Raw genomic sequence first — 57671 nt, forward strand, 5'->3', positions numbered from 1 at the left:
GAGAACATTTTTGGCGAGGAGGCTTGGATGACGACGCGGAACGTAGCAGTGCGATTTGCCCAATTGATCGAGGAAATGCGCTTCGTCGAAGCGTTCAGCATGCTGGCGGCTGATGGCCGCTACATTGTGCCCGGCACGACCCCGGTGTCGCGCGTCTATGCGGGTCGGCAGGATCTGCTGGACAATCTGGTGCCGGTCCTGTCGACCTTCACGGCTCCGCCGCAGCTGCGCTTTCAGGAGCCGATCGTAGATGGGAACCGGGCGGCGCTGATGGCCGGCGGCAGCGGCACTGGACCTACCGGCCCCTACCACCAGCCTTATTATGCCTTTGTCGCGACGGTTCGCGGCGACGAGTTCAGCGAGATCATCGAATTCATGGATCTCACCATGCTGGAGACCGCAGTGTTCGGCAAAAGGCTGGTCAACGCCTGATGCTGCGCGGCGGGGACCGGCTCAGGCCGGATCGCCGCTCGCGGTAATGAGCGGGCCGAGCAGTTGCGGCCGGATCGGGCAGAAGAAATCAATCTCCACCACGTCGTCGAGCGCCAGCGCGCGGTGCCACGCGTTCGGCGGGAAATGCACCAGATCGCCCGGACCGACGATGAAGCCCTCCGGCTCGTCGTCGGTCCAGAATTGCAGGTGCCCAGAAATCATGTAGCTGAACTGCTCCTCCGGGTGGTTGTGCCGCGGCACGACGAACCCTTCGCGCAGCCGCACCTCCATGACCATCGATGCGCTGCCAGGTATCGGCCGCCGATCGAGTCCATCGATCGGCGGGCCGAGCAAGGGCTGATCCTGCAGCCGCAGATGACTGACCTTCATCGCCCTGCCCCCCTGCTCAGATCAGGCTGCGACGCCGAACTTCTCTCTCAGCCCGGGCGCGAGCTTCAGTCGCACCCAGTGGCGGAAATCCAGCGGCTTGCCAATCAGCGCGGTGAGGCTGCCGGGATCATCCTGCGTGGGGCGCGTGCTCAGCCATTTGTAGAGGTCGTAGCCCTCGGGCCAATGCTGGGCGATCGCCTCCAGCGGCACTTCCACCGCGACCGCATCCTTGCCCACTTCCTCTCCGATGATGCGCGCCATGTCCGCCGGGCTGCCGATATCGGCCGTCAGATCGATCGTGCGGCCGATATAGGTATGAGGGTTGGTAATTACGGCGGCGGCGGCATTGCCGATATCCTCGGCGGAAATCAGTCCGTTCACCTTGTCCACCGGGATCGCCATTGCGATCACCAGCTTGCCGTCCTGCTCGTTGATCGGGAAATAGTTGAGGAAATTATCCATGAACCAGGCCGGCTGCAGGATCGTCACCGGCAGTTCGGTCTCGGCGATACGCTCCTCGATCGCGCGCTTGGAGCCGACACTCAGATAGCCGCGCGCATCGCCGGTCAGCGCGGACTGATAGACGAAGTGCGGCATACCCACCTCAATCGCCGCGTCCACCGCGTTGATACCTTGCACAGCCTGCCCGATATCCCACCGGTTGAGCAGCGACGGGCCCGCGAAATACACGGCATCGGCGCCCTCAATCGCCTTGCGGATGCTCGCCCGATCATCGAGATCGGCGGCGAAAAGCGTGATCCCCTGCTCCGCCGCCGCGCGCGCCTTGTCGCCGGCAGTGTCGCGGGTGATGCCGCGTACCGTCCAGCCTGCCGCCGCCAGCTTGCGCGCGGCGCCGCCACCAGACGTGCCGGTCGCTCCAAATACTGTTACGGTCTTCGCCACGCCCAATCTCCTATATCGTGGGGCTCGGCCCCGCTTCTAGTATCGCATGTCTCGGCATACCAACCCACGGCCCGCGCGGCAATCTACTGACCAGTTGCTTTGCTAGGCAACGATCGCCAGCGGCTGCTCAACCGCCTCGCGAAACGCCTGCATCACGCGTGCGGCAATCGCCCCGTCTATCGCGCGGTGGTCGAAACTGGCGGTCGCTCGCAGGATCGTCGCGAGCTGCGGGGCACCGGCGCCGTCCGGCACGAACCGCGCCTCGCTTGCGCCGACCCCCAGGATCATCGCCTGTGGCGGATTGATGATCGGGATCATCTCGCTGACTCCGTACATCCCCAAGTTGGAGAGCGACACGGTGCCCCCCCGACAGACTTCGGGCGCAAGGCTGCCGTCGCGCGCCGCATCGGCCAGCGCGCGTGACTGCTGTGACAGGGCGGACAGCGCGCAGCGGCCGACATCATTGATCACCGGGGTCACCAGGCCGCCCTCAACGGCCACGGCCATCGCGATATCGACCCGATCGAACATGTAGAGCGTGTCGCCGCCGAAGCGCACATTCGCCTCCGGCACCATCACCAGCGCGACCGCGAGTGCCTTCATCAGAAAATCGTTGATCGAGATCTTCACGCCTGATGCGGCGAGGCCCGCGTTCAGTTGCGCGCGCAACGCCAGCAGCGCATCAATCCGGCAATCGGACGATAGATAGAAATGCGGCACGTCCCGCTTGGACTCGGTCAGGCGGCGGGCGATCGTCCGGCGCATGGCCGAAAGCGGCAGCGTATGGAACGGTATGTCGGTCGGCGGCTCTTGTGGCGGGGCAGCGGCCGGGACCGCAGCCGGTACCGGTGCCGGTGCCGACGAGGTGGCGGACACCATCGCACGCACAGGCAGGATATCGGCGAGCAGGATGCGCCCGCCGGCGCCGCTGCCCTTCACCTGGTGAAGGTCCATCCCCCGCGCTTCGGCCACCTTGCGCGCCAGCGCCGAGGAGGAACCATCGTACACCGGCGGATCTCTCCGCACGCGGGCGAGCGCGCCGGCCGTGGGCGGCGCGGCGGGGACGGCCGGGATGGCGGTAGCCATAACCGCTTCCCCGGTCGGGGTCGGCGCAGGTTCGCGGTGGGGCGTTGCCTGCCCGGCCGATTCCGATTCCGCTACACCGATCCGCGCGATCGCGGTGCCGACCGCCACGTCATCGGTCCCCTGGGGCACGAGGATGGACAGCAGCACCCCGCCTTCCTCCGCTTCGAGTTCCATCGTCGCCTTGTCGGTCTCGACCTCGGCGAGCAGGTCGCCAGGCGCGATGGGGTCACCCTCGCGGACCAGCCATTTGGCGATCGTGCCATATTCCATCGTCGGCGAGAATGCCGGCATGAGCAGGTCCGTCGTCATCGGCTATGCGTCCAGCAGGAGTTCGGCGGCGGCCTCGACGATCGCGTCTGGATCGAGCCGGTAGGTGCGATAGAGATCGGGCAGGTCGCCAGTCTGGCCGAAACGATCGATGCCGAGCGGGCTTACCCGCTGGCCCAGCACCCCGCCGATCCACGAGAGGGCGGAGGGCGATCCGTCTATGATCGTGACCAGCCCGGCGCCGGGCGCAAGATCGCGCAGCAGCCGCTCGATATGGCTCGGCGTGGCCTCGCGGCTGCCCCAGCGCGCCGAACGCCGGGCGGACCAGCCGCGATGCAGCAGATCGGGCGACGTCACGTTGAGCAGCCCCAACCCCGGCAGATCCTCGGACATGCTTTCCCAAGCCGCGATCGCCTCGGGAGCGATCGCGCCGGTGAACAGGATGGCGACCTGAGCGTCCGCTTGTGGCCGTCGCAGCCAATAAGCGCCCTTCACCGCATCCACTTGCCAGTCGTCATCCGTCCTTTCGATCTGCGTGAGCGCGCGCGTACTGAGCCGAAGATATACGGAGCCGCCCTCCGGCGCCGGTGCCTGCAGATGATGAAAGGCATGCTCCATCATCAACGCCAGTTCGTCGACGTAAGCCGGTTCAAAATAGGTCAGGCCCGGCTGCCCCATGCCGATCAGCGGCGAGTTGATCGATTGGTGCGCTCCGCCCTCGGGGCCGAGCGTCAGGCCCGACGGTGTTGCGACGAGCAGAAAGCGCGCATCCTGGTAGCACCCGTAGTTTAGCGCATCGAGGCCGCGCGCGATGAACGGGTCATAGACCGTCCCGACCGGGATAAGGCGCGTGCCGAACAGCGGCTCAGCCAGCCCCAATGCCGCCAGCATCAGGAACAGATTGTTCTCGGCGATACCCAACTCGATATGCTGGCCGGCGCCGTGACCGACCCATTTCTGCGGCGAGGGGATCTTGGCGGCGTGAAAGACGTCGGCCAGTTCCTGTCGGCGGAACAGCCCGCGCTGGTTCACGAACGCGCCGAGGTTGGTCGAGACCGTCACGTCGGGCGAGGTCGTGACGATCCGGTCGGCGATCGGGTGCCCCGCCTTGGCGAGTTCGAGCAGGATGCGGCCGAAGGCGGCCTGCGTCGATTGTTCGGCGCCCTGCGGTGCGGCGATCGCCGGCACCGCCACTGCGTCCGCCTGCACCGACGGGAGCGCGGCGAGCGGCGCCGTCGCGACGAACGCTTCCAGCGCCTTCGCGGCATTGTGGCCAAGCCCGCCGTAGGGAGACCATTCGTCGCCCTCCGCAATGCCGAGCGAGGTGCGCAGATCGCCGATCTGGGTGGGGTTCATCAGCCCGGCGTGATTATCCTTGTGGCCCGCGAAAGGCAGGCCGTAGCCCTTGATGGTATAAGCGATGAACATCGTCGGCCGGTCGTCGGCGGCGTCGGCGAACGCCTCCATCAGCGTCTCGACGCAGTGGCCGCCAAGATTGGTCATCAACGTCGAAAGTGCGGGATCGTCGTAGCTGTCGAGCAGGGCGGCGATATCGGGCATCGCCCCGATATCGGCGAGGATGCGCTTCCGCCAGGCCGCCCCCCCCTGATAGGTCAGCGCTGCGTAATCGGCATTCGGGCATGCATCGATCCACTGCTCCAGCGCCTTGCCACCGGGCCGCGCGAAGGCGGCAAGCTGCATCTTTCCATGTTTCAGGGTGATGACCCGCCAGCCGCAGGTACGAAAGATGTCGTCGAAGCGGTTGAACATCCGGTCGGCCGTCGTGTGGTCCAGCGACTGGCGGTTATAGTCGACGATCCACCAACAGTTGCGGATGTCGTGCTTGTAGGCCTCGATCAGGCATTCGTAGATATTGCCCTCGTCGAGTTCGGCATCTCCCATCAGCGCCACCATGCGGCCGGTCTGGTCGGCGCCAAGGCGGCCATGGGCGATGAGATAATCCTGCACAAGGCTGGCGAACGCCGTGATCGCCACGCCGAGGCCGACCGATCCGGTCGAGAAATCGACCGGGATGCGGTCCTTCGTGCGGGAGGGATAGCTCTGCGCCCCGCCCATACCCCGGAACCGCTCCAGCTGGTCGCGCTCTTGCCGGCCGTAGAGATACTGGATCGCATGCAGCACCGGCCCGGCGTGAGGCTTTACGGCCACCTTGTCCTGCGGGCGCAGAGCATGGAAGTACAGCACCGCCATGATCGTCGAGATCGACGCGCACGATGCTTGATGGCCACCGACCTTAAGGCCGTCACGGCTCGGCCGCAGATGGTTGGCATTGTGTATGGTCCAAGCGGAGAGCCAGCGCAGACGGGCATCCAGCGTGACCAGCGATTCTATCGCGCCCGAATCCGGTCCACCCGACATTCCTGCCCTCCCACTGTCATTTTGACCGTTTGTACAGGTTGAACGTTGGTGATGTCCAGCCGAAATTGCCGTGGACGCTCGATCACGCGCCGAGATCCACGCGATAACCATGCCTGCCGAATTCTGAGTTGACAAATTGGTCAGTCTCTCGGCATAGTCGTGGAAAGCGCGACACGGACCGCGCAGCGCGCAGATAGCCCGCGAGGGGAGGCGAATGGCGAAGATCATCTTCAAGCAGCCCGATGGCGAGTCGGTCGACATCGATGCACGCAACGGTTTCACCCTGATGGAGGTCGCCGTCAACAACGGCGTGGTCGGGATAGACGGCGAGTGTGGCGGCGGCTGTTCCTGCGCCACCTGCCATGTCTATATCGATGCCAACTTCATCGATGCGATCGATCCGCCGACCGAATATGAAACCGATCTGCTCGAATGCATCGTGGGATATACTGAACGCTCCCGCCTGTCCTGTCAGGTCAAGGTCAGTGATGCCTTGGACGGCATCCTTCTCACCATCCCGTCGGATCAGGGGCTCGCCTGAAGCGAACCGGACGGCAGCCAAGGAGTGGTTATGGAAGCGATCATGGAAGCGCCCCCCCTCAGCCCGGCCGTAGCGCGGCCGGCGCATGTGCCGGAGGACCGCGTCGTCGACTTCGACATCTACGCGCCGCCGAACGGGCGCGAGAACTTCCATCTGGCCTGGAAGGCGCTGAAGGATAGCGGCGTGCCCGAACTCGTCTGGACCCCGCGCAACGGCGGCCACTGGATGGCGACCACCGGGCGGTTGATCAGCCACATCTTCGCCGACTACAAGCGCTTCTCCAGCCGCGTGCTGTTCGTGCCGAAGGAAAATGGCGAGCACCACCAGCTGCCCCCATCGACGATCGATCCTCCGACGCACCGGCCCTACCGCGCGCTCATCACCAACGGTCTCTCGCCGCGCGGTGTCGCAGCGATCGAGGATCGGATCCGCACGATGGCAGCCAGCCTGATCGAAGACCTGCGGCCGAACGGGCGCTGCAACTTCACGACCGACTACGCCGAGCAATTGCCGGTCCGCATCTTCATGAACATGGTCGATCTTCCGATGGAGGACGCCCCGAAGATCAAGTATTGGGTCGATCAGACCACCCGCCCCGATGGTACGATGAACTATGCGGACGCGATCGCCGCACTCGTCAGCTATATGGCGCCGTGGACGGAGGCTCGTCGCGGAGGCCTCGGCACCGATCTTATCACCGGGATCGTCAACGGTAAGGTCGGTGACCGTGCCCTCACCCCCAAGGAAGCCGCCGAACTCTGCGCGCAGGTGCTGGTGGGGGGCGTCGATACCGTCGTCAACATGCTCAGCTTCATCATGCTGCATTTCGCCACGCATCCGGAAAGCGCCCGCGAACTGGTGGAGACACCCGAGTTGATCGGCATCGCGGTCGAGGAACTGCTTCGTCGCTTCCCGATCATTTCGGACGGGCGCGAGATCGCCGGCGACATGGAATTCGAGGGCGTCGCCATGAAGGCGGGTGAGATGATCGTGCTGCCCACGGTCCTGCACGGCCTGGACGAGAATGAAAATCCCGATCCGCTCACCGTCAGTTTCCACCGCTCGACGGCCAACCACTCCACCTTCGGCAACGGCGCGCATAAATGCCCCGGCGCACATCTGGCGCGTGTCGAGATCCGCATCACGTTGGAGGAATGGTTCAAGCGCATTCCCGTTTTCAGTGTCGATCCGGCAGCGCAGATCACCTTCAGCTGCGGTGTAGTCGGCTGCGTCGATCGCCTGCCGCTGATATGGGATCCGGCAACCACATCGGATGCGGCCTGATATCACAGGCTCACAGCGAGGAGGGATGATGACCGAGACAACCGAAAGACTGCTCCCGCAGGGCTTTGAGGATCTGGAGCCGCTGGTCGAATATTGGGCGGGCGAGGATGGCCAGATCCGCTGGGATCGCCGCGCGCAGGCCGAAATGGCGAGCATCACCGCCTTCTACAATCAGATGGTCAGCCGCGCCGATGCCGCTCTTGCCTATCTCATGCCGTTTGATCTGAACGCCTTTCCCGGGCCCGAGGCGCGGCTTTATCGTCTCGTGCTCTCGCTTGCCCACGCCGCCATGGCGGTGGAGCTCCATGGGCAGCCTCGCGCGCCGCACTCGCCTTATCCCCACGGCATCAGGCTGGTGCAGGGGCCGCAGCCCTTCGCCTGACGAAAAACATAGACAGGAGAGATTAATGGCGACCACCAAGGAAACGGTCTCGGCCTTTTTCAGCAAGCTGTGTTCGGGCGATTTCGCCGGCGGATTCGATACGCTGAGCGAGGATTCCACTTGGACGATCATCGGTGACACGCCGCTATCCAGGCGCTTCACCAAGCAGACGCTGCTCAGCGACATGATCCCGATGCTCTCCACCTTCAAGGAACCAGCCAAGATGGCGGTCGACGACATCATCGCCGAAGGCGACCGTGCCGCCGTGATCGCTAACGTCCACGGCGTCGGCCCCCACGGCCCTTACGATCAGCACACCTATTGTTTCATCTGCCGCGTGAAGGACGACAGGATCGTCACGATCGTCGAGTATCTCGACACCGTCGCAGTTGAGACCGCGCTCGTAGGCAGCAAAATCGTTCGGCCCAGCTGAACACAAACGGGATGATAAAATGAAAGCCTATCGGATCGTCGAGTGGGGCCGCGCACCGGAGTTTGAGGAGGTGACAAAGCCTACTCCCGGTCCGGGCGAGGTCGTCCTGCGTATGAAGGGGGCAGGCCTGTGCCGCTCCGATCTCGATATGATGGCCGGCCCGCCTTATTCGGACTGGCTCAGCGCCGGCTATACGCTCGGCCATGAGAATGCCGGCATCATCGATGCCTGCGGACAAGGCGTCACCGGCGTGCGGGAAGGGGACGCCGTTGTCGTCCACCACATGCAGGTATGCGGTTACTGCGACTACTGCCTAAACGGCGTGGAACAGAGCTGCACCACTAATTCGCGCGGTCCGCTGCCGATCACCCGCGGCTGCGGCATCGATGGCGGCCTCGCGCCCTATCTCGTGGTTCCGCGCAAGGAGGTCCTGTCCATTGGTGCACTTGATCCTGTGAAGGTCGCACCGCTGACGGACGCCGGCGTGACCGCCTACCGTGCCGTCAAGAGCGTGGAGGAACGGCTGACGGCCGGCACCAATGCGCTTGTGATCGGCATCGGCGGCCTCGGCGCGTTCGGCGTGCAGTTCCTAAAAATCCTGTCTCAGGCGCGGATCTTTGCGGTCGATGTTGCGCCCGCGCGCCTGCAGCACGCTCATACGCGCGGCGCCGATCACGCGATCCTCTCGGACGACCGCGCCGCCGAACAGATCATGGACCTCACCGGTGGACGCGGCTGCGAGGCGATCATCGACTTCGTCGGGTCGGACGCCACGCTCGCGCTGGCCGCGCGAGTCTCGCGGCCGCAGGGCCGGATCGTTCTCGTCGGCATGGAACTGGGCACGCTCAGCGTCGGCTGGGGTACCATGGCGACGAGCTGCGAATTCGCCATCTCGCTCGGCAGCAAGCGAGCCGATCTACGTGAAGTCTGCGATCTCGCCGCGCGCGATCTGCTGCACATCGACATCGAACGCTTCGCCTTCGACGAGGTCGAAACCGCCTACGAGCATCTGCGCACTGGCAAGCTCACCGGACGCGCAGTCGTCACGTTCGACTAACCACGCTACATCGAAGCATCGTGGGTCCTGCCACAACCGGCACGGCCCCCTTTTTTATGTCCACTGGCCCATCCGCGCAAAAAAGAGGCCCGCCGATCCATGATCGGCAGGCCCTGAGCAGGGAGGGATATTCGGTTAGTAACGCAACGATACCGAGACGCCATAGGTGCGCGGCATGCCCGCCAGACGGTAGATGGAGTCGAAGCTTTGGGTCGCGTTCGTCCAGTAATACTCGTTGAAAATGTTACGACCGAAGATCCAGGCGCGCCATTTGCCATCGGCATCGGCCACCCCGACCTGTGCATCCACGGTCGTGAAAGCCTTCACGTCGAAGCTGTTGCCCGGCACTTTCACGCCCGGGCGATTGACCGGATCGAGCGGACTCTGCGAGATGATGGCCGGATCGGCGAATAGCCCGATCGTTTTGCTCTGGTAGAGCAGGTTCGCGCCGACAAACCCCTTCAGCCCGTTGCTGATCGGCCGCTCATAATCCGCCGATGCCGTGATATTCCACTTGGGCGTATGTGGGAAGGCAAGGCCCTTATAGTCGAACAGGTTGCCGACCGGATCATAAGCGAAGAAGCTCTTCGTCACCTTCGTATTCACATAGGTCGCGGAGACGTTGAGGTTCAGCCCTTCGGTCGGCAGCGCCTGAACCGAGATCTCCGCGCCGTAAACGCGCGATTTCGGAATGTTGAGCAGCTTGTCCAGAACGCCGAAGAAACCGAACGGATCGAGGATGCGGCCGCGCAGCTGCTTGTCGGTATAGTCGTTGTAGAAGCCCGCGGCGTTGATCTGCAGGCGGCGGTTGAACAGGCCGGCCTTCACGCCGCCCTCATAAGCGAGCACCGATTCCTGCGTCACGCCTTCGAGCTGGCTGTTCGCCACCACGTTGACGGAGGGGAAGCTGCCCGATTTATAGCCCCTGCTCACATTGGCATAGACCAGCATGGTCGGCGTTGCCTGATAATCCACGCCGGCGCGCCAGCTCACATTATCCTGGTTTAGCTTCTGCACGGCAAGGCCGGGGATCAGATCCTTCACGCTGCCATTCGGATTGAGCACGGGATTATTGGAGGTGCATCCGCCGGGCTGGATGTTGAACGGATGGCCGACGATGCTGGCGTAGACGATATTGAAGATGCCGCCCTGCACGCCATCGCCATAATCGGCGGTACAGCCGGTATAGATCCGCTTGTCCTTGGTGTAGCGCGCGCCGCCATGCAGCGTCAGGCTGTCCGTTACCTTGAAATCGACATTGCCGAAAACCGCGACATCCTTGATCGGCTGGCTGAAAAAGGACGCCGCATCGGTGTTGCCCAGGAAGCCGATGTTCACGGAGGATTCCGGCAGGAAATACCCGTTATACTGGTATACCTTATCCTTGGCATAATTACCGCCGACAATGAACTTCAATCGATCGAAGTCACCCGCCAGGCGAACTTCCTGGTTGAACGAGTTGACCTTGCCCTTGTCCGTCAACGAGAAGTCGCGGATATTGGCACCGTCCAGATCGATTGCAAAATTCTGCTTGTACCGGGTGTAGGCGCTGATCGATGTCAGTACCAATCCCTCGGCCAAAGTCAGGTCGGCCCGCAGCGAGGATTGGAACATGCTGTCGTTCCGGCGCAGCGGAAAAAGCGGATTGGCGTCCCAGTCCGCCGCACGCGCATTGTTCGGCGCATGCGGGTAATTGGCATAGGGCGCCGGGCCGCAGCAGGCGAGCAGCGGGAAGGCGTTCTGCAGTTGCGCCGCCTGCGTATCGGATTTGTCGCGCCAGCCATTCACGTTGAGCGTCAGCTGCAGCGCGTCGACCGGGTTCCACATGGCAATGATGCGGCCGGCATATTGCCGCTTGGCGCCGAGCTTGTCGTCGCGCGTGTAGCTTTTCTGCCAGCCGTCGGAACGCGTGCCCATGCCGCTGATGCGAACTTTCAAGCGATCGGACAGCGGCCCGGACACGAACACCTGCCCCATCGCCTCGTTGAAGCGCCCGTAGCTTCCGTCGAAACCCGCCTTAAACTCGTCGGTCGGCTTGGCGGCGATGAAATTGATCGCGCCGGCCGTGGAGTTTTGTCCGAACAGGATGCCCTGCGGCCCCTTCAGCACTTCCACCCGCTCCAAGTCCATCGTAGCGAAGCGCGTCTCGACCGGATAGGACAGCGGCACTTCATCGATATAGGTCGCGACAGTGGAAGCCGAGCCGAGCGTGGAGTCGTCGAAGCCGATGCCGCGAATCGCATAGACCGGCGCACCGCGCGGGGCGGGCGAGGCGACGAAGCCCGGCACCACCTTCGCGAGATCGCTTGGCGAAGTGATGCCCTTCTGCGTCAGCGCGATCGCGGGCAATGCGGTGATCGACATGCCGATCCGGTTCGCCGTTTCCGAACGCTTTTGCGCGGTGACGACAATCTCCTGAATACCTTCATTCGTCGACACCCCGGCCGTATCTGGGGTGGGCGTCGATTGCGTAGCGGACGGCACCACATCGGACGTGACGGCCGGATCGGTACCCGTCTGGCCCGATGGCAACGCGGTCTGCGCATGGGCCGAACCGGCCATCGCAATCGCCGAGACGGACATTATAAGCGCTATTTTGCGATGGTTTGTCATGCAGGCCTCCCCTACGCCGTCCTACCGGCTGTTATGATCGCGGCCAGTTTCCGGCCTACTCAAACTGACCGTATTTACAGTTCGTGCGGCTGTCAACGCAGTTGCTCGGCTTTTTACTGACCAAAGCTCCAGTGAGTTATTGTGCGGTGCGGCAGCAGAAGGTCGCCTGAGCGGGATCGGACCTCGGACCACGCGAGCGATTCATGGCTCACCATCTTATATCCTCATCTTGACCTAGCGGTCAGGCTGATCTAGCGTCTAGTACAAACTCCGGCGAACTATCGATCGCCGCAAGGAGCAAGGACGGAGAGACGATGAACCAGCATGTGCCCATGGCTTCGCGATCGTCGAACAACAGCCTCACCGAAGCGAATGGCCTGTCCACCGGACCAGTGCCAATGGAGCCCTACCGCTCACCCGCTTTCTACGCACTGGAGCAGGAGCGCGTTTTTCGCCGCTCCTGGTTGATGATGGGGCGGGTAGAGGAATTGCCCAAGCCCGGTAGCTACATCGTCAAAGAGGTGGAGGTCTGCAACGCTTCAGTCCTGGTCACCCGCGCTAAGGATGGCGCGATCCGGGCGTTCCATAACGTATGCTCGCATCGCGGCAACCAAGTGGTGCTCGACGATCACGGCACCGCAAGCCGCTTTGTGTGCCGCTATCATAATTGGACATACGCCAACGATGGCAACCTGCTGGGCATACCGGACGAGTCGCAATTCTTCTCAGTTGACAAGAAGAAGTGCGGCCTCACCCCTATCGCCGCCGAAGTATGGGAAGGGTTCGTCTTCATCAATCTCAGCCCCGTGCCGGAAGTTTCTCTGACAGAGTTTCTCGGCGATTTCGGCGAGTACCTCGCCGGGCTGAAATACACCGCCGCAGAGCATCCGGTCGTGTTCGTTGCGGAATTGGATTGCAATTGGAAAGTCGTGTCGGACGCATTCAGCGAATCCTATCACATCCCGGCCATCCATCCGCAGACGATCGGCGACACCTTCGCCTCCAAGAGCAACCCGTTCGCTCATCTGCTCGACGCGAAGATCTTCGGACCGCATCGAGTCAACTCGATGTTTGGCAACAGCCAATATGAGGCTAAGCCTAACAGCCTTGTCGAGCGACTCGGCCAGGCGGCGATGGCGACGGGCAATGCGATCTCGGCGGTCAGCGCCGATACGGTGTCCGAATTTCTCAGCCACCCGGCCGTCAATCCCACGGGCTCGGCCGACTGGTCGATGGACGTCAACCATGTCTTCCCAAATACGCACATCGATTCGGGCCAGGGCGGTTTCTTCGTCCATCAATATTGGCCGCTGTCCTACAATCGCACGCGTCACGAGGCGCGCTTTTACATCTCGCCGCCCACCAACGTGGTCGAGCGCTTCCGGGTCGAGCAATATATCGCCCGCGTCTGCGAAGTGCTGCTCGAGGATCTGACCAACGTGGCGCGCACGCAGAAGGGTCTCGAATCCCGCGCCAAGGATTTCATGCAGCTGCAGGATAACGAGATCCTCCTCCGCCACGGCATCGACATGGTGGAAAAGTGGGTCGCGGCTGAAACGGTTCGCGAGGCGATGGCCTGACCATCACCACGCTTCAACAAGATCGGGAGAGACGGGTGAGTAGTTTACAAGGCAAGTCGGCGCTGATCACCGGCGCTGGCTCCGGGATCGGCTTGGCCACCGCCAAGACCTTGGCGTCGCGCGGCGCACGCATCATGGTCTCCGATCTGCGCGAGGATGCCGCCCGCGCCGGGGCCGAGGAGATCAAGGAGGCCGGCGGCGAAGCGGATTTCGTGATCTGCGATATCGGCGATGAGGCGCAGATCGAGCAGGCGGTGGCCGCCACTGTCGCGCGTTTCGGTCGGCTCGATATCCTGCACAACAACGCCGCGCTTCTCTCGCCCGACGTGCTTGCGGCGGATGTAGATGTGCTGACAATCCCGGTGGAAGTCTGGGATCAGGTGATGAACGTCTCGCTACGCGGCACGATGCTGGGGTGCAAATATGGCGTGAAGGCCATGCTGGAAACCGGCGGCGGCGCCATCGTCAACACCTCTTCGATGTATGGGATGAGTGCTTTCAACCGAATGCCGGCGTACGGTGTTTCGAAGGCGGCGATCAACATGCTCACCCAGCATGTTGCCACTGCCTACGGACGCAAGAATATCCGGTGCAACGCCGTCGCTCCCGCGCTCATCAAGACGGCGGCCTCCGAAGCATTCATTCCGAAGCCGCTTACGGAATTGCATGACGATGCGGCCGCCCTCCCCTTCTCGGGCACCGCGCAGGATATGGCGAACGTCGTCGCCTTCCTCGCATCGGACGAGTCGCGCTACATCACCGGCGAGGTTCTGCGCGTCGATGGTGGAACCACCTCGCATCTCGCGACCTATGCCGACGCCCGCCGCTTCTTCGGCGATTGACGGTGAAGCTTGCACGTTATCGTCGGGACAACGGGCCAGCCCTGCTCGGCATCGTCACCGATGCCGGGCTTGTCGGGATCGCGGCGCACCTGCCTGATGCGCCGGGTGACATGGTTGATCTGATCGGCGCCTGGACCGATTGGAAAGAGCCGCTGGCGCAACTGACGGCCGTGCCACACGACGATGCACTGGCCGATGTCGAACTGCTCGCGCCGATCGCGCGGCCAGGCAAGATCCTCGGCATCGGCCTGAACTATGCTGATCATGTCGCCGAATCGGGGATGGAGAAACCGGCCGATCAGATGTGGTTCGCTAAGATGGGCACCACTGCCAACGGCCCGTTCGCGCCGATCCCCCTGCCCCGCGTTTCCACCGCGCTGGATTACGAGGCCGAGCTGGTCATCGTCGTCGGCCGCCCCGCCAAGCATGTCGCGACGACGGATGCGCCGGCCCACATCTTCGGCTACTGCGTCGGCAACGATGTCAGCGTGCGCGATTGGCAGCTGCGGACCAGCCAGTTCACCATCGGCAAATCCTTCGATGGCCACGCTCCGTTCGGCCCGTGGATCGTCACGGCAGATGAACTCGATCCGTCCGGTCTCGTCATCGGCTGCACCGTCAATGGCGAACAACGGCAAAAATCGAACACGCATAATCTGGTGTTCGATTGCGCCGATCAGATCGCCTTCCTGTCACAGGCGATGACGCTGGAGCCCGGTGACATCCTGTTTACCGGCACGCCCGGCGGGGTCGGCGCCGCGATGAAGCCGCCCCAATTCCTGAAAGCCGGCGATGTCGTGCGGGTGGAAATCGAAGGCATCGGTGCGATCGAGAATCGCGTCGAGCCGGAAGCCTGAAACCATAAAGAGGGAGAGAGTCTCATGCGTTTTCACCACATGGCCATCATGGTCACCGACCTTGAGGAAGCGATCAAGCTCTGGCGCGATACGATGGGGTTCGAGCTTGGCGTGCAGACCGTGATTCCCGATGGCCCGGAAGCCGGTCCGGAAACCTTCATGTACCCGGCTCTGCTCGACGATATCTTCAAGGTGAAGGGCGCGCGCTCGAAAATGGCGCTGCTCAGTTCAAAGGAAGGCGCGTTCATCGAGCTGCAGGAATGTGAAAACCCGGTCATCAAGAAGACACCGGAAGAAAATCTGCGCTACGGTCATACCGGTATTCACGAGCTCGGCCTGATCGTCGAAGATCTCGATGGCTGGTATGCGCGGATCAAGGCCGCCGGCTACCGCATGCAGACCGATTATGTCTGGAGCTGCGCGAACCTTGGCCGCTCCTTCCTGTTCTACGATCAGGATGGCAACATGATCCAGATGTGGGAAAATCCGCCGGGCGAAGCCGCCACCTGGAGCTGATCGGTCGATCCGCGTTCCGCCACTGCATCGAGGATATCCGATGATCCCCAAATTCGCCCACGATGCGCTGGCGGGCCTCGGCACCGTCGTCCAGGTCGCCTTCATCCCGCGCGATTTCGATGCGAGCTTCCGTTACTGGACGGAGGTGATGGGGGCGGGGCCGTTCTACCATCTCGAACATATCCCGCTGCAGAATACGCGCTACATGGGGCAGCCGGCCGAGTGCGATCTTTCCGCCGCGCTCGGCTATTGGGGCGATATCCAGATCGAGCTGATCGTGCAGCACGATACGGCTCCGTCGATCTATCGCGACTGGCTCGCCTCGGGTCGTAACAGCGTCCACCATATCGGCGTCCTCGTCGACGATTTCGATCGGGCCTATGCGGCGCTTGCCGCGGCGGGTGGCGTCGCGGTGCAGGAGACCGAGATCGTCGATGCGACGCGCGCGGCCTATTTCCAGATGCCCGATCCCGATGCGCCGATCGTCGAGCTGCTCTGGCTGCGCGAGCATTTCCTGACCATGTGGGCAAGGATGCGGGAAAGCTCGACGACGTGGGATGGCAAGACCGATCCGCTGCGGGCGCCCCCCGCCTGACCGCCTTGTTCCTCTGAAGACATCTTGGCCGTGCATCCGGCTTGCGGGAGAATATCATGCAGAGCGCGTTGCTGGACCCGCGTCGGATCGATCCACGGCGTATCGTGCTCGGTCTCGTCCTCGCCGCTATCGCCCTCGCGCTGATCGCGGGCGGGGGCTGGCTGATCGCGCTCGGCGGCAGCGCTTATTATCTGCTGGCCGGTCTTGCCGTCATCGGGTCGGCGTGGCTGATCGCGCGGGGGGACCGGCGCGGCATCTGGCTTTACGGTGCCATGCTGATCGGCACCCTGCTCTGGGCGCTGGCGGAAAGCGGCGGAAACTCGTGGGGCTTGCAGGCGCGCATCCTTGCCCCGGTCGTGCTCGGCCTCTGGGTCGGCTGGCCCTATATCCGGCGGATCGGCGCGCGCGGGCTGATCGTCGTCGCGATCGCCGTCGCCGTGCTGCTCGCCGTCTTGCTCCATCTCGGCGACCGGACCGAGGCGCCCGTCACCACGGCCGCCGCCTCGTCCGCACCGGCCGACTGGCAGCATTATGGCAACACCATCGCCGGCACCCGCTTCAGCCCCGCGAGCCAGATCACCCCCGGCAACGTCGCCGGGCTCGAACGCGCATGGACCTACCGGACCGGCATCAAGCAAAGCCGCATGGGCTTCGAGACGACGCCGTTGATGGTCAACGACACGCTCTACCTCTGCACGCCGAACAACGTCATCGTCGCGCTCGATCCGGATACGGGCGCGCGCCGCTGGCAATATGATCCCAAGGTCAACGCACCGCCCACCGGCACCTGCCGCGGGGTCAGCTATTATCGCGTGCCGAACGCCACCGGACCGTGTGCCGAGCGTATCCTGACCGCGACCACCGATGCCCGCCTGCTTGCGGTGGACGCGACCACCGGCGCCCCCTGCTCCGGCTTCGGCACGGGCGGCGCGGTCGATCTGCGGGTCGGCATGGGGCGGGTGGACAAGGGCTATTATTATGTCAGCTCGGCCCCGGCGATCGTGCGCGGTAACGTGATCCTCGGCGGCTGGGTGCTGGACGGCCAATATGTCGGCGAGCCATCGGGCGTGATCCGCGGCTTCGATGCCGTCACCGGCCAGTTCGCCTGGGCGTGGGATATGGAACGGCCTGACGATCACGGCCTGCCGCCCCCCGGCAAGACCTATTCGCACGGCACGCCGAACAGCTGGGGGCCGATCAGCGCTGACGAGGTGCTCGGCCTCGTGTATCTGCCGATGGGCAATTCGACGCCGGATTATTGGGGCGGCCACCGCTCGGCCACCTCGGAGAAATTTACCGATGCCGTCGTCGCGCTCGATGCGGCCACCGGCCATCTGCGCTGGTCGTTCCAGACGGCGCGGCACGATCTGTGGGATTATGACGTCGCCGGCCAGCCGACGCTGATCGACCTGCCGCTCGGCGGGCGGACGGTGCCGGCGCTCGCGCAGGCGACGAAGCGCGGCGAGCTGTTCCTGCTCGATCGCCGCACCGGCACGCCGCTGAAGAAGGTGGAGGACCGGCCCGTGCCGCAGGGCGCGGCGCCTGGCGATTTCACGGCACCCACCCAGCCATTCTCGGTCGGCCTGCCCTCGTTCGACGACACCGTGATCCGCGAGCGGACGATGTGGGGGGCGACGCCGATCGATCAGCTCTGGTGCCGCATCAAGTTCCGTCAGGCGCGCTACGAAGGGCCGATGACGCCGCCGGGCATCAGGCCGTCGATCACCTATCCGAGCTATCTCGGCGGTATCGACTGGGGCGGCATCTCGGTCGATCCGGAGCGGCATCTGGCGATCGTCAACTGGAACCGGATGGCGAACTATACCCGCCTCGTGCCGCGCGCCGATGCGACGGGGGTCAAGCCCTCGATCGACGGCGGCATCCATGTCGGCGATCCGGTGCCGCAGATCGGCACGCCGTTCGCGCTGTTCACCGGCGCCTTCCTCTCGCCGCTCGGCATCCCCTGCACCGAACCGCCTTACGGCAAGATCGGCGTCGTCGATCTGGTCAGCGGCAAGATGGTGTGGCAGCGGCCGCTCGGCAGCGCGGCGGGCAGCGGTCCGCTCGATCTGCGCAGCCACCTGCCGATCCCGATGGGCGTGCCGAACCAGGGCGGCTCGCTGACCACGCGAACCGGGCTGATCTTCATCGCGGCCAGCCAGGATCGCGCGATCTGGGCGTTCGAGGTCTCGAGCGGGCGCAAGCTCTGGCAGTCGGCGCTGCCCGTCGGCGGTCATGCCAACCCGATGACCTATGTGAGCGCGAAGACCGGCCGCCAATATGTCGTCATCGCCGACGGCGGCAACGCCTCGCTCCACTCGGGCAGCGGCGACTATGTGATCGCCTTCGCCTTGCCGCGTGGACGTTGACAAGAATTGAGTAATTGGTCAGGATCGGGAGGAGACGGCCGGTCGCCGCGAACATGAGAGAGGATGGAAATGGGATTGCTTGATTTCGCCCGTCGGGTCGCGATCGTCACCGGCGGCGGGCGCGGAATGGGGCGCAGCCACGCGCTGATGCTTGCCTCGCGCGGCGCCCGCATCGTCGTCAACGACATCCTCTCGCCGACCGGGGAAAACCCGGCCGAGGACGTCGCCGCCGAAATCCGCGCCGCCGGTGGCGAGGCGGTCCCGGTCAACGACAGCGTCGTCGGTGGGTGCGATGCGATCGTGCAGGCGGCGATCGATGCGTTCGGCCAGCTCGACATCATCGTGAGCAACGCCGGCGTGATGAGCAGCGAGACGCTTGCCGATGCGGCGGCGGAGAATTGGCACACCGTCTTCGACATCCACTTTCGCGGCACCGTCGAGGTCTGCCGTGCCGCCTGGCCGCATCTGGTCAAGTCCGGTTCGGGCCGCATCGTCACCACCTCGTCCAGCGGGATGCTCGGCAACGCGGGGCTGACCAGCTACGGATCGGCCAAGGGCGGCATCTTCAGCTTCACCCGCAGCCTTGCGATCGAGGGGCAGGATCACGGCATCAACGCCAACGTCATCCTGCCTTCCGCCAAGACCCGGATCACCGACACGATCGACGATCCCGCCATCGCGGCCACCCTGGCGCGGCATTTCCAGTCGGATCACGTCTCCGCGCTCGTCACCTGGCTCGTGCATCAGGATACGGCGGTGACGAACGAGGCGTTCCAGGTGAGCGGCGGGCGCGCCGGCCGCGTGGTGATGGCGGCGATGCCGACCGTCCGCGTGGCGGAGAGCACGCCGGAAATCTGGGCTGAGAAGCAAGGCGAGCTGATGGCGGACGGTCCGCTCAAGCCGCTGCTGACCACCGCCGCGATGTTCGGCGACGAGCTTGCCGATGCCGATCCCGCCATCCGCCACGCCATGAGCGGCGAGACCGGCGGCCTGGCGCTGAAGCCGACCACCGGCCGCGAAGGCTGAGCCGCCGATGGCGACCCAGCCGCATCGGGATCTGCCGGAGAACGTCCCCGTCCATCGCCTCTACGATATCGACATCTATGCGCCGTCGCCGACAGGCGGCGATTATTTCGCGGCATGGGCCAAGATCCATGCCGCGAGCGAGTCCGGCCTGCTGTGGACGCCGCGTAACGACGGCCACTGGATCGCGACGCGCGCCGGGACGATTACCGACGTGCTCTCCGATTACGAGCATTTCTCGAACCGGATCATCTTCGTGCCGAAAAGCTCGGGCGAGGCGCATAATATCGTGCCGACGACGCTCGATCCGCCCGAGCATCGCCCCTATCGCAACATCCTCAACGGCAGCCTCGCACCCAAGCAGGTCAATCGCGTCGAGGAGAGCTTCCGCCCGATCGCCGCCGAGCTGATCGAGACGTTCCGGCTCGACGGGCGCTGCGAATTCGCCACCCAATATGCCGAGCTATTCCCGATCCGCATCTTCATGCGCATCGTCGATCTGCCCGAGGCGGATGCCCCCCGGCTCAAGGCGCTCGCGGACCAGACGATCCGGCCGGATGGGCAGATGACCTATGAGGAGGCGCTCGACGGTCTCTACGCCTATCTCCAGCCGGTCATCGATGCACGGCGCGGCACCGATGGGCAGGACATGATCAGCCGCATCGTCAACGGCGAGGTGAACGGCCGGCCGGTGAACGATCGCGAGGCGCGCGAGATGTGCGCCCAGATGCTGATCGCCGGGCTGGATACGGTGGTGAACTTCCTCACCTTCATGATGCTGTTCCTCGCCACCCACCCGGAGCCGTGTGCCGCTCTGGTGGCCGATCCGGCGCGCATCCCCGCCTTCATCAACGAATTGCTGCGCCGCTTCGGCATCGTCACCACCGGCCGCGTCGTCCGCGAGGACTATGACTATCAAGGCGTCACGCTACGCGCGGGCGACATGGTGGTGGTGCCGACCGCGCTGCACGGCATCGATCCGGCGGTCTATCCCGATCCGCTCGCCGTCTCGCTCGATCGCGGCAATGCGCGCCATTCGGCGTTCGGCAGCGGCAACCACACCTGCCCGGGCGCCCACCTCGCGCGCACCGAGATCCGCGCGACCTTGCAGGAATGGCTGGCGCACATCCCGATATTCTCGCTTGCGCCGGGCAGCGAGCTGCGTTTCTCCGGCGGCATCGTCGCCTGCGTGCACGCGCTGCCGTTGATCTGGGATCCCGCCACGACACGGTGACTTTCGAAAAAGAGGAGAGCGAATTGACCGAGCAAAGTCTGGAACAGCGCATCAAGCTGATCGAGGATGAACTGGCCGTCCAGAAGCTGATGAAGACCTATTGCAAGCGCGCCGACGCGTTCGACTGGGTCGGCTGGGCCGAATGCTTCACCGAGGACTCGCTGTTCGAGTTCCACGGCGGCTTCGGCACGATGAACGGCAAGGCCGACATATTGGAGAAGTGCCGCGGCAGCATGGATCACGTCTATTCGTCGTTCATCCACTATATCGTCGATATCGACGTGGATGTCGACGGCAGCGATCGAGCCACCGGCACCGGCAACATCATCTTCGCGGCGCTGACCGACGACGACAAGCCGACCGACTATCTGCTCCAGGGCGGACGCTACAAATGGGAATTCGCGCGGACCGCCGACGGCTGGCGCATCGCCCGCACGCTGCTGCGCTTCATCTGGAACAACGGGGCGGATGCCGATTCGGTGTTTGTGCCGGACGACGAAAAGGCCGCCGCCTGATCGACAGGGGCCGGCGGAGCGATTGCCCTGCCGGCCGCTGCGACTATCCGACGAAGATTGGCGTGATCGTGCGCGCGGCGATTCGCCACCGTCCGTCGCTCTGCTCCATCACATCCTCGACATCGGCGATGGTCGGCGGAAAGGCCTTCGATCGGCCAGCGTCGGTGCGGTAAAGCGTTAGTAATGAGGAGCAGATGGTACGTCCCTCGCTCCGACGCTCGATATGGAAGTTCGTGACGACGTGCCGCGTCGTCACCTCCTTCTGCGCCGCCCTCGCGGTCATCGCTGCCGCGATATCGGGGCCGGCGATCGTCCCGGGCTTCGGTGATCCGGGCGCGAACGTGACCGTCGCATCCGGCGTGAACAGTGCCAGCGTCTCGTCAGCCCGCCCCATGTCCACGAGCCGGAAGAAATCGAGCACGACGGCCTCGATCGCGTCATGGTCCTGACGGGACATGGTGTGCATAGCGGGCCTCAGCGCAGCTTGATGTCGGCGAGCCCCTTGGCGCCCGCATCCGGTCGCTTCTTGAGCATATCCTCATCCTCGCCGGCGCGGAGCCGAGCCAGCAACGCGGCGGGATCGAATTCCACGCCGATCGGATTCTCGGCAAAGGCCGGCGAATAGAAGAATTTCGTCGATTCCTCGACTGAAGCGTAATTCTCCACCTGAAATTCCATCTGGTTGCCATCGGGGTCCGCATAATAAAGCGAAGTCGTCGGCCCGTGGTTTATTACGTAAATCGGATTGATGCCGATGGCCGCCAGCCGCTCGTAATTCTCCAGCAGGTCCGTTAACGAAGCATAGGTAAACGCGGCATGGTGCACGCCCGCCGTTCCCTCGCCCTGGTCGGCCAGCCCGGGCACGTTCAGGATCGCTACGCGATGATGCTCGTCATCATAGGATAGGAAGGTCAGCAACTCATTCTCGAAAGCGGGTTTAGCGCCGAGCACGGTCCGATACCATTGTACGATCTCAGCGTAGCGGGATGTCCGCAGCACGAAATGCGCCAGCTTCACAGGCGAAACGATATCGGTGGCCGTCATCGGTCGTTCTTCTGCGCCAGTCGCCATCATCATCGCTCCCCGCATTGACTGTGCGGACGGCCTCAGATCATCTGGACAGTCCGATCGCGTGACGCATTAGCGCGTCAGGCGGATTAATGGCAAAGGGCTTCCATTTGGTCAACAAGAGAGTCAGGTGAACACCAACTCGTAGATAAATGCGATGTTGCGCAATATCTCAGCCTCCGAGAACACGTCCCGCCCGGTCAGTGCCTTATACTCCATGCTGATCGTAAAGGGGGTGCCGCCTGCGCCGATGATGTGATAGTATAGCCGTGCTGGATCGCATTCCCGGACGGACCCCTCGTCTTGCCCGCGCCGAATTAGATCCTTCACCATAGTGAAGTGTCCGCGTAGGAAATGCTCGATTACCCATTCCATACGGCTCGTGCCCTGGTTGCTTTCCATCGTTAAAATACGGTGGATCTGCGGCTGGGCAGCGGACATTCGGACGAATTGCTCAATAAAAGTCGCCAATGCCTCGCGTGCGGGCATCGTATGCGAGTCCTGCAGATGATCGTTAATTGACTCTCCATAGTGGGTGAGCGCATGCTCCATGGTGGCGATCCAGAGCTGCTCCTTCGATTGAAAGTGATAGAGAACCAACGTGTGCGTTACCGCCGCGCGGTCAGCCACGGCGCGGGTAGAAGTGCCCTCGAAGCCGAACATGCCGAAGCATTCGAGCGCCGCCTGCAGCACCCGTTCCCGCACATCGTCGCCCCGTCTCCGCCGCGCGGGTTTCTCGACGGCATCCACCGTTTTCGTCTTTGCGGGCCTTCTGACGCGGATTCCTGAACGTTCGGTAGAGTCGAGGCGAACCGCGACGCGACCGCCCCGGCGGGTGGCCGGCTGTTCCAATGCGTCCGTCGTATTCGTAACCACGCTGAAACTCCTGCCAAACTCGGTCCGCTCGTCGTCTTCCCGGCCGCAACCGTGAAGCGTACGGCCGGAAAATGCAATCTCAAGCATCGCGAGCATCTACCGCCACCAGTTTTGGACTTGCATTGATCCTGACCATATGGTTTGTAAGAGCGGGGGTGGAAAATCGCCCTCCGGGGTGAGTTTCAATGCCAGCAGCGTCGGAACGGACCGCGCGACAAAACAATACCGAGTGGATGCCTGAATGACAGATCTTATCGAGACCCCGGTATTGATTGCCGGCGGTGGCCCTGTCGGCATGACGCTGGCGCTCAACCTAGCCCGCTACGGCGTGCGATCCATGCTGATCGAGCGCAACCCGACGACTACACGGCATCCGAAGATGGACTTGACGAATGGCAGAAGCATGGAGTTGTTCCATCGCCTTGGCCTGGACGAGCAGCTTCGCGATGCCGGTGTGCCGCGCGAAAATCCGTTCGACATCCTGTGGATCACCTCGCTGGCCGGACACCCACTGCACCGCTTCCCCTACCCCTCCGCCAACCAAAAGACGGAGCTGATCCGGCGCGAGAATGACGGCAGCCACGGCGCGCAGGCGCCGCTGCGTGTCAGTCAGATCCAGATTGAGCCAGTGCTGAAGGCGGCGATCGACGCTAGCCCGCTGGTCGATGTACATTTCGGCACCGCCTTCGAACGGATCGTTAAGCAGGACGAGGCTGGCATCACGGTGGAAATCCGCAGCGAGCAAGAGGGCATTACGCGGCAGGTACGCGCGCAATATCTCGCTGGGTGCGACGGTGGCGGCAGTCGGGTGCGGCGGTCGCTCGGCATCGAACTAGATGGCGAGATGGCGGTGGCCGGCGCGCATATGGTCCATTTCCGCACGGACGACCGCGCGCTGCTCCAGCGCTGGGGTCCGGTCTATCACCTGCAGAGCGGCTCCGGCACGATCATCGCGCAGAACGACCGCGACATCTACACGCTGCAGGCTTGGCTAATCCCCGGGCTCGGCGTTGAGGACATGCGGCCGGAGGATGTGCTGGAGGGCTGGGTCGGCACCAAGTTCGACTATGAGATCCTGCAGGCCAATCCATGGACGGCAAATTTCGTGGTCGCGGAACGCTACCGGCAAGGCCGTGCGCTGCTGGCGGGTGACAGTGCGCATCAGTTCATCCCAACCGGCGGCTACGGCATGAACTCGGGCATCGCCGACGCCGCAGCCCTGTCGTGGGTTCTGGCCGCAGCCGTTCAGGGTTGGGGTGGCCACAGCCTGCTGGACGCCTATGATGTGGAGCGCCGCCCCACCGCCTGGTGGCACCTGGAGGCCTCCCGGCGCCACATGGGTGTCCGAATGGAAATTGGACAACTTTACGCCGAAGCGGGCGACCTCTCGGCGGATGATGCATCCGGCACCGCAAGGCGCGAGAAATTGGGTGCGAACATCGCGCGGCTCGGCAATGCGGAAAATGAAAGCTGGGGCGTGGAATTCGGCTATCGCTATGACGGCTCCAACGTCATCTGCCATGAACCGGCCGCGCCACCGATCGATCCGCTGGTCTATGCGCCGAATACTTGGCCCGGTGCGCGACTGCCGCACATGTTCCTCAAGGACGGCGCGGCGATTCATGACAAACTAGGTTTGTTTTTTACGCTCGTTGTGTTGGACGATACCGAGCCGTGCGGGTTCGAGCAGGCCGCCGAAGAACTCGGCGTACCGCTTACAATCCTACGCCTCAATCAGCCCGAGCTTCGATCGATCTACGAACGCAATCTCCTGCTCGTGCGCCCCGACCAGCACGTCGCATGGCGCGGCGATGCTCCTCCGGACGATGCCAAGGGTGTGCTCCGCCACGTTACCGGACGCGAGGAAGGATGATGTCGACTAAGGTCATTATCAGCTGCGCGATTACCGGCTCAATTCACACTCCTTCGATGTCACCCCACCTGCCCGTCACTGCGGCAGAGATCGCAGAGTCGGCGCTCGGGGCGGCCGAAGCGGGCGCTGCAATCGTGCACCTGCACGCCCGCAATCCCGATGACGGCCGGCCTGATCAGAGTCCAGAGGCATTCGAGCCATTCCTGAAGGTTATTAAGCAATCATCGGATGTGGTAGTGAATCTGACGACCGGTGGGTCTCCTTACATGAGCGTCGAGGAGCGCGTACGGCCAGCAGCAATGTGGAAGCCGGAGGTCGCTAGCCTCAACATGGGCAGCATGAATTTCGGTCTGTTCCCAATGCTGAAGCGATACAAAACCTTCAAGCATGAGTGGGAGCCCGCTATGCTCGAAGGCAGCCACGACCTCGTCTTTCGAAACAGCTTCAAGGATATTAGGTACGCGCTTGAGACGCTCAATGAAACGGGAGCGCGTTATGAGTTCGAGTGCTACGACACCAGTCACCTCCACAACCTTCATCATTTCTGGACGGAAGGGCTCGTACAGGCGCCGCTCTTCATCCAAACCTGCTTCGGTTTGCTTGGCGGCATCGGTGGACATCCGGAGGAAGTTTTGCACATGAAGCGGACAGCAGACCGTTTGTTCGGCGATCAATATCGTTGGTCCGTGCTCGGCGCTGGCCGCAGCCAGATGCAGGTTGCGGCACAGGCAGCCGCGATGGGCGGGCACGTCCGGGTTGGCCTAGAGGACAACCTCTGGCTCGATCGCGGGACTTTAGCAACCTCCAACGCCGCTCAAGTGATGCGCGTCCGCCAAATTATCGATGGCCTCGGCTTGGAGATTGCATCGCCTTCCGATGCTCGCGAAATTCTGGCACTGAAAGGTTCCGATCGGGTAGGATTTTAACGTACTGTTATGGCCTGCGCCGCGCTGCGATAGCCTTATCAGAAACCGCTCCAGGTCATCTGTCCGAGTCACTCTGTAAGGCCTCGTCCAAACCTTCACACATATCCTCATCGGACTCCCGCGCCCAAGCAGCTGATGAGTTGTATTCGGTGATCCTAATACGTATGCCTCCGGTGAGCCTTTCAATTACCCACATCTGTATCGGCGGCGAGCGCTGCGCCGAGCTGGATGTCCATGAGGCGGGACCATCCACGCCACATGATCATGTTGCCCGGCGGAGGATCATGGCTACGCGCAAGATAGCCGCCCAGCCGCGCCATCTCGACGAGATATGTCGAGAGACGTGCCGGGGCAACGAGTGTTCTTCCAGCGTGGGCGACGATGCGATCGATCGTCTGTATTTCTTAGGCGGTCAGCGCGGCCTCGGGGCGTTCGTTCGGGAGCGTCCGGTTGAGCATCGTCATCCAGAAGATGCGCCAGCTGAGAATGCAGAATATTGCGATTAGATTGACCAAGCGTTACGGCCGAGCGAGGCCGGCTTGCTCCCCTGCCCTGCCCGCGCGTCGAGATAGTCCGCGACCGCTTCGGGCGTAGCCGGCAGCGCGACACGATCATGGCGGCGACACCAGAGATCGAACGCCTCGAGGTCCGACTTCAGCGCGCGGATGCTGTGCGGGGACGACGCGGCCTGGTAGGCGGCGATCAGCGGCTGGTTGACGACGATACTGGCACCCGCGCGCATCTTCACGACCGCCCACGACAGATCGTCGGTCGGCCTCACGGCCGCCGGCGCGCGATCCCCCGCGCTCAGGGCGTTCTCAGCGATCGATGCGGCTTGATCCATCGGCGGATTTTCTACGCGCCCTACAACGCGGCGTCAACATGGACATGTGATAGCTGCAATTATTGACGCTGCATTACTATATTGTTCTAAGTTAGTTACCGCAAATTTTTAGCTATTCGCTAATTACTCGATCTTATTGACCGCGACTATTTATCAGATAAGCTTGCGGCCATACCAGAGAACGCGACCGACGATGTTGATCCGTGCCGGATCGATGTTCTGCCAGCTCGGATAGTCCGGATTGTCGCTACGAATCGAAACCCCCTTACCTGCCGGCTGTCGGGCCAGACGCTTCACCATCAAGCTGTCGTCGAGCCGCAGCACGTAGATGCCGTCGCGCAAGCGTCCTACGCCATCCTTCTGGTCGACGATGACCTCGTCGCCATTCGCGAGCGTCGGCGCCATCGAGTCCCCGCTGACCTCGATGATCGACAGGCCATCGGTTGGCCCTTTCGTCAGCCCGCGTAGCCATTTTGGGTCGAACCCGACCGCACCGCGGTACGCCTCATCATGGTTATAGGCGCCGTGACCAGCCGACGCGCGAACATTCAACACCGGGACCGGGACGAGGGATGCCTTCAGCTCTTCCTGCGGACCGCCGAGCAACGCTTCACTCACGCCGAAATAGGACGCCAAGGTGCGGCGATCCTGTTCGTGGAGCTGCTTGGGCGTGCCACGCTTGATGAACTGCTGGACGTAGGCGGCATTGCGCCCGATCAGGCGCGACAGGCCGGCATAATCCTCATTCCGCTCATCGATCAGGCGTTGGAGCACCGCCTGCGGCGTATCGGATGTTGCAAGCATCAGCATAGGTGATTTCCTACAGGGCTGGACGTTGATATGGAACATAGGAGGAACGATGTAAAGCGAGTCGCCGCTGGTGGATGTGGACCTTCTGCAGAGAATCGAGGCTTTCCTCGCTCGGATGGGCGTCAGCCCGACCCGCTTCGGTCGGACCGTCGTTCACGATCCGCGCTTCGTTGCTGATCTGCGCGCTGGCCGGAAGCCACGGCGTCAAGTCCAAGCGAAAGTGGCTTCCTATCTTAGCCGGCACGGCGCCTGACACGACACCGCCGCGGCTCGACTCGGTACCGGAACCCATCTTAAAAGCCGACCGCCCGCCAGGCCTCGAAGACCTTGCGGACATAGGCGGGGGTCTCGCCATTGGCAGGAATGCCGCCGACACGGAGTACCGCTGACGGGCCGGCGTTATAGGCCGCCAGCGCGAGCGTGATCGACCCGAACTTGTCGAGCATCGCCTTCAGAAAGCGCGCGCCGCCATCGACATTGGCCCGTTCATCAAACGGGTTCCGAACACCGAGACCCTCTGCTGTGCGCGGCATGAGTTGCGCCAGTCCCAGCGCGCCAGCCCGGCTCACCGCATCCGGTCGATACTGTGACTCCACCGAGATCAGTGCATCGAGCAGCCCGCCGGGCAGCGCGTGGCGAAGTTCGGCGGATCGAATGATTGCCAGTACCCGCGCGCGAGCGCTGGCAACCGATAATGAAAACTTCCAACGCTCCCGAGATGCCGGTCGCGGCGCTGCGGTCACGGTAAGCGTGATCGGTTGATCGACCGCCGGAGCGGCGGTTCGATGCTCGAAAAGTTCGAAGGGTTCGCTCTCGGCGGCTTGGACGCTAGCGTATACGTCCACCCCGGTCGGCCCGATCATCTGGGCCCTAACAGGCGTGGCCTGAAAAATAAGCGCAAGGATGGCCAGAAGGATGGATCGCATCAGCATCATAGTCTCGCATCACAATTTTCCCTTCCCCGAATCGGAACATAGTGCGAACTTGAGGGTGTAGGAAAGCGCCTATGCCGGGAGGAAAGGCAGCGGTGCGGGGCGTGCCATTGCAGCGAGACGTCCCATGACAGTTCACGAAACCTATTTTCAGGCCACCGATACGGGCCGCATGATCGTCGAGGCGCTCGGCGGTTACTGAGCCAGCGCGGTGGCATGTGCCGATGCCCGGCGCACACCGATCGCTCGCCATCACTAAGCATCCGGCCGGGCCGGACCAGATTGCTGTTCCATTGCTTTGCCGGGTGTCCCACGAGCGATGTCCTTCGCGAGCTTGCCAGACTGAACCTGCCGGTCGGCGGCGTCCTTTCGCCGTCCGCGCGTCCCGCCCCGGATCCGGTTCGCGGAGCAGCAGCGGCCCTTCAGATTTGGTCGGAGGCGAGACCGCTCGCCGGCACGATTGCGGAGACCTATCTCCACGCACGTTCGGTGCCGGGCTCGAGCGAAATCCGCTTCCATCCGCGAACGCCACAAGGTCGAGCGCCGCTGACGCGCTTCGCGCCCGCGATGATCGCCGCGGTCCGTGACGAGGCCGGGCTGGTCGCGATCCACCGCACGTTCCTCGCATCCGACGGACACGGTCTCGCGACGCGACAGCCCTCGCGCGCGGCACTCGGCCTTCTCGGCAGCGGGCTCGTCCGGCTCGCGCCGGCAAGCGAACTGCTGGGCCTCGCCGAAGGAATCGAGACCGCTCTTTCGGCCAGCGCGCTCTTCGGTGTTCCGTGTTGGGCCACGCTCGGGACCGAGCGGTTCCAGCGCATCACCCTCCCCGCCTCGATCGATCGGATCATCCTGTTTCTGGACAATGACGCCGCAGGCCGCAGGGCCGAAGTTTTGGCCCGGGCCCATTTTCAACAGGTGGCGGTTATCGACGCGCGTTATCCCGAGCGGCCGGGTGCAGATTGGAATGACGTGATCCGACGCGTGCGACCAGCCGGTTGAGAGAGGAGAGAACGCGGCTGTCGCCGTGACGGGTTGAGGGCCGAGAGAAAGGCTTCCGGCTTGCCCGTCGCGGAGACGCGCTATGACCCAGATGCAAGTTCTTGATGCCCGCCAGGATATGAGCGGCGGCTACAAGGTGGATGTCAGCCGTGGCCAGCGGATCGGGCGGGTGTCGTCCGAATGGTTCTCGCGGCCGGCCGACGAGCGTTATTTGTCGCTGTCCGATCTGTTCGCCTCCGTGAAGGCTCGGACCGAGCGGAGCCGCACGCGCACGGTCGAAAGCGCCGCGGTGCGGGTCGAGGCGAGCCGCGACAATGCCGAAGGGCTGGCCCTCGTCCTGCCCGGCTCGACCGCCCTGGTCGCGCCGACCCATTGGAGCTTCGGCCAGCTCGCGAGCCTCGTCGGCGCGCCCGCCGCCTATTTGCGCCAGCTTCCGGCTGCGCTCGCCGGCATCAACCTGCAATATGGCCTGACCTCGCACCGCGCCGAGCAGGTGAAGACGCTTAAGACCGACGATGGGCGCATCGAGTTGCGCGCGGTGACCGGCCCCGATTACGGTCGCATTTACGATCACGAGCTGGTCGCCGCCGTGCAGCGGATCGCCGGGAACGGTACTGGCGACACGCGGTGGAAGGTGCCGGGCGTGCTCGACTGGTCGACCGGTATCTACAATCCGCGGGTCGACATCACGTCGGACACGACCACGCTCTATGCCAGCGACCGCGACGTCTTCCTGTTCCTGGTCGACGACCTCAATCCGATCGAGGCGGGGCGGTTACCGAACGGCTCGCCGGACCTCTATTTTCGCGGCTTCTACGCTTGGAATTCCGAAGTCGGTGCGAAAACGCTCGGCATGGCGAGCTTTTATCTCCGCGCCGTCTGCCAGAACCGCAATCTCTGGGGCGTCGAGGATTTCGAGGAGATTAGCATCCGCCATTCGAAATACGCCGCCAACCGCTTCGCCCACGAAGCGGCACCAGCGCTGACCCGCTTTGCCGACAGCTCGCCGATGCCGTTCGTGAATGGCATCCGCCAGGCGCGCGAGCGCATCGTCGCACGCACCGACGAAGACCGCGCCGACTTCCTGCGCAAGCGCGGCTTCGGCAAAGCCGAGACGGCGAAGATCATCGAGACGGTCCTCGCCGAGGAGGGCCATCCGCCGGCAAGCATCTTCGACTTCGTCCAGGGTATCACCGCGGTCGCCCGCGGCAAGACCCAGCAGGATGCTCGCCTCGACCTCGAAGGTCGGGCCAAGAAGCTGCTCGACCGGGCGGCGTGAACATCAGCCGCGTCGATCCGGCGCGGCTGCTGACCTTCCCAACGGCATGCGGCTCACCTCTTCAAGGAGAAGAGGGGGCCGCTTTGCTTTTGACGGGTCGAAAGGCTGGGAGAGAGGCTTCCGGCCGGCCCGTCACGGAGAAGTACCGTGGCCAAGTCACAACCGAAGATCATTTTGAGCGAACAGCGCGCGATCCCGCTCGACAAGCTCATCTTGTCCCAGTCGAACGTTCGCCAGATCAAGGCGGGCGTCGCCATCGAGCAGCTCGCAGATGATATCGCGCGGCGCACCTTGCTGCAGAGCCTGACCGTCCGCGCTGTCATCGACGAGGCGGGTCTGGAGACCGGCATATTCGAGGTGCCGGCCGGCGGCCGCCGCTTCCGCGCGCTCGAGCTGCTGGCCAAACAGAAAAGGCTGGCGAAGAACGCGCCGATCCCGTGCATCGTCAGGACCGAGGGCCTCGCCGAAGAGGACAGCCTCGCCGAGAATGTCCAGCGAGCGCCGCTGCACCCGCTCGACCAGTTCCGCGCGTTTCAGGCGATGCGCGAGAAAGGCATGGGTGAAGAGGAGATCGCCGCCGCCTTCTTCGTATCGGTCCAGGTCGTCAAGCAGCGGCTGCGCCTCGCGGCGGTCAGCCCATCGCTGCTCGACGTCTATGCCGAGGATGGCATCACGCTCGACCAACTGATGGCGTTCACGGTCAATCCCGACCACCAGCGCCAGGAGCAGGTGTGGGGAGGCGATCCAGCACGGCTATACCCGTCAGCCCTACGAAATCCGCCGTATGCTGACCGAAGGCGCCATACGCGCGTCCGACAAGCGCGCGCAGTTCGTTGGCATCGATGCCTATGTCGAGGCCGGCGGCGAGGTGCTCAACGACCTGTTCCAGGCGGACGAGGGCGGCTGGCTGCAGGACGCCGGCTTGCTCGACATGCTCGTTGCCGAGAAACTGCGCGAAGCAGCCGATACGGTCGCCGCCGAGGGATATAAGTGGATCGAGACCTTGGTCGATGTGCCATACGGCCACCACTACGGTCTGCGCCGGCTGACCGGCGAGCAGCCTCCGCTCACCGCCGAGCAGGAAGCGGCGCGCGATGCGCTACAGGCGGAGGCCGAGCAGATCGAAGCCGAATACGCCGAGGCGGAGGAACTCTCCGACGAGGCGGACAACCGCATGGGTGAGATCGAGACGGCGCTTGAAGCCCTCGACGATCGGCCGGTGATCTTCGATCCGGCCGAGGTCGCGATCGCCGGCGCGTTCGTCAGCATCGACGCCCAGGGACGTCTGCGGGTGGACCGGGGCTTCGTCCGGCATGAGGACGAGCCAGCGGTCGAATCGGAGTTCGCACCGGCGCCGGACGGCGACGACGCGGATTCTGTCGATCACACGACGTCGCCCACCGCGAACAGCGACGACACTGGTGAGGCGGGGGTAATAGAACCGGCATCCGCGCCAGAGCCGGAGGAAGATGAGAGTCTCCGCCCGATCCCCGACCGGCTGCTGACCGAGCTGACCGCGCACCGCACCGTCGCGCTCCGCGACGCGATCGGGGCCAACCCGAAGGTCGCGTTCCTCGCCGCGCTGCACGCGCTCGTGCTTCGCCGCTTCTACAATTACGCGCTCGACACCTGTGTCGAGCTCGACGCCAAGAGCAGCGGCTTCGCCGGCCAACCGGCGGGCCTCGGCGAGACCGCGTCGGCCCAATCGCTCGACGCGCGGCATGAGCGTTGGGCGAAGGTGCTGCCCAAGGATCCGGAAGCGCTGTGGGATGCGCTCGCCGGCTTCGACGCCGACGACCGCCAGCACCTATTCGCGCACTGCGTCGCGATGTCGGTCAACGCGACCTACGACGCCTATAATCGGCGGCCCCGAGCGCTCGCGCACGCCGATCGGCTGGCAGAGGCGGTCGATCTCGACATGGCGGGTCTCGGCTGGAGCGCGACGGTCGACAACTTCCTTGGCCGGGTGACCAAGCCGCGCATCCTCGCCGCGGTGGCCGAGGGCCGGGGCTCCGACCAAGTCAAGCGCATCGATCACCTCAAGAAGGCCGAGATGGCGGAACGGGCGCAGGGCCTGCTCGCCGGCACGGGTTGGCTGCCCGAGCCGCTGCGCACGCCGGGACGCGCGTTGCCGACCCCGGTCGGTGTCGCGGCGACCGATGGATCCGACACCGAAAGCGAACGCGTCACCGAGCCGAGCGACGAGCCGCCTGTGCGGTCGCTAATCTTGAGGCTCATACAGGTCGGACACCGGTCGCTCGATCCCGGCTTTTCGCCGCAGCGTCACCGAGGCCGAATGCGCTGGACGACAGCACCGACTGAGAGGTCGGGGCGACCCGTCACGCGGGCGCTGCAGAGGCCCTTTACCCGCCGGCGGTCCACGCGCAACCCGCCCGCCTGCGGCCCGTGTTGCCTCGCGCGGTTTCCCGCGAGGCTGCCCGCGCCAGCCTTGCCGGGGGGTGGCCCGTGTCCCTGATGCCGCCGTGTTCGGGCTCGCGTCGCCGCGATCGTGCGGCGTCACCCAGGAGACCTCTCATGCCGACCACCCTTGCCGCCCAGCTCGCCGCACTCGAACTCGGGCATCTCTCGATCAAGGCCGAGACGGGCACCCACTGCCTTGCCCGACCCGATCCCGATGCGATTGATCAGACGCTCGCCGCGGTCTGGTCCGACCTCTTCGCCCTGTTCACCGATACCATCCTCGAAGATCAGGCCGAGGAGCTTGGCTGGGGATTCGTCAACCTCTTCCACCGTGCCGCCGGCAAGGCGTCGACCCGGATCGACCGCGCGACCGACGAGATCCGGTTGCTGCTCGCGACCAACGACGGATCGGAGATCCACACCGCCGAACTCGAGCACCAGATCGAACGCGCCCAGGCTGCCGACGCCGAGATGCTCGCGCTCGAGAATCTCCGCGAGACGGCTGCTGCGCTCTATCTGGCTGAGACCGGCTCGTCGTGGAAGCCCGCCGGCGGATCGCGGCTCAGTCATGATGCGCTGACCACGTCGGCCGTGGTCCAGGGCCGCGAATTCCTGAAAGCCCGCGCCGAGGGCAAGCGCCGGGCCGCGATGCCGAAGGGCACCCCCGTCGTCTTCGCCGGTGGCCGCCAGAGCTTCTCGTCAGCCGATGACGCCAAGGCCTATGGTGATGCGATCTGGCGAACGCTCGACCGCGTTCGCGCCAATGTCGCCGAGATGGTCCTCGTCCATGGTGGCGACAGCAAAGGCGCCGATCGGCTCGCCGCATCCTGGGCAGAGCGCCACAAGGTGCCGCAGATCAGCTTCAGCCTCGATACCCGGCTGGGCGCCCGCGCCGGCTTTCGCCGTAACGAGCAGATGCTCGGATTGAATCCCCGCTACGTCGTCGCCTTCGCCGGCAACGGGGTGCTCGAGCGTCTCGTTATCCAGGCCAAAGGGCAGGGCATCGCCATCGTCGATCGGCGTGGCCCGCTCGGGACCAATCCCAAGCACAACGCCATCCTGCAAACCGCAACTGCCGCTGCCTGAGCGCACGAGTCTCGGCTGGACCGGTGCGCCGGTCCAGCCTCTTCTTTTACTCGCAGCCAAGAGAGTCTATACTGCCGCATAGACGGAGGTGATTCATGACGGCGATCCACAAGGCGAAGCTGTTTCGCAACGGGGCGAGCCAGGCGGTGCGCCTGCCCGCCGAGTTCCGCTTCGACGGCGGGGAAGTCTTCATCAGTCGTGATCCGACCTCTGGCGACGTCACCCTATCCTCCCGCCCCGGCGCGCTTGCCTGGCGCAAATTCTTCGAGCTGGCCGACGCCGCCGGTGACGCCGGCGACTTTATGGAGACGCGGCCGCTCAACAACGCCCCCGGTAAGCCCGGCGTGTTCGACGACGAATGATGCTCCATCTGCTCGACACCGATACCGCCAGCTACATCATCAAACGTCGCAGCGAGACGCTGGCCGATCGTCTCCGCCAGCTCGATCCAGCCGACGTCGCGATCTCGGCGGTAACCCGCGCCGAACTCGTCTACGGCCTCAAGCGGATCGACCCGGCGCACCGGCTGCAGGCACTCGTCGGCCAATTTCTCGACACCATCCAGGTTCTGCCGTGGACCGGTGCCGCCGCCGATCATTATGCCGACATCCGCCACCAACTGACGACAGAAGGGCAGCCAATCGGCGACATGGACATGATGATCGCCGGGCACGCATTAGCGCTCCGGGCGACGCTCGTTACCAACAATCAGCGTCACTTCAGCCGTATCGCGGCGCCGCTCCTGCTCGGGAATTGGATCGACTAACGCCGGCGCGGACATTGAGGCCCGCTCGCTTTCGCGGCTGTCATTGCCAACGGCGCCAGCTTCAGAACCCCGGCGGCGTTCTCGGACGGCGACGGTCCGATGGTGGAGCGGAAGCTTCGCATGTCAGGCTGGCGCGCACCGGCGCACGCGAAATCAACGGGCATGGCGACGTGGACATCCCGGTCCGAACGTCAGCGACCGGTCAGCGCGCGACCGTCTCGTCACTTTGCTGGGAGCCGCCCGCAGCATTTGGTCGACTGATCATGTCATGGTTCGTGGCCCCGCCTGTCCCGCCGATCGAACGGCGCGAGGAAGGTGATCGGTCCGAGGTATTCGCCACGCACCCGAGATCGGCGCCCCCCCTCACGCGATGGGCGGGAGGGCGATGCCGTGCGACGACAACGTCGGGGTAGACGGGCTGTGCTGATCACGGCGGCCGCAGGACTGACCCTTCAATACGACCGGTCGGTCAGCTAGCTCCGGTGTGAGCCAGGGCCGTTCCCATCGACTTATCTCCCCTATGGCGGGCGCGATCCGACGCAACCCCGCGAGCCCAGGCCCGTGTTGCTGCGGGCTTCGCCCTCCGCTGCCCGCGCCAGCCTCGGTCTCGGGGGTTCCCCGTCGGCCCTGACGGGCCTCGGTGCATCGTCTCGGCTTGCCTCGCCATGGCCGGGGTTCAGTCGATCGGGACGGTCCCGGCGACGAACCTGGAGCAAGGCCATGACCAACACCGTTCTTCTCGTCGGCAACCTCGGCGCCGATCCGGAAGCCCGTTCGACCCGCAACGACACCCGCGTCACGACGATCAGTCTGGGCACCAGCCGGCCCAAGCGCGACAGCGAGGGCAAGACCTTCAAGGATGCGAGCGGCTTCACCGCCAAGGAGACCGAATGGCACCGCATCACCTGCTTCAACGGGCTCGGCAAGACGGTTGCGCAATACGCCACCAAGGGCATGCTCGTCGCGGTGAAGGGGCGCATCCACTACAGCAAGTGGACCGATCGAGAGGGCGTCGAGCGCTACGGCTGCGAGATCATCGCGGACGATGTCCAGTTCCTCAGCCGCGGCAAGTCTGCTGGCAGCGATACCAGCGGCCAGAACGATCTCGACGACGATGTGCCCTTCTGATCGGACCGATTGGCCCCGGTGGCGACCGGCCACCGGGGCATCTTCTCGTTGAGCTACAACGGGAAGTGACGGGCGACCAAAGCGTCGAGGCGTCGGCCAAGCAATTCGGCCAGGACCAGGGCATCGCGCTCGGCATCGAACGGATCGCGTTCGATCGCGCTGACGATCGCGTCGCGCAGCCAATAGCTGGTCGCGGGGTGGGCGAGGATGGTGATCATCTCGATCATGTCCTCCCCGTCACGCTGCGTGGACGGATCAGCCATGGCTCCCCTCCCCACGCTTTGCCGGTGTCATCGGCTCGCTGCCGGGCGCCAAGGCGGGATCGTCTTTCCGTGGCGCCGGATTTTCGCCGGCAGTCGCGAACGTCACCAGCTCTTTCAGTCGGGCGATCCCGAGGTCGGCGCCGCCCGCGTCGAGCACGGCATAGCCGAGCTCCAGGGCGGCTGCGCGGCGGACATCGGCACCGCGGGTTTCGAGCACCCGTCGCTCTTCATTCAGACGTGTGAGCGCATCCAATGCGCTCGGCTTCTTCTTGGCCACGACCACTCTCCTTGTCGGTCGAAGCCCCTTCCAATGCCGATCATCGGGTATCGCTCGAGGTGTAGGAAAGTTCTTTCTTCGGGCCGGATTTGGGTAGCTCTCGAGGCTGCCGTTGCGCTTCAATCGCCCGTCGCGGGCATCGAGCCCGCGCCGGGCGAGCTCTTCTACTCGCTCGACATGGGGTAGAGTGACAGCGGGAGAAATCGGGCCTCAAGGACGACGGGGCCCCACCATTTTTCCGGCCGATCAAGGCCAGTACTTGTACTTCGGCAGCAGCGCGCGGCCGAAAAAATCGTGACCCCCATCGCCGCTTACGCGGCCGCGCGCTGAAGCGCGCGGTCCCTGACCCCCAATCCCTCCCGCTGTCCCCGAGACGCCGTCTTTCACGACGTTGAGGAGATGGACGATGACCTACTTCAGCACGATCACGGCAGCACAGGACAGCGGAGCGCAGGCCGATCATACCGCCTATATGGCAGCCTACGCCAAAGCCTTAGAGAGGGCGCGCTACAGCTACTTCGACCAGCACATCGTCCGCACCGATGACGGATGCTACTGGGTCGCCGATGAAGGGGATTACGAGCCGCTGATGGAGGAACTGGTCGACCGGATCGTCCATACCATCGACGCCGGCCGCAGCGACGAAAGTTAACGGCGTGAGAGGGACAGCGCTCCCTCTCTTTTGCTCGTCCAGAGCGGATAGGCGCGGTTTGAGGCGCCGATGCCGACATCCTATTTTGACTAGGCGGCCGGATGAATACTCCTGAATGACGTGTAATTCCGGCGCCCCCGGGCGACCCATTTTCACCGCTCCGCGTCCCTCCGGGAACACCGATCGATTGCCGGATCCTCGTCATACATCATCACCCGCAGCACTCGGACTATCTGGGGCAAAGGGTGCACACCTTACGCGGCGGGGCCGCAGTATAGATGCTTGGGATAACTGGCCAATAACCGTATAACACGACAATGTATTTTGTTAAACGGTCGTTATACAGTGCTAAGTCTTTGATCTCACTGTAGCTGACGTCCCTGCGCCTGCGTCGAAAGCGCTTTCCTACACCCCTGCCCCTCTGCTATCCCGGCCCTGCCTTTCGCAGCGTGACCGGACGCCTCCGCCCCCGACGGAGACGTTCATGTCGTACCACGAACTCATCGCTATAAGGCTCAGCAGCGCGATGCGCGCCGAGCTCAACGCGCTGGCCACTTCGCGCCAGACCGACGTCGGAAAACTCGTCCGGCGGCTCATCGCCAACGAACTGGCTGGTAGCCGGTCGCGGGTTGAGGAAGCGATCGATCAGATCCTCTATTTGGCCATCGCCATGGACGGTTTGTTGGCCGCCCACCCCAATCCCGACCTGCGCCACGACATGCTGCGGCTGTGGAACGAGCGCCTCGCCGAGGAGGGCCATTCCGATGCGGCATAAGCTCGTCAACTTCACCCGCGGCAGCCAGCTGATCGGGCATTTCGGCTTCATGTTCGCCGCCGGCTTGAAAGGTCCGGCGCTGGTTGCCTTGGCGACCTTCGGCGGGCTGATCTGGTGGCGACTCAACGCCACGCTCACCGATCAGGAGAGCTATCTTTCCTGGATGCGACTCTACGTCACGGCCTACACATGGTTCGAATTCGACCTCGCCAAGCCGATCAATCTGGCGCGCGAGGGGCACCCACTGCTGATCCCCATCGCGAACGCCGCCAAGCACCCCTTGATGGTGTCGGCCTGGACGAAATGCATGAGCGCGGTCCGTGACGGCGCGATGCTCGCCGCGTTCCTCACCATACCGGCGACGATGGCGTTCGCCTGGGCCGCGGCATGGTTCGGTCGGCGGTCGAAAGAGAGCCGGCACGAGCGTGGCGCAACGCTCGCAACCTACCCGGCGCTGATCGGGGAGATCGAGGCCCATAATCGCATCGAGCGGTCGCGCGAATATCGCCGCTTGCTCGGCCCAAGCTGGCGGCTCGCCTCCCCGGCCGAGCGGCGCGCGGCGAACCTCTATGAGCCGTATACGCTTGCCGGCGTGCCCTTCCCGTGGCGGCTCGAACAGAGCCACGCCATGCTGATCGGCACCACCGGCACCGGCAAAACCGTGGCGCTGCGCGACCTCCTCCAGCAAGTGCGCGACCGCGGTCATCGCGCGGTGATATTCGACCTCACCGGCGCCTTCATCGAGGCCTTCTACGACCCGGCGCGGGACGTCATCCTCAACCCGCTCGACGCACGCTGTCCGCAATGGTCGGTGTTCGAGGACTGCCCCGACGAGGCGGCGTTCACCGCCGCGGCCGAGGCGCTGGTGCCGCACGACGGCGGTGGATCCGAGCAATTCTGGGTGCTCGCCGCGCGCATGCTGTTCGTCGAAATGTGCCTCAAGCTGGTCGAGGAAGGCCGCGCGACCAACCAGGCGCTGTCCACCGAGCTGATGACCGCCAGCCTCGCCCATGTGCACCGGCTGATGGAAGGCACCGTCGCCGATCCGCTGACCGCGCCCGAAGCGGCGCGGATGGCGGAATCGATCCGCGCCGTGTTCAACGCCAACGCCAAGGCGCTGCGCATGCTGCCCACGACCGGGCCCCGTTTCTCGGTGCGGGACTGGGTCACAGGCGCAGGCGAAACCGGGAGCTTCCTGTTTGTGTCAGCGCGCTATGTGGACATGGCCGTCGCCTCACGCCTGCTCACCGTGTGGATGGACACGGCGATGAATACGCTGATGGCCGGGCCCCGCACCTCCGACCTGAAGCTCTGGTTTCTGTTCGACGAGCTCGGCGCGCTCCACCGTCTGCCGGCGCTCGAAAAGGGCCTGCAGACCGCCCGCAATTATGGTGGTGCGATCGTGGTCGGCGTCCATGCCTATGCCAAGCTCAAGGAGACCTACGGCGACAATATGGCGATGACGCTCGCCGCGCTCGCCCGCACGAAGCTCGTGCTCGCCACCGCCGATCGCGAGTCCGCGACATGGTGCTCGGACTTCATCGGCCATCGCCAATATCGCGAAATGGAGGAAGGCTATAGCTACGGCTACAACAACGCCCGCGACGCCGTCAGCCTGACACCCCGGCGCCAGATCGAGCCGCTGCTGCTCCCCGATCAGTTGATGAACCTGCCGCGGCTGCAGGGGTATCTGAAGTTCCCGGACGGTTTCCCCGCGGCGCCGGTCCAGCTACGCTATGTCGCCTTCCCGAACATCAGCGAGCCGTTCACGCCGCGTCTCCCTGAGGACCGTCGCCGCCCTGCCCGGGAGGACTCTGGCGCTGGCAGCACACGGCCTAATACCGACGCAGCGTCGGGTGCAAACGATCAAGGTCCGGGGCCGAGCGGCGAGCGTTCGAAGCCCGCAGAAGATCGTGCGATGCCCGATGCCAGGGCGCCGGCGCGTGTCGATGGCGATGCTCCCGGCAAGCAGCGCGAGCGAGCGGAGCGACGGATCGCCACACCGTTCGGCCGCGGACCTGCCAGGGCGAACCGGCCCGTCTCGGGACCCGCTGAGCGACCTGTCCGCACCACGAGCGGGGGTGATGCGCCGCCGACCCGTACGCCGGGACGGTCCGGGCAGGACGCTGATGCGCGCAATCAAAACGGCGCGGCTCGAACGGATGCGCCGCACGATGGCCGCCCCGGTAGCGTCGATCCCGCGCATGGGCTGAAACCGCTCACGCGCCCCGAGAACATCTCGCTGCGCGAGATGCGCGAGGGCATCGCACCGTCCGATCCGGGGCCGATCGATCAACCCGAGCTGGACCTGTGACGCCATGCTCTCGGTCTCGAGCGTTCGCTCCGCCAAGGGTGCCGCCGGCTATTTCGCCGCCGACAATTACTACACCACAGGCGAAGCGGAAACCTCCGGCGAATGGTTCGGCAAGGGTGCGGCGGCGCTCGGGCTCGAGGGGAAAGTCGATAAGGACCGGTTCGAGGCGCTGCTGGAAGGACGCCTCCCCGATGGCACCCAGGTCGGTTTGCCCGACCGCCACCGCGCCGGCATGGATCTCACCTTCTCGCTGCCGAAGAGCTGGTCGCTGCTCGCCTTGGTCGGCGGCGACCGGCGGATCCTCGATGCTTATAAAGAGGCGGTGACGGACACGCTGCGCTGGGCGGAAAGCCGTGCCGCGGAGACCCGTATGGAGGTCAAGGGCAAGGAGCGCGTCGTCGCGACCGGCAACCTTGTCACGGCTTTGTTCGAGCATGATACCAGCCGCGCGCAGGACCCGCAGGCGCATCTTCACGCCGTCATCGCCAACGTCACGCAAGGGCCCGACGGCAAGTGGCGCGCGCTCCACAACGAGAAGCTGTGGTCGCTCAATACGCTCTTGAACTCGATCGCGATGACGGGCTTTCGCGAGCGCGTCGAGGCGCTCGGCTACGAAATCGGCGACCGCACCAAGCACGGCAATTTCGAAGCCGCCGGGATCGGTCGCAACCTCGTCATGGCGTTCAGCACCCGGCGCCAGCACATCCTCGCAAAGGTTGCGGAGATGGGGAGCCGGACGCCGGAAGCGTTCGCCGCGGCGACGCTGATGACCCGCCCCACCAAGACAGCGGCGGTGGATCGGGTGGTGCTCTACGCGGCGTGGCGGCAAAGCGCGAAAGACGCCGGCCTCGACCTCCCATCCATGATCGCCGCGGCCGACGTGCGACGCCAGGCGGTGCCCACCGGCTGGTCGAAGCTCGCCCGCGCAATCGGCAGCGCCGCCGAGCGCGCATCGACGGTGATCGACGTATTGCGCGAGCGGCTCGGGCTTGCGCCGGCCGATCCTTATCTGCCCCGCGCGTCGAACCGCATGGAACCGGCTCAGGCGGCGGCAGCGCATGCCGTGGCTTCGGCGCTGCGCCATCTCGAGCAGCGCGAGGCGGCGTTCGCGAAGACCGCTATCTATAAGGCCGCGCTCGACACCGGGCTGCCGGTCCGCATCGAGGCGGTCGAGCGCCGGGTCGAGGCGCTCACCCGCGCCGGACAGCTGGTCGCGGGCAGACGGACCGAGATGATCACCACGGCGCAGGCGCTGGAGACCGAGCGGCGCATGCTCGCCGAGGTCGACGTCGGTCGCGGCAACGGCGCCGTTTATGTGCCGGGCGAGACCGCTATCGATCGATTGACCGGCACGGCGAAGGCACGATCCGGCATCATCCTCAACCCCGGCCAAAGTGCCGCCGGCGCGATGATCCTCGCTTCACCCGACCGCATCGTCGCGATCCAGGGTGTGGCCGGTGCCGGCAAGAGCAGCGTGCTCGCGCCCGCCGCCGAGATCATCCGCGCCGGCGGCCGTGAGGTGCTCGGTCTCGCCGTGCAGAATACGCTTGTCCAGATGCTGCAGCGGGAGACCGGTATCGCTTCGATGACCGTCGCCCGCTTCCTGAAGAGCCACGACAAGCTGCTCGGTCCCACTCCCGATCGTAGCGCGCTCGCCGACGCGCGCCAGTCACTGGGCGGTGCTGCGGTCCTGGTTGACGAAGCGTCGATGCTGTCAAATCCCGACCAGTTGAAGCTCGTCCGGCTCGCCAATTTGATCGGCGTGGGCCGCATGGCGTTCGTCGGCGACGCGCGCCAACTCGGCGCCGTCGATGCCGGTAAACCCTTCTCGGTGATGCAGCAGGCCGGTGCGCCGACCGCGCAGATGAGCCAGAATCTGCGCGCGCGTGGTGAGGCGATCAAAGTTGCGGCGGCGGCCGCGCAGATCGGCGCGGTCGACCGCGCGATGGAGGCGCTGGCGCCGTTCACGATCGAGGCGCCGGGGCGCGGCAGCACCGAGGCGGCGGAGCGCTGGCTGGCGCTTCCGCCGGGCGAACGCAGCCACACGGCGATCTACGCCTCGGGGCGGCGGCTCCGCGGCGAGGTCAATCAGGCGGTGCAGGCCGGGCTGATCGCGCGCGGCGAAATTGGGCCGGGCAGCATGAATCTGACGGTACTCGAACGCGTCAGCGTGACCAACGAGGAACTGCGACGGTCGCAGAGCTATGAGGTCGGCATGATCGTCGAGATTAGCCGCCCGCAGGTCGGCCAGCGGCTGCCTCGGGCGCGCGCCACAGTCGAGAAGGTCGATCATCGAACGGGTACGGTGACCCTGCGCCTGTCGGGTGGGCGTGAACGGAGTCTGCGTCCGGACAAGCTGCGCATCCGGCACGGTGAGAGCCCGCTTCAGTTGTACGAGCCGAAGGCGCTGACCCTGCACGAGAAGGATCGCATCCGCTGGACGGCGAACGACCATCAGCGCGGGCTGTTCAACGCCGATCAGGCGACGGTGGTGGCGATCGATGGGCGCCGCGTGCTTGTGGAAACCTCGCAAGGACAGACTGTCTCCCTGACCCGCGGCGACCCGATGCTGCAGCGGCTAGACCTAGCTTATGCACTCAATGCTCATATGGCGCAGGGGCTGACATCGGATCGCGGGATCGCCGTCATGGAAACGCGCGACACCAGGCTCGTCAACCAGCAGACTTTCCTCGTGACGGTGACCCGGCTCCGTGATGCGTTGACCCTCGTCGTCGATCGAGCAGGCCAGCTCGAAAGACAGCTGCTACGCGCTCCGGGCGGAAAGGCGTCGGCGCTCGAGACCAGCGGCGAGTTGCGCGGCGCCAGGAACTCAAACGCAACGAAAACTTCCGGACCGACACCGCCCGAGAGGACGCTCGACCACGATCAGGGTCGGTCGAAGCCGTACGAAATCGGGATATGAATAGGAGCAGATTGGACTCAGATAAACGACCCAGAAGACGACGTTGACGGCGGCGGGATCGCCTCTGGAAACCGGCCTTTCGTTCATGTTGCCTGCCCTCGAACCTGGCGAGGCCCACAGCAAGTTGGAGCGGCAGCAAAGTTGGACAGTCCGGAAAGCCTCCTTTCGGGAGCGCGATTGGACTAGCGGACACTCCCGGCAGCGAAACGGCGCGTTGGATTTGGCGTCCATCCCGGGAGTTCATGGCCGATTGCGATCCTCCCGAAAGCAGTCGTTTGTTCATCCGCGCTCGTCGTCCAAGCGTCGCGCAGAGAACATGCTTTGCTACGCCGACGGAACTTGATACCGTCTCCGATCGGAGGGGTAGCATGAAAGATCTGACCGTCATTGAAGCACAGTTGACGCGCGTCTTGGACTTTTTCCCCCGCGTTGACACCAAGGTCGCTGGGCTGTTCACCGTCAATTCTGCTGTACTGACGGTCAGTGCGCTCAATGTACAAGCTGGCGATCTCAAACAATGGTACATCGCCATTCCCGCTGTTTTTCTGGTCCTTGGCTTAGTCGGGTCCTACACATTTCTCTATCGGTGCAACTTTCCTGATCTTGAGGGCGGCCAGGGCAGCCTGATCTATTTCGCCGCAATCCAAGACCGCACGGAAATCAAATTCAAGGACGAGTTCGAAGCGGTTAGCGAGGCGGACTATCGCTCTGACATGCTTGGCCAAGTCTGGCGCAATTCCCACATTCTGTGCGAGAAATACCGGGCCATTGCTGTCGCAATCCGTATTACGCTGGCGACCTTCCTGCCTTTTGTGATCTTTCTGGTGATGACGGCAATCGAACATAGCCGGATACCCGTGTTTCGCGGGTAAGTCAGATGGCATTGAAAGACGATCTCACTAACGCCGTCGACGGCATTCTAGGAACGGCGTTCGAGGAGCGCGACGGTCAGAAAATACCGACATCGGACGACATCGCCTTGTCAAACGGCGCCGTGAAGCTGGATGCCGCGTTCCTCTATGCCGACCTCGCGGGATCGGGCGTCATCGCAAAGGTTTGCCCCTGGGACACCACAGCGAAAATCATCCGCGCCTATCTGGACTGCTCGGTACGCATCATCCGAGCGCAAGGAGGCGAGATTCGAAGCTTCGATGGCGATCGTGTAATGGGCGTGTTTATCGGCGATAGGAAGCGAACGAACTCCGTGAAGGCCGCGCTTAAGATACAATGGGCGACCGAAAATATAATCCAGAAAAAGGCAACCGCCCGGTTCAACTCGGTAAAGAACAATGACGTCAAGATTCGGCAAGCCTGCGGTATCGATGTCGGCATCTCCAGGGCGGTACGCGCGGGCATCCGCAACAATAACGACCTTATTTGGATTGGTCGCCCGCCAAGCTTTGCGGCGAAGCTCTCCGATAATCGAGAATATCCCTTCTGTACCTTCATCTCGGCCGCAGTGTATGATGCGATGTTAGACGAAGCGAAGCTGAGCAAAGGCGTTAATATGTGGGAAAAGCGGAGCATGAAGTTCGCGGGCGTTGACGAGGCCGTCTATCGCTCAAATTACGAGTGGACGCCGTAACGGCGTTCAACGCACCTTATCTCGATCAGGATCGTCCTCTCGAAGAAGCCATCGATTATCGTTCGGCGGCGTGAAGTTGGTCCAGAATATCAAGTGCAACTTCCCTAATTTCCTTGGCAACAGCTGGCGTTTCGCCTCGATTAAGCTTCAGCGCTATCGAGAGCGGCTCCACCGTTCTGCCCTCTTCGGAGTCGAGCAACACGCTCAACTCAGCACTGAGGCCAACGCGGGCAAGCTCCAGGCTTGTGTCGACAAAGCTCGGGATGAGCTCGCGCCGCGTCTCCAATTCCGGCAGTGCGGCACCGAGATGGGCGATCGCCGCCTGAATGTCGCCGCGCTTTGCTTCAAGCGGTGCGAGAAAGAGCCGTGCCTCGGTCAGATCTGGATCGCGTTTGAGTGCTTCGGCGCCGTCCTCGATCCGGAACTGCAGTTCGCGATCGGTCAACTGCGCGCGCGCCAACAGGCATTTGGGATTGTCGGGGTCCGCCTCCATTGCCCGGCCAATCAATGCCTGCGCTTCGGAAGGCGCAGAGATGCGCGCCAATCCCGTCAGCGCCGATACCCCAATGTCATTCAGGGCGAGGGCGGATTTGAAATATTCACGCGCGCCATCCTCGTTGTGCCGGCGGGCCGCGATGTCCCCTTGGAGCACGAGGCTGCAGTAGCAGTCCTCATTCGCAGCGAGAGCCTCGTCTAGCAATTCGAGGGCATCGTCATCGTCGCCATGATGGACAAGCAATTCGGCAACTTCGCGCATCGGACCGCATGCGCCGCTATCCAAGACCGCCTCGACGGCTTTCCGCAGTGCGGCCTCCGCCTCGGCATCCGAAGCGGATTTCTCCATCAGCAGGCGCGCCAGCCTAACCCAGGCCGGTTCGCCATCCTCGAGGGTCGTGGCGTGACGATAGGCCTTCTCGGCGCGATCTCGCTGACGGCTCGCGCTGTAGATATCTCCGGCTGCAATCCATGCCCAGACATCGCCGGCACGCTTTTCCAGCATTGCGTCGGCGACCTTGGCAATCACCTCGAAAGGTTCGCCCATGTGGCGCATGGCAGTTGCCAGCATTTCGTAGATCGCGGGGCTACTGGCGCCGATAGCGACGCTCCGGTCGAGCGCGGCGCGCGCCTCAGTAAACTCCCCCTCCGCTGAGAGGAAAGCGCCGAGATCGGCCCAGGCCGTCCAATCTTCGCCGCCCTCGGCTACCTCGCGGAGCAGCGCGATCGCCTCTGGCGCACGACCGGTTCCACTAAGCAAGCTGGCGAAAAGGTGTCTGGCATCGGAACGATCAGAATTATCTTCGAGCGCTTGGCGAAGCAGTGTCTCGGCTTCATCCACCTTGTCCTGACGCATCAGGATTCTGGCAAAGTGTGTCGTCGCGTCATCTGTCAGCTCGCCGAGCGCAGCCGCCCTGCGATACAAATAGAGCGCGCCATCTTCGTCATCATTCCGGTCGCGCAAACGTGCCAGATGAAGGATCGCCGGCGCGCAGCTGGGGTCGATTTCTAACGCGCGATTGAAGGCGACTTCGGCCGCCTCGGTCTGGTCCGCAAACGACAGCATTAGCCCGAACACTGAATGGGTGCCCGGATTCTCGGGCTCGCGTTCCACGGCGCGCTCGGCGGCGCGAACCGATTCCTCATGTTCGTGAAGTTGAAGGTGCGTGAACGCCAATTGTATGAATGGCATCGGGTTTGATGGGCTGATGGCTGCGGCCTCAGCGAGCAACGCCTTTGCCCGGTCGGCATCCTCGCTCTCCAGTGCCTCGCGTGCATCGCGGAGAAGCCTGTCGACAGCGGCATCGCCGTCGCTCTCCTCGAATTCCGCTTCGATCAAACTTGGCGCGACTTCGGCCGGCAAGCCGTCCTGACGCAGTGACTGAAGAAAATCAGCGGGCGTCTGCGCTAGGATACGCGCGCGCACCGTCTCGGGTTGCCCCGTCAAAATGGCATCGAAGGCCCAGTGATAATCCGCCCGCTTCGCAGGCTCGAACCGGCAAGCTTCGTCGACGAGTTTGGCTGTTGTCGCGACCAATTCGTCCCGATCATAATATTCGGTCATGAAGGCTACGAGCGCGCGGACCCGGCTCGAAGGATGGCTGCGCCGCCGCATTAGATAGTAGATATTGAACAGCCGCTCGGCGGCGTAATAGAGCGCCGATCGTCCGCGACCTTGCTCCTTGATCACAGAACCGCGGTCGCTCAACCGTCCAAGCATGGCGGAGGCCGTGTTTACGTTGACCCGCGCTGCCTCCGCGATCTGCTTTGCGGTGCTCGGATCCCAGGCGTCGAGCAGTGCAGCGAACACCTTCCGCTCGACCGCGGGGAGCGTGTCGAGTTGGCTTTTGAAATATTCGGTGTTCTGATCGATCAGCTGGTTGAGGTTTTCCATGAGATCGCCAAGCGAGGGCGTGCGCATGAAATCTGCAAGAATATGAATTAGTCGTGGGCTGCCGCCAGTTAGGATCTGCAATGGTCGGATGCGGGCGCGCGGCACGTCGTGCGTGGTGAGGGAGGCCCATAGCGCATGGCATTCATCAAGTGTCAGTGGCCGGAGCGGCAGGATGCGATAGCCATCGAGGGGGCAGCTCGAACTCTCGTCGGTCGATTGCGCCACGGAAGTTGCGAGTACACCGAAGAGCGAATCGTCGGCCAAGGCGGTCAGAAGGATTGAGCGGTCGCTGCCGATCTGATCGTTCAGCAGCATGTGGAAGTTCTCGACGACCACAAGAAGCCGCTTGCCAGCGGCTGCCGCCACTTCGCGCAAGATCTCCAGGCAGCGCTGCAGCAGGATTGTCTCGTCGGCGATCGTCACCGCTTCGCGGTGCCGGGCCTTGAGGTTTGCATCGCCGGCATCATCGGCGAGATAGAACAGACATTCGAGGAAAAATTCCCCTGGCGTGGTGACCGTATAGCTTTCCTCGCCAAGGAAAATCGGCTGCCACAATGCGTGCAGCGTTTCATCAGTCCTGATTTCAGCCAGCACGCGCCGACACAAGGTCGTTTTCCCAGCACCTCGCGGTGCGACCAGAATGGCCCGCGGCGCCGCCGTCTCCCCGCGCAGGATCGTGAGGGTCTCTGCAAGCTCGGGCTGTCGAACGATGAAATTCGATACGGCCTCATCATCGGACTGAAAGGCCGGATTGAATTTGTACGCCATCGTCAGCGTCGCTCCATGACCTGCACCAGTGAGCACTCCTAGCTGCCAACAATTCTGTTGGCAAACGGAAAAACATGGTTTATGTCTTGCCAACAATTCTGCTGGCAGACCGGCTTCAGCGGAAAATGAATAGGAATCTCAATATTATGGCAAAGAAGGTGTGGAAGAGCGAGACGACCGACAAACGGGTGGCAACCCGCTTGAAGGAGGTCGAGACGGTCGAGATCAAGGATTATGTACGCGATACCGACCTGCATGGGCTCGCGCGGAACAAGGCGTATCGCGTCGACGGCGTTCATGTTTATGCGGACATTCTCAACTTGGGCGAGATGCTGCAGTCGACCGAGGTCGAGGGCGAGACGTGCCACAAGCGGACCCTTCGCTTTCTTAACCTTCATTATCGCGCCGTCTACCGGATCATCGCCGCGGTGGATGCGATTCAGGTCGATTTTCACAATCAACGGCTGCACTTGGTGGTCGCCAAGCCGTATGGCGACGAAGCCGCGCGCGTGCACAAGGCGGTGGCGATCGGCCAGCTGATTATGGATGTCCTGGCAAAGACCGGCGAGGATGGTGACGATAAGATTCCATCGGCAAAGGTCAGGGTCGGCATTGACACGGGCCTGGCCCTGGCGGTTCGGAACGGCCGCCGTGGCAGTTCCGAGCCGCTCTTCCTGGGCGTACCGGCGAACCATGCCGCCAAGCGCGCCGGGGGCGGAACCAACACCGGCATCTATCTGTCCAACGAAGCGCGTGGCGCCATCGACTTGGATGCGGTGGATGACGAAGATGTCACTGCGCTGACCGCAGCCGAGGTGGGCGATAGCCAGGAAGACGCGGCGCTCGCCGTGACCGCGGATGGTATCCTCCGGGATTGGAAAAAGGACCTCGAAGCCAATCCGATCGGCAAGTTTTTGTTTAGCGGGCATACCCCGCCGTTCGCCGATCTCGATCTGGAGGTGCTGACGCCTGGTAATTCGCGCCGCAACGACGCGATCTCGATCTATGCGGACATCGACGGCTTCACCGCTTATGTTGCCAGACATATCGACGACGACGATGATGCAATGGAGGTCGTGCGAGCACTGCATGTGCTGCGCGCTGAACTCGACGCCGTGCTCACCGAAGATTTCGGCGGGCGGAAAGTCCGGTTTATCGGCGACTGTGTCCACGGCGTCATCGGTGAAGGCACCGCGCAGACCGCCGACACCGAAGCAAGCGCGAGCACCGCAATCCTGTGCGCGGGCGCACTGCGCAGCGGCTTCGTCCGCGCTTTGAAGTTGCTTGAGGACGAGGGCATCGACGTTGCCGGTCTCGGGATCGCAATCGGATTTGATGCCGGCCCCGTCGCACTGACGCGCCTGGGCATGAAGGGGTCGATGATCCGCTGCACGACTGGGCGAGCCATCCTGGCTTCGGAGCACGAACAGCGTCGATGCGCCGGGGATGAGACCGCGGTCGGGGCGGTCACGTATGGATGGTGTTCCAACGCTGGACAGAAGATTTTCGGATCCAGCCGCAAGCGCTCAGGCCTGACCTATGACGTGGCGCTTGAGGAACTCGCCGACGAAGGGGATACGACGGCTGCGGCCGCCAAGGTAGCGAAGGCCGCGATGGCGATGACGCTTCTGGAGCCGATCATTGCCGCGCCGGCCGCTGCAGCGCCGAGCGCTTTCCGCTTTCCGAATCGCGATGCCACGCCGACCAAGCCGGCAGGCTTCGCCTGATGTGGTATATGCGTGATCTGGGCCGCCTGGCATCCGAACAGGCGGCCCTTGCCGACCTTGAGAGGCGTGAGGCTTGGTTCACCGTCGCCAGCATCTATTTCGACGATCAGGTCCGGCTCTGCTTCGATGCCGAAATCGAGATCGGTCCGAAGTGCTATCCGATCCGGCTGACATATCCGCAGACATTTCCTTACACCCCGATCTCGGTTCTTCCCCAATCTCCCGAACGATGGTCGGAGCACCAATGGGGACGCGGCGAACTTTGCCTCGAATGGGGCCCGGACAATTGGACGCCCGACATCACGGGTGCCCAGATGGTCGAGAGCGCTTACCGGCTTTTGCACGGTGAAACGCCGAATGATGCCGAAGCGCATCCGGTCCTGCCATCGCGCCATGCCGAAAGCCTGGGTCAGCAACTGCGCGCCTCGGCCGTGGGCTTTGTCCTGACCCGGGCTCTTGCGAGCAAGCTCGATGCAACGCCAGGCCCGCAACTGCTGCCAATGAATTTTTTCTTGCGCTCGACGACGCACGTAGTGATCCCGCTGACTGTCGGCGATGAGGACCCTGTTTGGCGTGACCCGACGGTCCCGGAAGCCCTGAAGGCATCTAGCCTGACCCTGAAGGGGCATGTCGCCATTCTACCAGCCGGAATGCCGATTCCTGCGCTGGGAACTGCATCTGGGTTAAAGAAGGCTCTTGCCGAAGCGGGCTGCAGCTATCCCGAGGGCTATGTCTCTGACGTGCTGGATATGTGCCTGGTGCACGCAGATGGCGTCGCCCGTCTGTTCTGGGTGAAGGACGGGGCCGACACCGTCACAGAATTCAAATGCCTTCCTGAGGGCAGCGGCGGTCGCATGGAGCCATCTCGCGCGGCCCTTGGGACCATGACCGTGGGTCTTGTCGGGTGCGGCTCGGCTGGCGGCAAGATCGCGACCAGCCTGGCCCGCAGCGGCGTCGGCAATTTCCTGCTTGTCGATGACGATGTGATGCTTCCCGAAAATCTTGTTCGGCACGATCTCGACTGGGACGCGGTCGGCGATCACAAGGCTGAGGGGCTGAGGCGCCGGATCGAGATGATCGCGCCGGCCGCCAAGTGCACCGTGCGCCGTCAGCAGCTCGCCGGACAGGAGAGCAGCGGCAGTATCGACGGCGTGCTGGCGCTTTTGCAGACCTGTGACCTGATCATCGACGCGACCGCCAATGCGCGCGTGTTTAACTTGCTCGGGTCGGTTGTCGCTGCAGCCCGAAAGCCGTTCCTGTGGTTGGAGATTTATGGTGGCGGGTTCGGCGGAATGATCGCCCGGTCGCGGCCCGGTCTCGATCCCGCGCCGCAGATCGCGCGAGCGCGGATCGAAGCGGTGTGCGCGAAGAAGAACGTCGTCGCACCGCGTGCAACCGCAGGGTACGGGATCGACGCTTTGAGTGGCCCGATGATCGCCGATGATGCCGACGTTGCCGTGATCGCAGCGCACGCCACGCGCTTCGCTATCGACACACTCCTGTCGCCCGGCGAGTCGGCTTTTCCCGTCTCTGCCTATCTACTCGGGCTGAAGGCGGGATGGCTCTTCTTACAGCCGTTCCACACCTTTCCGATAGACCTCGGCCAACCGGAGCCGGAAGCCACGCCGGCAATGGATCCAAACGGCTTGGCCACCGTGCAGCGCCTGATCAAGGAACGTCATGATCGTAACGCTGCCGCCTGATCTCATCGCGAAGTTCGAAAAAGCGCTGTCGCGCGCCGGCACCCGTGAAATTGGCGGTGTGCTTGTGGGCGAGCACGTGGCGGACGAAGAATTCCGCGTGGTCGATCTTTCGGTTCAGCGTTCGGGCGGAACTGAGAGCTGCTTCGTTCGCCATCCCAAGAAACATCGTCGCTTCATGCGGAGCTTCTTCCACCGAACCGGCGCCGACTATGCGCGCTTCAACTATCTGGGCGAGTGGCATTCCCATCCCCTATACCTGCCTGTTCCGAGCACCACCGATCTGGCGCAGATGCAGCTGATCGTAGAGGACGGCTACGACGCGCCGTTGTTCGCGGTCCTGCTCATCATCCGCCTCGACGGCGGCGAGCGTGTCGAACTTGGCGCAACGGCCTTCACGCCAGGATCGGCGCCGACGCGGGTCGAGATCCGCGTTCAGCCGAGGCCGGCTGATGATCCGACCCTTTCCGGCAGGCCCACCCTACGGCCTTGGAACTGGTCAGGCTGGTGGCGCAGGAAAGACATCAACAGGAGGAACGATTGAGCTTGAAGAAACGATATGAGGATCGCGCGGTGTTGATCGACGCGCTGCTCGGCCAGAAGATTATTCGCGGCAACGAGACGATCGCTGCGGCCTTTGCCGATGCCGGCGATTTGGTCGAATTCGCCGCAGGCAAGAATATCGTCGAGCAAGGTGACAGCGATCGGTCGGTACATTTTCTGCTGTCCGGCCGAGGCCTGATCATCATCAACGGGGTGCGCCTCTATCACCGCGAGCCACCCTGCACCATCGGCGAGATGTCGGCCATAAATCCCAGTATCGGCCGATCCGCGTCCATCGAAGCGGTCGAGGACGTGGTCACGTTGAAAGTTGGCTATGAAAAGTTCGTCGAGGTCGGCGAAGCGCATCCCGAAATGTGGCGCCTCGTCGCCCATGACCTTGCTGGGCGGCTCGAACAGAGGAATCGCTTCGTCAACCGTGCCAATATACGCCCCCGGGTGTTCATGATCTGCTCTGCGGAGGCGCTACCGATCGCAAAGTCCATTCGCGTCGGGCTTTCCCACGATGCGGACGTTGAGATCTGGAGCGACGATATGATCTTTCCGGCTGGCGGGTATCCGATCGAAGCCCTAGAGGAGCAGGTCAACATTGCAGACTTCGGCGTTGCGCTCTGCGAGCCCGATGATCTCGTCACAGCCCGTGGCAAGACATCGGCGGTCCCGCGCGACAACGTCATCTTCGAGCTCGGCTTTTTCATGTCCCGCCTTGGCCGCCATCGGACTCTTTTGCTGGTGCCGCAACGCACCGATGTGACACTGCCGTCCGACTTCAAGGGTCTGACGCCGCTTCCCTATGCAACCGCTGACAAAGCCAGTGCTCGGGCTGTGGCGCTCGGCCCCGTGATCGATCGGATCAGTGCCATCATAGAGGAAATGGGTGTTCGCGCTTCGCTAATCGAGAAGAATTAGAACAGCGAAGTCAATCGCCGGTCATTGGGCTGCGCCAGCTCGGTTACCATTTAGAGGACGTCGATGACTAAATTGCATTTTGCTCGAGGATCGATGTCTCGTTGGAATTGGGGGCTAGTCCCTACCGATGGCGACGTTGTTCCATTCAGCCGACTGAAGGCCGGTAGCGGTGGGGCGGGGAGAAAGCTTCGCAAACATCACTACCTGTCCATCACCTATATGTCGGGTTTCACAGACCCGGACGGCCGAGTCTGGGCTTACTTTGATAACAAACCTGATGATCCGCAGCCATCACAGCCCGGCTCGATCGCGTATCGCAAACTATATTATTCGCTCTCATCCAAGGATGGCGGACGTGATGACACTTCTTGGGAAGATCATTGGAATTGTGTGGAGACTGTGTGGCCTATCACCGTCGCCGCCGCGCGTGCGAAGCGCCTGTCGCCGGCTATTTCCTTCAATCTACTTGGCATGGTTGCGATCCTAATGGCGCGTGTGCCGGCGGCGCGTGAACGACATGAATATCTGCTGGCACAAAAGATGCGCGCGGAGATCCAGACTTTAGAAGCGGTCGGGGCGCTGCCCGCGGATCTGGCGGGATATGCTGGGAAGCTCGACCGCGTCCCCGTTGGCATCAATCCCGAGCAGAGCCTAGCCAATATGCCCCAGGACATTATGGGTAGCGGCGATTTGGCCTTCCGGATGGGCTTTGAGGTCCTTCACAACAAGACCGACTTGCCGTTCCTGACTACCGACAATCCAGTTTGCTTCTACGATCCCGACCAACCAGTTCATGCTCGCATACCCTACCCCGAGGATGGAGAGATCGAGCTCATTTTCCCAATCGATGCAGGTATGGTGCTGCGCGGATCGACGCGCCTTCGTCCGGTAAACAGCGTTATGCGGCACCGTGTGCTGAGCGACAAGGCGAAGGTTCGCAAGGTCAACAGGACGGTCGCCCAGTTCGGCTATCGGCTCTATATTGCTCGTGACCTGCTCCCCGGAAATCATGCCATTGGTAGGTTAGCTCGTCAGATGGAGACGAGCGATGCGGCGAGGCCGTTTTACCGAGGATCAGATCATAGGCGTGCTGCGTGAGCACGAGGCTGGGGTGAAGACCGCCGAGTTGTGCCGGAAGCACGGCATCAGCGATGCGACGTTCTACAACTGGAAGGCGAAGTATGGCGGGATGACCGTGTCGGAAGCGGCGCGGTTGCGGACGCTGGAGGACGAGAACCGGCGGCTGAAGAAGCTGCTGGCGGAGTCGATGCTGGACGTGTCGGCGCTGAAGGATCTGCTGGGAAAAAACTGACCCGGTCTGTGGATCGCTACGCTGCGGTGGAGAAGCTGATAGCCGACCACGGCTTCTCCGAGCGTCGCGCCTGCATGCTGATCGGGGTCAACCGGTCGGCATGGCAATCTGAGCCGCTCCGCGGGAAGGACGATGCTGTGCGCGAGCGAATGCGCGAGATCGCAAACGAGCGTCGTCGGTTCGGCTATCGCCGGCTGGCGATCCTGCTCAAGCGGGAGGGCGAGGGCATGAACCTGAAGAAGGTGTACCGGCTCTATCGCGAGGAGCGGCTGACGGTGCGCAAGCGCGGCGGCCGGAAACGGGCGTTGGGCACACGAGCACCGATGGCGGTTCCACAGGAACCCAACCAACGCTGGTCGCTCGACTTCGTATCGGATGCATTGGCCTGCGGCCGGCGGTTCCGCGTGCTCAACGTCATCGACGACTACAGCCGGGAATGCTTGGCATGCATCGTCGACACCTCGTTGTCAGGCCGGCGGGTTGTTCGCGAGCTGAGCGCCATCGCCGAGCGCCGCGGGCTGCCGTGCATGGTGGTCAGCGACAATGGCACCGAACTCACCAGTCACGCCGTCCTCACCTGGTGTCAGGACACCGGCGTCGAGTGGCACTACATCGCTCCGGGCAGGCCGCAGCAGAACGGCTTCGTGGAATCATTCAATGGTCGCTTGCGCGACGAATGCCTGAACGAGCACCTGTTCCCCTCGCTCGCTGCGGCGAGACGGATCATCGAGGCATGGCGGACGGACTATAACACCGTGCGTCCGCATAGCAGCCTCGGCGGCATGGCACCCGCCGAGTTCACCAACCGCCCCTGCCAAAGGCATGAAGACACCGAAGCTAACTTATCAGCGGCCTGAAAACGGGGAGCAGGTCACTCGGGACCGCTCTTGCGACGACCTGGTGCGGCATTACGCCGCCACCGTGCCCACGGTGCATGTCGATGTGGAGTTCGAGCCTGGCCATCTGCGAATAATTTGGCGGCATCTATTTGGGAAACGGCCCATTCTGTCGCCCTATGTTGATACGCCAGAGAAGGCTGCGCGATTGACAGAGACTATGGAGCAAGATGGCTTCTTCAATTAGCTCCCTCCCTTGCGTGCCGTAATCGATACTTGCCACCCGGAACTTGTTCATCCGCTTTCGGTTTTTTCTGAGCCGTATGCCGAGCATCTCGTTTACACCGAGAGGATCAGTGACTCGGATGTCTGCTTCCTTGTTTCTCAAGCTGAAAGCTGCCTTGCAGCTACCGACCCAGTTGCCACAATCTCTGGCGGTTGAATGAACGGCAGCTACCGACGGACGATTTCGGGGCTGCGAACGGCGGCTCTGTCGGCGGTTGCGACAATGGCCCACACAAGCTGAACGAAGGGTCGCTTACCCCGGTTTGGCGCTCCGAAGCGGCCGGGCCGTAATCCACCAGTTTCACCCAAATGCGGACCGTCCGCTCTCAACCAACGATCGGAAATTTAGTCAGCTTCGGCGGTCGTTCTGGGGGCATTGTTGGCTTCTGCCATTGCACGATCGCGCGCCAACGCGTCGCTGAAAGAGGCAGCCAAAATCCCGGTGGGCATTGCGATTAGCGCGATGCCCGCAATTGCCACCATCGCGGCAAGTACCTTGCCTAGCGGTGTTACGGGATACGCATCGCCGTATCCAATCGTCGTTAGTGTCACCACAGCCCACCAGACGGAACGTGGAATGCTTCCGAACTTTTCGGGCTGCATCGCACCTTCGGCCCAGAAAAGCGCTGTCGCTCCGAAGAGGACGATCACGGCTGCGAGTCCGGCCGTAGCGAGCAGCTCGTCCTTGCGAGACCGTACTGCCTCAAAAAGGTGATCGAGCGCGCGCGATGTCCGACCAAGCTTCGCCAGGCTTACGATTCGAACAACCCGAACGAGGCGCACGACAGCGGCGTTTACAACGACGAACGGGGCAAACGTAAGTATAATGACGAGTGCATCCAGCATTCCTGCTGGGGAAAGCGCGAAATGCACTCGCGAGCGCCAGGGAGAGACGCTGCTATTTCGCTCGGGTGCTGTCCATACCCTGGCCGCATACTCGACCGCGAAAATCACGCCGAATATAAGTTCGAGCGATGCAAAAAGTGACTGATGACCAGCAGCAATTTCCGGCTCGGTTTCCAAGACTGCAGTCAGGACTGCAAGAAAGATCAGGAAAACAAGTGCCTTATTGAGAGGTGACAAACCTCGTTGAACCCGTACTGTCGGATCAAGCTGTCCGTCAATTACAGACCGCAGGTCACGCCAACCGTCCATCACCCAGCCCCCCCCCCCGCTTTGCATGCGAACCTGATAGCCGCCAGGATCCTAATTTGCTTTGCTCAACGCTTGGCCCGACAGAGCACGCGCCATCGTCGGTCGGCCGGGCGGCGAGTTTGCTCGTTGGTCAGGGTCGGAACACGCAGGCTCATCATCAGCTCGTAACTCAGCTTTCAAAACGTTCTATAGACTTATGCGGCCCTTACGGCCTTAATGAGAAGGAGAAATAGGGCTGGGGGCGGAATGGCGACGAACGCGGTGCAGGATGCTGTCGGAGAGCAGGCATCGATTTTCCAAAGCAAGCTGCCGCTTCGCGAGAAGCTGGACCGCGCTCGCACCGAGTTGCTCGATCTGTCGGCCCGCAACCGCCTGCTCAACATGCCACGGTCGGCCAAGGGCGCGCGAGCCGTGGAGATCGTGGACGAAAAGACCCGTGAAATCTTCCGTCTTTTGGTTCGCGATGCTCGCCCCTTCACCTTCGTCGCTGGAAAGGCGGCACGCGCCGGCGAGGAGACCGGACTGGTCGACGAAGCCGATGAGATCGTTGACCTCGCGCAGCCGGATGACGATGAAACCGACGATCGCGGCATCAGCGTCCGGCACAGCGATACGCGCCTCCAGACTCGATTTACGCCGAAGGGGCTGCAAAAACGGCTGCTTGAGCTCTACCATGATGCCCGGACGCTCGAGGAAGAGCAGGGCGTCAACATCCTGTTCCTCGCGCTCGGTGCGCTAAAATGGATCGACCCGCAAAATACCGCGAACGTCCGGCATGCGCCGCTGATCCTCGTCCCCGTGACCCTCGAACGCGGCAATGCGGGCGAGAAGTTCAAGCTGCGCGTGCGGCCCGACGACTATGCGTCGAATCTGTCGCTCGAAATCTTCCTCGATCGTTTGCACGGCATTCGCCTGCCGATGTTCGAGGCTG

The 57671-nt window shown here is 63.4% G+C and carries 52 protein-coding genes and 2 pseudogenes (1 of these 54 running past the window's edge); 38 read left to right on the forward strand and 16 right to left on the reverse strand.

Translation table 11 applies throughout. The features are described from left to right. Nucleotides 1–27 precede the first annotated feature (27 nt). Nucleotides 28–432 carry a nuclear transport factor 2 family protein gene (locus tag GNT64_RS16125; protein ID WP_156680448.1) on the forward strand — a complete coding sequence of 135 codons (405 nt, stop codon included), beginning with the start codon at nt 28–30 and terminating at the stop codon, nt 430–432. Nucleotides 433–453: 21 nt separating this feature from the next. Here the strand turns inward: GNT64_RS16125 and GNT64_RS16130 are convergent, their stop codons facing one another. The 4 genes from GNT64_RS16130 to GNT64_RS16145 all read right to left on the reverse strand — a co-directional run bounded on the left by GNT64_RS16130 (nt 454) and on the right by GNT64_RS16145 (nt 5457). Beyond that, nucleotides 454–786, reverse strand: a complete 333-nt coding sequence (locus GNT64_RS16130) for a cupin domain-containing protein (RefSeq protein ID WP_197277031.1) — start codon at nt 784–786, stop codon at nt 454–456. A 57-nt stretch (nt 787–843) separates the two neighbouring features. Then, nucleotides 844–1725, reverse strand: coding sequence for an NmrA family NAD(P)-binding protein (locus tag GNT64_RS16135; RefSeq protein ID WP_197277032.1), 882 nt, complete (start codon nt 1723–1725; stop codon nt 844–846). A gap of 102 nt (nt 1726–1827) precedes the next feature. Then, entirely contained in the window at nt 1828–3120 is a 1293-nt protein-coding gene (locus tag GNT64_RS16140; RefSeq protein ID WP_156680451.1) for a dihydrolipoamide acetyltransferase family protein, read from the reverse strand. A gap of 3 nt (nt 3121–3123) precedes the next feature. Further along, nucleotides 3124–5457: a transketolase gene (locus GNT64_RS16145; protein WP_156681699.1), complete on the reverse strand. Its 2334-nt coding sequence runs from the start codon at nt 5455–5457 to the stop codon at nt 3124–3126. Between the two features lie 214 nt (nt 5458–5671). Between GNT64_RS16145 and GNT64_RS16150 the strand changes: the two genes are divergently transcribed. The 5 genes from GNT64_RS16150 to GNT64_RS16170 all read left to right on the forward strand — a co-directional run bounded on the left by GNT64_RS16150 (nt 5672) and on the right by GNT64_RS16170 (nt 9154). Beyond that, entirely contained in the window at nt 5672–5998 is a 327-nt protein-coding gene (locus GNT64_RS16150; RefSeq protein WP_156680452.1) for a 2Fe-2S iron-sulfur cluster-binding protein, read from the forward strand. A gap of 183 nt (nt 5999–6181) precedes the next feature. Then, complete coding sequence (locus GNT64_RS16155) at nt 6182–7282, forward strand: cytochrome P450 (protein ID WP_156680453.1); 1101 nt, start codon at nt 6182–6184, stop codon at nt 7280–7282. 28 nt (nt 7283–7310) lie between these two features. After that, on the forward strand, nt 7311–7664 hold the full coding sequence (locus GNT64_RS16160; RefSeq protein WP_231639049.1) for a hypothetical protein: 354 nt from the start codon (nt 7311–7313) through the stop codon (nt 7662–7664). Between the two features lie 25 nt (nt 7665–7689). After that, nucleotides 7690–8097 carry a nuclear transport factor 2 family protein gene (locus tag GNT64_RS16165; protein WP_197277033.1) on the forward strand — a complete coding sequence of 136 codons (408 nt, stop codon included), beginning with the start codon at nt 7690–7692 and terminating at the stop codon, nt 8095–8097. A gap of 19 nt (nt 8098–8116) precedes the next feature. Beyond that, nucleotides 8117–9154 carry an NAD(P)-dependent alcohol dehydrogenase gene (locus tag GNT64_RS16170; RefSeq protein WP_156680456.1) on the forward strand — a complete coding sequence of 346 codons (1038 nt, stop codon included), beginning with the start codon at nt 8117–8119 and terminating at the stop codon, nt 9152–9154. Nucleotides 9155–9289: 135 nt separating this feature from the next. Here the strand turns inward: GNT64_RS16170 and GNT64_RS16175 are convergent, their stop codons facing one another. Continuing rightward, the gene (locus tag GNT64_RS16175; protein WP_197277034.1) at nt 9290–11737 is read right to left on the reverse strand and encodes a TonB-dependent receptor; all 2448 of its coding nucleotides are present in this window, start codon (nt 11735–11737) and stop codon (nt 9290–9292) included. 344 nt (nt 11738–12081) lie between these two features. On the opposite strand from GNT64_RS16175, the gene GNT64_RS16180 reads away from it, so the two are divergent. The 9 genes from GNT64_RS16180 (at nt 12082) to GNT64_RS16220 (ending at nt 21298) form a co-directional block, all read left to right on the forward strand. After that, nucleotides 12082–13347 (forward strand): aromatic ring-hydroxylating oxygenase subunit alpha, encoded by a 1266-nt coding sequence (locus tag GNT64_RS16180; protein ID WP_156680458.1) that lies wholly within the window; start codon nt 12082–12084, stop codon nt 13345–13347. 35 nt (nt 13348–13382) lie between these two features. Next, nucleotides 13383–14189, forward strand: coding sequence for an SDR family NAD(P)-dependent oxidoreductase (locus GNT64_RS16185; protein WP_156680459.1), 807 nt, complete (start codon nt 13383–13385; stop codon nt 14187–14189). Between the two features lie 2 nt (nt 14190–14191). Next, nucleotides 14192–15046 (forward strand): fumarylacetoacetate hydrolase family protein, encoded by an 855-nt coding sequence (locus GNT64_RS16190; protein WP_156680460.1) that lies wholly within the window; start codon nt 14192–14194, stop codon nt 15044–15046. Between the two features lie 24 nt (nt 15047–15070). After that, nucleotides 15071–15562, forward strand: coding sequence for a VOC family protein (locus GNT64_RS16195; RefSeq protein ID WP_156680461.1), 492 nt, complete (start codon nt 15071–15073; stop codon nt 15560–15562). Nucleotides 15563–15602: 40 nt separating this feature from the next. Then, nucleotides 15603–16157, forward strand: a complete 555-nt coding sequence (locus tag GNT64_RS16200; protein ID WP_156680462.1) for a VOC family protein — start codon at nt 15603–15605, stop codon at nt 16155–16157. A 56-nt stretch (nt 16158–16213) separates the two neighbouring features. Further along, nucleotides 16214–18526, forward strand: coding sequence for a membrane-bound PQQ-dependent dehydrogenase, glucose/quinate/shikimate family (locus GNT64_RS16205; protein ID WP_156680463.1), 2313 nt, complete (start codon nt 16214–16216; stop codon nt 18524–18526). Between the two features lie 63 nt (nt 18527–18589). Next, complete coding sequence (locus GNT64_RS16210; RefSeq protein WP_156680464.1) at nt 18590–19552, forward strand: SDR family NAD(P)-dependent oxidoreductase; 963 nt, start codon at nt 18590–18592, stop codon at nt 19550–19552. 7 nt (nt 19553–19559) lie between these two features. Then, entirely contained in the window at nt 19560–20783 is a 1224-nt protein-coding gene (locus GNT64_RS16215; protein ID WP_156680465.1) for a cytochrome P450, read from the forward strand. A gap of 23 nt (nt 20784–20806) precedes the next feature. Further along, nucleotides 20807–21298: a nuclear transport factor 2 family protein gene (locus GNT64_RS16220; RefSeq protein WP_197277035.1), complete on the forward strand. Its 492-nt coding sequence runs from the start codon at nt 20807–20809 to the stop codon at nt 21296–21298. A gap of 43 nt (nt 21299–21341) precedes the next feature. On the opposite strand, the gene GNT64_RS16225 is transcribed toward GNT64_RS16220, so the two are convergent. The 3 genes from GNT64_RS16225 to GNT64_RS16235 all read right to left on the reverse strand — a co-directional run bounded on the left by GNT64_RS16225 (nt 21342) and on the right by GNT64_RS16235 (nt 23338). Then, complete coding sequence (locus tag GNT64_RS16225) at nt 21342–21755, reverse strand: nuclear transport factor 2 family protein (RefSeq protein ID WP_197277036.1); 414 nt, start codon at nt 21753–21755, stop codon at nt 21342–21344. 17 nt (nt 21756–21772) lie between these two features. Then, nucleotides 21773–22375 (reverse strand): VOC family protein, encoded by a 603-nt coding sequence (locus tag GNT64_RS16230; RefSeq protein WP_231639050.1) that lies wholly within the window; start codon nt 22373–22375, stop codon nt 21773–21775. Nucleotides 22376–22492: 117 nt separating this feature from the next. Continuing rightward, nucleotides 22493–23338 carry a TetR/AcrR family transcriptional regulator gene (locus GNT64_RS16235; protein ID WP_156680469.1) on the reverse strand — a complete coding sequence of 282 codons (846 nt, stop codon included), beginning with the start codon at nt 23336–23338 and terminating at the stop codon, nt 22493–22495. A gap of 145 nt (nt 23339–23483) precedes the next feature. On the opposite strand from GNT64_RS16235, the gene GNT64_RS16240 reads away from it, so the two are divergent. Together GNT64_RS16240 and kce are read left to right on the forward strand one after the other, a co-directional pair. Then, nucleotides 23484–25115 (forward strand): FAD-dependent monooxygenase, encoded by a 1632-nt coding sequence (locus GNT64_RS16240; RefSeq protein WP_197277037.1) that lies wholly within the window; start codon nt 23484–23486, stop codon nt 25113–25115. Beyond that, entirely contained in the window at nt 25112–26041 is a 930-nt protein-coding gene (gene kce / locus GNT64_RS16245) for a 3,5-dioxohexanoate:acetyl-CoA acetone transferase (protein WP_156680470.1), read from the forward strand. Before GNT64_RS16240 ends, kce begins: the two co-directional genes overlap by 4 nt. Nucleotides 26042–26223: 182 nt before the next feature. On the opposite strand, the gene GNT64_RS16250 is transcribed toward kce, so the two are convergent. From GNT64_RS16250 to GNT64_RS16265, 4 genes and pseudogenes are all read right to left on the reverse strand, one after another. Further along, the gene (locus GNT64_RS16250) at nt 26224–26361 is read right to left on the reverse strand and encodes a hypothetical protein (protein ID WP_156680471.1); all 138 of its coding nucleotides are present in this window, start codon (nt 26359–26361) and stop codon (nt 26224–26226) included. Between the two features lie 185 nt (nt 26362–26546). Continuing rightward, nucleotides 26547–26885 (reverse strand): annotated as a pseudogene (locus tag GNT64_RS16255) (integrase); the annotation flags it as partial. Between the two features lie 153 nt (nt 26886–27038). Continuing rightward, a complete protein-coding gene (locus GNT64_RS16260; RefSeq protein ID WP_156681701.1) occupies nt 27039–27689 on the reverse strand; it encodes a S24 family peptidase in 651 nt (216 codons plus the stop codon). Nucleotides 27690–27988: 299 nt separating this feature from the next. Further along, a complete protein-coding gene (locus tag GNT64_RS16265; protein WP_422396599.1) occupies nt 27989–28630 on the reverse strand; it encodes a lytic transglycosylase domain-containing protein in 642 nt (213 codons plus the stop codon). Nucleotides 28631–28909: 279 nt separating this feature from the next. Between GNT64_RS16265 and GNT64_RS16270 the strand changes: the two genes are divergently transcribed. The 8 genes and pseudogenes from GNT64_RS16270 (at nt 28910) to GNT64_RS16300 (ending at nt 36309) form a co-directional block, all read left to right on the forward strand. Continuing rightward, nucleotides 28910–29629, forward strand: a complete 720-nt coding sequence (locus GNT64_RS16270; protein ID WP_197277038.1) for a DUF7146 domain-containing protein — start codon at nt 28910–28912, stop codon at nt 29627–29629. Nucleotides 29630–29711: 82 nt separating this feature from the next. Next, nucleotides 29712–30908, forward strand: a complete 1197-nt coding sequence (locus GNT64_RS16275; protein WP_156680473.1) for a DUF932 domain-containing protein — start codon at nt 29712–29714, stop codon at nt 30906–30908. A 147-nt stretch (nt 30909–31055) separates the two neighbouring features. Continuing rightward, a pseudogene (locus GNT64_RS22395) lies at nt 31056–31304 on the forward strand (ParB N-terminal domain-containing protein); the annotation flags it as partial. Between the two features lie 388 nt (nt 31305–31692). Further along, nucleotides 31693–33384 carry a hypothetical protein gene (locus GNT64_RS16280; RefSeq protein WP_231639053.1) on the forward strand — a complete coding sequence of 564 codons (1692 nt, stop codon included), beginning with the start codon at nt 31693–31695 and terminating at the stop codon, nt 33382–33384. Nucleotides 33385–33443: 59 nt separating this feature from the next. Further along, complete coding sequence (locus GNT64_RS16285; RefSeq protein ID WP_156680474.1) at nt 33444–34415, forward strand: DUF2493 domain-containing protein; 972 nt, start codon at nt 33444–33446, stop codon at nt 34413–34415. 95 nt (nt 34416–34510) lie between these two features. After that, nucleotides 34511–34777 (forward strand): antitoxin, encoded by a 267-nt coding sequence (locus GNT64_RS16290; protein WP_156680475.1) that lies wholly within the window; start codon nt 34511–34513, stop codon nt 34775–34777. Further along, complete coding sequence (locus GNT64_RS16295; protein ID WP_197277039.1) at nt 34774–35181, forward strand: type II toxin-antitoxin system VapC family toxin; 408 nt, start codon at nt 34774–34776, stop codon at nt 35179–35181. The genes GNT64_RS16290 and GNT64_RS16295 overlap by 4 nt, the downstream gene beginning before the upstream one ends. A gap of 720 nt (nt 35182–35901) precedes the next feature. Continuing rightward, nucleotides 35902–36309, forward strand: a complete 408-nt coding sequence (locus GNT64_RS16300; RefSeq protein ID WP_156680476.1) for a single-stranded DNA-binding protein — start codon at nt 35902–35904, stop codon at nt 36307–36309. Between the two features lie 53 nt (nt 36310–36362). On the opposite strand, the gene GNT64_RS16305 is transcribed toward GNT64_RS16300, so the two are convergent. Then, nucleotides 36363–36572 (reverse strand): hypothetical protein, encoded by a 210-nt coding sequence (locus tag GNT64_RS16305; RefSeq protein WP_156680477.1) that lies wholly within the window; start codon nt 36570–36572, stop codon nt 36363–36365. After that, on the reverse strand, nt 36565–36849 hold the full coding sequence (locus GNT64_RS16310) for a DUF6437 family protein (RefSeq protein ID WP_156680478.1): 285 nt from the start codon (nt 36847–36849) through the stop codon (nt 36565–36567). Before GNT64_RS16310 ends, GNT64_RS16305 begins: the two co-directional genes overlap by 8 nt. Nucleotides 36850–37255: 406 nt before the next feature. Between GNT64_RS16310 and GNT64_RS16315 the strand changes: the two genes are divergently transcribed. From GNT64_RS16315 to GNT64_RS16340, 6 genes are all read left to right on the forward strand, one after another. Beyond that, nucleotides 37256–37501: a hypothetical protein gene (locus GNT64_RS16315; protein WP_231639054.1), complete on the forward strand. Its 246-nt coding sequence runs from the start codon at nt 37256–37258 to the stop codon at nt 37499–37501. 484 nt (nt 37502–37985) lie between these two features. Next, entirely contained in the window at nt 37986–38276 is a 291-nt protein-coding gene (locus GNT64_RS16320; RefSeq protein ID WP_156680479.1) for a hypothetical protein, read from the forward strand. Further along, entirely contained in the window at nt 38266–40590 is a 2325-nt protein-coding gene (locus GNT64_RS16325; protein ID WP_156680480.1) for a type IV secretion system DNA-binding domain-containing protein, read from the forward strand. Before GNT64_RS16320 ends, GNT64_RS16325 begins: the two co-directional genes overlap by 11 nt. Before the next feature lie 4 nt (nt 40591–40594). Then, on the forward strand, nt 40595–43513 hold the full coding sequence (mobF, locus tag GNT64_RS16330; RefSeq protein WP_156680481.1) for a MobF family relaxase: 2919 nt from the start codon (nt 40595–40597) through the stop codon (nt 43511–43513). A gap of 368 nt (nt 43514–43881) precedes the next feature. Next, nucleotides 43882–44385: a Pycsar system effector family protein gene (locus GNT64_RS16335; RefSeq protein WP_156680482.1), complete on the forward strand. Its 504-nt coding sequence runs from the start codon at nt 43882–43884 to the stop codon at nt 44383–44385. A 5-nt stretch (nt 44386–44390) separates the two neighbouring features. Further along, entirely contained in the window at nt 44391–45098 is a 708-nt protein-coding gene (locus GNT64_RS16340; protein WP_156680483.1) for an adenylate/guanylate cyclase domain-containing protein, read from the forward strand. A gap of 55 nt (nt 45099–45153) precedes the next feature. Here GNT64_RS16340 and GNT64_RS16345 read toward each other — a convergent pair whose 3' ends face one another. After that, nucleotides 45154–48255: a tetratricopeptide repeat protein gene (locus tag GNT64_RS16345; protein WP_156680484.1), complete on the reverse strand. Its 3102-nt coding sequence runs from the start codon at nt 48253–48255 to the stop codon at nt 45154–45156. Between the two features lie 146 nt (nt 48256–48401). Here GNT64_RS16345 and GNT64_RS16350 point away from each other — a divergent pair, with 146 nt between their 5' ends. From GNT64_RS16350 to GNT64_RS16375, 6 genes are all read left to right on the forward strand, one after another. Then, on the forward strand, nt 48402–49982 hold the full coding sequence (locus GNT64_RS16350) for an adenylate/guanylate cyclase domain-containing protein (protein ID WP_156681705.1): 1581 nt from the start codon (nt 48402–48404) through the stop codon (nt 49980–49982). An 8-nt stretch (nt 49983–49990) separates the two neighbouring features. Beyond that, nucleotides 49991–51685, forward strand: a complete 1695-nt coding sequence (locus tag GNT64_RS16355; RefSeq protein WP_197277041.1) for a ThiF family adenylyltransferase — start codon at nt 49991–49993, stop codon at nt 51683–51685. Then, nucleotides 51663–52226 (forward strand): Mov34/MPN/PAD-1 family protein, encoded by a 564-nt coding sequence (locus tag GNT64_RS16360; RefSeq protein WP_156680486.1) that lies wholly within the window; start codon nt 51663–51665, stop codon nt 52224–52226. The genes GNT64_RS16355 and GNT64_RS16360 overlap by 23 nt, the downstream gene beginning before the upstream one ends. Continuing rightward, nucleotides 52172–53152 (forward strand): TIR domain-containing protein, encoded by a 981-nt coding sequence (locus tag GNT64_RS16365; RefSeq protein WP_156680487.1) that lies wholly within the window; start codon nt 52172–52174, stop codon nt 53150–53152. The genes GNT64_RS16360 and GNT64_RS16365 overlap by 55 nt, the downstream gene beginning before the upstream one ends. Nucleotides 53153–53215: 63 nt before the next feature. After that, nucleotides 53216–54250: a DUF4238 domain-containing protein gene (locus tag GNT64_RS16370; protein ID WP_156680488.1), complete on the forward strand. Its 1035-nt coding sequence runs from the start codon at nt 53216–53218 to the stop codon at nt 54248–54250. After that, nucleotides 54201–55321 (forward strand): IS3 family transposase gene (locus tag GNT64_RS16375; protein WP_156680489.1). Its coding sequence is split into 2 segments (ribosomal slippage): nt 54201–54450 and nt 54450–55321, totalling 1122 coding nucleotides; the frame shifts between segments, so codons are not numbered across the junction. The genes GNT64_RS16370 and GNT64_RS16375 overlap by 50 nt, the downstream gene beginning before the upstream one ends. Nucleotides 55322–55930: 609 nt before the next feature. Here GNT64_RS16375 and GNT64_RS16380 read toward each other — a convergent pair. Then, a complete protein-coding gene (locus GNT64_RS16380) occupies nt 55931–56740 on the reverse strand; it encodes an ion transporter (protein ID WP_197277042.1) in 810 nt (269 codons plus the stop codon). 246 nt (nt 56741–56986) lie between these two features. On the opposite strand from GNT64_RS16380, the gene GNT64_RS16385 reads away from it, so the two are divergent. Next, nucleotides 56987–57671, forward strand: partial view of a DUF4011 domain-containing protein gene (locus GNT64_RS16385; protein WP_197277043.1) — the beginning only. Its footprint extends 3044 nt past the window's final position; the window shows 685 of its 3729 coding nt (coding positions 1–685); the start codon lies at nt 56987–56989; its stop codon lies off the right edge, out of view.

Origin of the sequence: Sphingomonas profundi (assembly GCF_009739515.1) — a bacterium.
Classification (GTDB): Bacteria; Pseudomonadota; Alphaproteobacteria; order Sphingomonadales; family Sphingomonadaceae; genus Alterirhizorhabdus; species Alterirhizorhabdus profundi.

Bases quoted from the DNA above. Each gene is read 5' to 3' on its own strand.
- GNT64_RS16290 (WP_156680475.1), top strand. From the start codon at position 34,511: ATGACGGCGATCCACAAGGCGAAGCTGTTTCGCAACGGGGCGAGCCAG.
- GNT64_RS16285 (WP_156680474.1), top strand. From the start codon at position 33,444: ATGCCGACCACCCTTGCCGCCCAGCTCGCCGCACTCGAACTCGGGCAT.
- kce (WP_156680470.1), top strand. From the start codon at position 25,112: ATGATGTCGACTAAGGTCATTATCAGCTGCGCGATTACCGGCTCAATT.
- GNT64_RS16275 (WP_156680473.1), top strand. From the start codon at position 29,712: ATGACCCAGATGCAAGTTCTTGATGCCCGCCAGGATATGAGCGGCGGC.
- GNT64_RS16200 (WP_156680462.1), top strand. From the start codon at position 15,603: ATGATCCCCAAATTCGCCCACGATGCGCTGGCGGGCCTCGGCACCGTC.
- GNT64_RS16260 (WP_156681701.1), bottom strand. From the start codon at position 27,689: ATGCTTGCAACATCCGATACGCCGCAGGCGGTGCTCCAACGCCTGATC.
- GNT64_RS16265 (WP_422396599.1), bottom strand. From the start codon at position 28,630: ATGATGCTGATGCGATCCATCCTTCTGGCCATCCTTGCGCTTATTTTT.
- GNT64_RS16360 (WP_156680486.1), top strand. From the start codon at position 51,663: ATGATCGTAACGCTGCCGCCTGATCTCATCGCGAAGTTCGAAAAAGCG.
- GNT64_RS16295 (WP_197277039.1), top strand. From the start codon at position 34,774: ATGATGCTCCATCTGCTCGACACCGATACCGCCAGCTACATCATCAAA.
- GNT64_RS16350 (WP_156681705.1), top strand. From the start codon at position 48,402: ATGGCAAAGAAGGTGTGGAAGAGCGAGACGACCGACAAACGGGTGGCA.
- GNT64_RS16335 (WP_156680482.1), top strand. From the start codon at position 43,882: ATGAAAGATCTGACCGTCATTGAAGCACAGTTGACGCGCGTCTTGGAC.
- GNT64_RS16305 (WP_156680477.1), bottom strand. From the start codon at position 36,572: ATGGCTGATCCGTCCACGCAGCGTGACGGGGAGGACATGATCGAGATG.
- GNT64_RS16240 (WP_197277037.1), top strand. From the start codon at position 23,484: ATGACAGATCTTATCGAGACCCCGGTATTGATTGCCGGCGGTGGCCCT.
- GNT64_RS16175 (WP_197277034.1), bottom strand. From the start codon at position 11,737: ATGTCCGTCTCGGCGATTGCGATGGCCGGTTCGGCCCATGCGCAGACC.
- GNT64_RS16125 (WP_156680448.1), top strand. From the start codon at position 28: ATGACGACGCGGAACGTAGCAGTGCGATTTGCCCAATTGATCGAGGAA.
- GNT64_RS16195 (WP_156680461.1), top strand. From the start codon at position 15,071: ATGCGTTTTCACCACATGGCCATCATGGTCACCGACCTTGAGGAAGCG.
- GNT64_RS16340 (WP_156680483.1), top strand. From the start codon at position 44,391: ATGGCATTGAAAGACGATCTCACTAACGCCGTCGACGGCATTCTAGGA.
- GNT64_RS16140 (WP_156680451.1), bottom strand. From the start codon at position 3,120: ATGACGACGGACCTGCTCATGCCGGCATTCTCGCCGACGATGGAATAT.
- GNT64_RS16145 (WP_156681699.1), bottom strand. From the start codon at position 5,457: ATGTCGGGTGGACCGGATTCGGGCGCGATAGAATCGCTGGTCACGCTG.
- mobF (WP_156680481.1), top strand. From the start codon at position 40,595: ATGCTCTCGGTCTCGAGCGTTCGCTCCGCCAAGGGTGCCGCCGGCTAT.
- GNT64_RS16355 (WP_197277041.1), top strand. From the start codon at position 49,991: ATGCGTGATCTGGGCCGCCTGGCATCCGAACAGGCGGCCCTTGCCGAC.
- GNT64_RS16325 (WP_156680480.1), top strand. From the start codon at position 38,266: ATGCGGCATAAGCTCGTCAACTTCACCCGCGGCAGCCAGCTGATCGGG.
- GNT64_RS16370 (WP_156680488.1), top strand. From the start codon at position 53,216: ATGACTAAATTGCATTTTGCTCGAGGATCGATGTCTCGTTGGAATTGG.
- GNT64_RS16280 (WP_231639053.1), top strand. From the start codon at position 31,693: ATGCTGACCGAAGGCGCCATACGCGCGTCCGACAAGCGCGCGCAGTTC.
- GNT64_RS16345 (WP_156680484.1), bottom strand. From the start codon at position 48,255: ATGGCGTACAAATTCAATCCGGCCTTTCAGTCCGATGATGAGGCCGTA.
- GNT64_RS16180 (WP_156680458.1), top strand. From the start codon at position 12,082: ATGAACCAGCATGTGCCCATGGCTTCGCGATCGTCGAACAACAGCCTC.
- GNT64_RS16170 (WP_156680456.1), top strand. From the start codon at position 8,117: ATGAAAGCCTATCGGATCGTCGAGTGGGGCCGCGCACCGGAGTTTGAG.
- GNT64_RS16225 (WP_197277036.1), bottom strand. From the start codon at position 21,755: ATGTCCCGTCAGGACCATGACGCGATCGAGGCCGTCGTGCTCGATTTC.
- GNT64_RS16315 (WP_231639054.1), top strand. From the start codon at position 37,256: ATGACCTACTTCAGCACGATCACGGCAGCACAGGACAGCGGAGCGCAG.
- GNT64_RS16300 (WP_156680476.1), top strand. From the start codon at position 35,902: ATGACCAACACCGTTCTTCTCGTCGGCAACCTCGGCGCCGATCCGGAA.
- GNT64_RS16215 (WP_156680465.1), top strand. From the start codon at position 19,560: ATGGCGACCCAGCCGCATCGGGATCTGCCGGAGAACGTCCCCGTCCAT.
- GNT64_RS16235 (WP_156680469.1), bottom strand. From the start codon at position 23,338: ATGCTCGCGATGCTTGAGATTGCATTTTCCGGCCGTACGCTTCACGGT.
- GNT64_RS16230 (WP_231639050.1), bottom strand. From the start codon at position 22,375: ATGATGATGGCGACTGGCGCAGAAGAACGACCGATGACGGCCACCGAT.
- GNT64_RS16150 (WP_156680452.1), top strand. From the start codon at position 5,672: ATGGCGAAGATCATCTTCAAGCAGCCCGATGGCGAGTCGGTCGACATC.
- GNT64_RS16210 (WP_156680464.1), top strand. From the start codon at position 18,590: ATGGAAATGGGATTGCTTGATTTCGCCCGTCGGGTCGCGATCGTCACC.
- GNT64_RS16380 (WP_197277042.1), bottom strand. From the start codon at position 56,740: ATGGACGGTTGGCGTGACCTGCGGTCTGTAATTGACGGACAGCTTGAT.
- GNT64_RS16165 (WP_197277033.1), top strand. From the start codon at position 7,690: ATGGCGACCACCAAGGAAACGGTCTCGGCCTTTTTCAGCAAGCTGTGT.
- GNT64_RS16250 (WP_156680471.1), bottom strand. From the start codon at position 26,361: ATGGCGCGGCTGGGCGGCTATCTTGCGCGTAGCCATGATCCTCCGCCG.
- GNT64_RS16320 (WP_156680479.1), top strand. From the start codon at position 37,986: ATGTCGTACCACGAACTCATCGCTATAAGGCTCAGCAGCGCGATGCGC.
- GNT64_RS16205 (WP_156680463.1), top strand. From the start codon at position 16,214: ATGCAGAGCGCGTTGCTGGACCCGCGTCGGATCGATCCACGGCGTATC.
- GNT64_RS16160 (WP_231639049.1), top strand. From the start codon at position 7,311: ATGACCGAGACAACCGAAAGACTGCTCCCGCAGGGCTTTGAGGATCTG.